44 protein-coding genes, 1 tRNA gene and 5 pseudogenes (3 of these 50 running past the window's edge) are annotated in these 57,671 nt (G+C 63.3%); 31 read left to right on the top strand and 19 right to left on the bottom strand.

Features of this window, described 5'->3' with window-relative positions:
- On the bottom strand, nucleotides 1-8 hold the 5' portion of the coding sequence (locus CI805_RS12240) for an ATP-binding cassette domain-containing protein (protein ID WP_260923668.1). Its footprint begins 613 nt before the window's first position; 8 of the gene's 621 nt are visible here — the first part of the coding sequence; its start codon is at nucleotides 6-8; its stop codon lies beyond the left edge, outside the window.
- Nucleotides 1-726, bottom strand: partial view of a molybdate ABC transporter permease subunit gene (gene modB, locus CI805_RS12235; protein ID WP_260923667.1) — the 5' portion only. 3 nt of this gene lie to the left of the window's left edge; the window shows 726 of its 729 coding nt (coding positions 1-726); its start codon is at nucleotides 724-726; its stop codon lies beyond the left edge, outside the window. Before modB ends, CI805_RS12240 begins: the two co-directional genes overlap by 11 nt.
- A gap of 9 nt (nucleotides 727-735) precedes the next feature.
- On the bottom strand, nucleotides 736-1,533 hold the full coding sequence (gene modA / locus CI805_RS12230) for a molybdate ABC transporter substrate-binding protein (protein WP_260923666.1): 798 nt from the start codon (nucleotides 1,531-1,533) through the stop codon (nucleotides 736-738).
- Between the two features lie 121 nt (nucleotides 1,534-1,654).
- Entirely contained in the window at nucleotides 1,655-2,071 is a 417-nt protein-coding gene (locus CI805_RS12225; protein WP_260923665.1) for a winged helix-turn-helix domain-containing protein, read from the bottom strand.
- A 547-nt stretch (nucleotides 2,072-2,618) separates the two neighbouring features.
- Between CI805_RS12225 and CI805_RS12220 the strand changes: the two genes are divergently transcribed.
- Both CI805_RS12220 and trxB read left to right on the top strand, forming a co-directional pair.
- Entirely contained in the window at nucleotides 2,619-2,825 is a 207-nt protein-coding gene (locus CI805_RS12220; RefSeq protein WP_260923664.1) for a hypothetical protein, read from the top strand.
- Between the two features lie 144 nt (nucleotides 2,826-2,969).
- On the top strand, nucleotides 2,970-3,941 hold the full coding sequence (gene trxB, locus CI805_RS12215) for a thioredoxin-disulfide reductase (RefSeq protein ID WP_260923663.1): 972 nt from the start codon (nucleotides 2,970-2,972) through the stop codon (nucleotides 3,939-3,941).
- A 22-nt stretch (nucleotides 3,942-3,963) separates the two neighbouring features.
- On the opposite strand, the gene CI805_RS12210 is transcribed toward trxB, so the two are convergent.
- From CI805_RS12210 to CI805_RS12195, 4 genes are read right to left on the bottom strand one after another with little or no spacing between them, the layout of a single operon-like run.
- The gene (locus CI805_RS12210; RefSeq protein WP_260923661.1) at nucleotides 3,964-4,749 is read right to left on the bottom strand and encodes a hydrolase 1, exosortase A system-associated; all 786 of its coding nucleotides are present in this window, start codon (nucleotides 4,747-4,749) and stop codon (nucleotides 3,964-3,966) included.
- Nucleotides 4,746-5,423, bottom strand: a complete 678-nt coding sequence (locus CI805_RS12205; protein ID WP_313958497.1) for a hypothetical protein — start codon at nucleotides 5,421-5,423, stop codon at nucleotides 4,746-4,748. The genes CI805_RS12210 and CI805_RS12205 overlap by 4 nt, the downstream gene beginning before the upstream one ends.
- A gap of 4 nt (nucleotides 5,424-5,427) precedes the next feature.
- Nucleotides 5,428-5,691 carry a phosphopantetheine-binding protein gene (locus CI805_RS12200; protein ID WP_260927964.1) on the bottom strand — a complete coding sequence of 88 codons (264 nt, stop codon included), beginning with the start codon at nucleotides 5,689-5,691 and terminating at the stop codon, nucleotides 5,428-5,430.
- Between the two features lie 58 nt (nucleotides 5,692-5,749).
- On the bottom strand, nucleotides 5,750-6,769 hold the full coding sequence (locus CI805_RS12195; RefSeq protein WP_260923659.1) for a GNAT family N-acetyltransferase: 1,020 nt from the start codon (nucleotides 6,767-6,769) through the stop codon (nucleotides 5,750-5,752).
- Nucleotides 6,770-6,808: 39 nt separating this feature from the next.
- Here CI805_RS12195 and CI805_RS12190 point away from each other — a divergent pair, with 39 nt between their 5' ends.
- The 13 genes and pseudogenes from CI805_RS12190 to CI805_RS12130 all read left to right on the top strand — a co-directional run bounded on the left by CI805_RS12190 (nucleotide 6,809) and on the right by CI805_RS12130 (nucleotide 25,208).
- Complete coding sequence (locus tag CI805_RS12190) at nucleotides 6,809-8,341, top strand: acyl-CoA ligase (AMP-forming), exosortase A system-associated (protein ID WP_260923658.1); 1,533 nt, start codon at nucleotides 6,809-6,811, stop codon at nucleotides 8,339-8,341.
- Nucleotides 8,338-9,563 (top strand): annotated as a pseudogene (locus tag CI805_RS12185) (pyridoxal-dependent decarboxylase, exosortase A system-associated). Before CI805_RS12190 ends, CI805_RS12185 begins: the two are co-directional and overlap by 4 nt.
- 160 nt (nucleotides 9,564-9,723) lie before the next feature.
- Nucleotides 9,724-10,368 carry an XrtA/PEP-CTERM system exopolysaccharide export protein gene (locus tag CI805_RS12180; protein WP_260923656.1) on the top strand — a complete coding sequence of 215 codons (645 nt, stop codon included), beginning with the start codon at nucleotides 9,724-9,726 and terminating at the stop codon, nucleotides 10,366-10,368.
- A gap of 25 nt (nucleotides 10,369-10,393) precedes the next feature.
- The gene (locus CI805_RS12175) at nucleotides 10,394-11,917 is read left to right on the top strand and encodes an XrtA system polysaccharide chain length determinant (RefSeq protein WP_260923655.1); all 1,524 of its coding nucleotides are present in this window, start codon (nucleotides 10,394-10,396) and stop codon (nucleotides 11,915-11,917) included.
- Nucleotides 11,918-11,925: 8 nt separating this feature from the next.
- Nucleotides 11,926-12,948, top strand: coding sequence for a capsular biosynthesis protein (locus CI805_RS12170; RefSeq protein ID WP_260927963.1), 1,023 nt, complete (start codon nucleotides 11,926-11,928; stop codon nucleotides 12,946-12,948).
- Nucleotides 12,945-14,681 (top strand): preprotein translocase subunit YajC, encoded by a 1,737-nt coding sequence (locus tag CI805_RS12165; RefSeq protein WP_260923654.1) that lies wholly within the window; start codon nucleotides 12,945-12,947, stop codon nucleotides 14,679-14,681. The genes CI805_RS12170 and CI805_RS12165 overlap by 4 nt, the downstream gene beginning before the upstream one ends.
- 20 nt (nucleotides 14,682-14,701) lie before the next feature.
- Entirely contained in the window at nucleotides 14,702-15,928 is a 1,227-nt protein-coding gene (locus CI805_RS12160) for an XrtA/PEP-CTERM system-associated ATPase (protein ID WP_260923652.1), read from the top strand.
- A 29-nt stretch (nucleotides 15,929-15,957) separates the two neighbouring features.
- Complete coding sequence (locus CI805_RS12155; protein ID WP_260923643.1) at nucleotides 15,958-16,848, top strand: XrtA system polysaccharide deacetylase; 891 nt, start codon at nucleotides 15,958-15,960, stop codon at nucleotides 16,846-16,848.
- Entirely contained in the window at nucleotides 16,845-17,927 is a 1,083-nt protein-coding gene (locus CI805_RS12150) for a FemAB family XrtA/PEP-CTERM system-associated protein (RefSeq protein ID WP_260923642.1), read from the top strand. Before CI805_RS12155 ends, CI805_RS12150 begins: the two co-directional genes overlap by 4 nt.
- Nucleotides 17,928-17,946: 19 nt before the next feature.
- Nucleotides 17,947-19,230, top strand: coding sequence for a TIGR03087 family PEP-CTERM/XrtA system glycosyltransferase (locus CI805_RS12145; RefSeq protein WP_260923641.1), 1,284 nt, complete (start codon nucleotides 17,947-17,949; stop codon nucleotides 19,228-19,230).
- Nucleotides 19,217-20,782: an exosortase A gene (gene xrtA / locus CI805_RS12140; protein WP_313958496.1), complete on the top strand. Its 1,566-nt coding sequence runs from the start codon at nucleotides 19,217-19,219 to the stop codon at nucleotides 20,780-20,782. The genes CI805_RS12145 and xrtA overlap by 14 nt, the downstream gene beginning before the upstream one ends.
- Nucleotides 20,783-20,792: 10 nt before the next feature.
- Nucleotides 20,793-22,687: pseudogene (locus tag CI805_RS12135) on the top strand (XrtA/PEP-CTERM system amidotransferase).
- Between the two features lie 217 nt (nucleotides 22,688-22,904).
- A complete protein-coding gene (locus CI805_RS12130; protein WP_260923640.1) occupies nucleotides 22,905-25,208 on the top strand; it encodes an EAL domain-containing protein in 2,304 nt (767 codons plus the stop codon).
- Nucleotides 25,209-25,577: 369 nt separating this feature from the next.
- On the opposite strand, the pseudogene zapE reads toward CI805_RS12130, so the two are convergent.
- The 4 genes and pseudogenes from zapE to CI805_RS12110 all read right to left on the bottom strand — a co-directional run bounded on the left by zapE (nucleotide 25,578) and on the right by CI805_RS12110 (nucleotide 30,908).
- A pseudogene (gene zapE, locus CI805_RS12125) lies at nucleotides 25,578-26,695 on the bottom strand (cell division protein ZapE).
- Nucleotides 26,692-27,045 (bottom strand): PaaI family thioesterase, encoded by a 354-nt coding sequence (locus CI805_RS12120; RefSeq protein ID WP_260923639.1) that lies wholly within the window; start codon nucleotides 27,043-27,045, stop codon nucleotides 26,692-26,694. The pseudogene zapE and the gene CI805_RS12120 overlap by 4 nt, the downstream one beginning before the upstream one ends.
- 120 nt (nucleotides 27,046-27,165) lie before the next feature.
- Nucleotides 27,166-27,948, bottom strand: coding sequence for a succinate dehydrogenase iron-sulfur subunit (locus CI805_RS12115; RefSeq protein ID WP_260923638.1), 783 nt, complete (start codon nucleotides 27,946-27,948; stop codon nucleotides 27,166-27,168).
- Nucleotides 27,949-28,172: 224 nt separating this feature from the next.
- On the bottom strand, nucleotides 28,173-30,908 hold the full coding sequence (locus tag CI805_RS12110; protein WP_260923636.1) for a ribonuclease E/G: 2,736 nt from the start codon (nucleotides 30,906-30,908) through the stop codon (nucleotides 28,173-28,175).
- Between the two features lie 136 nt (nucleotides 30,909-31,044).
- Between CI805_RS12110 and CI805_RS12105 the strand changes: the two genes are divergently transcribed.
- The 3 genes from CI805_RS12105 (at nucleotide 31,045) to CI805_RS12095 (ending at nucleotide 35,001) form a co-directional block, all read left to right on the top strand.
- A complete protein-coding gene (locus CI805_RS12105; RefSeq protein WP_260923633.1) occupies nucleotides 31,045-31,374 on the top strand; it encodes a hypothetical protein in 330 nt (109 codons plus the stop codon).
- A 203-nt stretch (nucleotides 31,375-31,577) separates the two neighbouring features.
- Complete coding sequence (locus tag CI805_RS12100; RefSeq protein WP_260923631.1) at nucleotides 31,578-32,414, top strand: N-acetylmuramoyl-L-alanine amidase; 837 nt, start codon at nucleotides 31,578-31,580, stop codon at nucleotides 32,412-32,414.
- A 52-nt stretch (nucleotides 32,415-32,466) separates the two neighbouring features.
- Nucleotides 32,467-35,001, top strand: coding sequence for a penicillin-binding protein 1A (locus CI805_RS12095; RefSeq protein ID WP_260923629.1), 2,535 nt, complete (start codon nucleotides 32,467-32,469; stop codon nucleotides 34,999-35,001).
- A gap of 172 nt (nucleotides 35,002-35,173) precedes the next feature.
- Here the strand turns inward: CI805_RS12095 and CI805_RS12090 are convergent, their stop codons facing one another.
- On the bottom strand, nucleotides 35,174-36,148 hold the full coding sequence (locus CI805_RS12090) for a cation diffusion facilitator family transporter (RefSeq protein ID WP_260923627.1): 975 nt from the start codon (nucleotides 36,146-36,148) through the stop codon (nucleotides 35,174-35,176).
- A gap of 43 nt (nucleotides 36,149-36,191) precedes the next feature.
- Nucleotides 36,192-36,641: a hypothetical protein gene (locus CI805_RS12085; RefSeq protein WP_260923625.1), complete on the bottom strand. Its 450-nt coding sequence runs from the start codon at nucleotides 36,639-36,641 to the stop codon at nucleotides 36,192-36,194.
- A 120-nt stretch (nucleotides 36,642-36,761) separates the two neighbouring features.
- Between CI805_RS12085 and efp the strand changes: the two genes are divergently transcribed.
- The 8 genes and pseudogenes from efp (at nucleotide 36,762) to CI805_RS12045 (ending at nucleotide 45,736) form a co-directional block, all read left to right on the top strand.
- The gene (efp, locus tag CI805_RS12080) at nucleotides 36,762-37,325 is read left to right on the top strand and encodes an elongation factor P (RefSeq protein ID WP_260923623.1); all 564 of its coding nucleotides are present in this window, start codon (nucleotides 36,762-36,764) and stop codon (nucleotides 37,323-37,325) included.
- Nucleotides 37,325-37,813, top strand: coding sequence for a hypothetical protein (locus tag CI805_RS12075; RefSeq protein ID WP_260923621.1), 489 nt, complete (start codon nucleotides 37,325-37,327; stop codon nucleotides 37,811-37,813). The genes efp and CI805_RS12075 overlap by 1 nt, the downstream gene beginning before the upstream one ends.
- A 63-nt stretch (nucleotides 37,814-37,876) precedes the next feature.
- Complete coding sequence (locus CI805_RS12070; protein ID WP_260923619.1) at nucleotides 37,877-38,695, top strand: inositol monophosphatase family protein; 819 nt, start codon at nucleotides 37,877-37,879, stop codon at nucleotides 38,693-38,695.
- 51 nt (nucleotides 38,696-38,746) lie between these two features.
- A tRNA-Leu gene (locus CI805_RS12065) sits at nucleotides 38,747-38,830 on the top strand.
- Between the two features lie 206 nt (nucleotides 38,831-39,036).
- A pseudogene (locus CI805_RS12060) lies at nucleotides 39,037-40,421 on the top strand (TIGR03013 family XrtA/PEP-CTERM system glycosyltransferase).
- Nucleotides 40,418-42,565 (top strand): XrtA/PEP-CTERM system histidine kinase PrsK, encoded by a 2,148-nt coding sequence (gene prsK / locus CI805_RS12055; RefSeq protein ID WP_260923617.1) that lies wholly within the window; start codon nucleotides 40,418-40,420, stop codon nucleotides 42,563-42,565. The pseudogene CI805_RS12060 and the gene prsK overlap by 4 nt, the downstream one beginning before the upstream one ends.
- Nucleotides 42,565-43,941, top strand: coding sequence for a PEP-CTERM-box response regulator transcription factor (prsR, locus tag CI805_RS12050; protein WP_260927961.1), 1,377 nt, complete (start codon nucleotides 42,565-42,567; stop codon nucleotides 43,939-43,941). The genes prsK and prsR overlap by 1 nt, the downstream gene beginning before the upstream one ends.
- Nucleotides 43,942-44,014: 73 nt before the next feature.
- Nucleotides 44,015-45,736 (top strand): tetratricopeptide repeat protein, encoded by a 1,722-nt coding sequence (locus tag CI805_RS12045; RefSeq protein ID WP_260923615.1) that lies wholly within the window; start codon nucleotides 44,015-44,017, stop codon nucleotides 45,734-45,736.
- 8 nt (nucleotides 45,737-45,744) lie between these two features.
- Here CI805_RS12045 and panB read toward each other — a convergent pair whose 3' ends face one another.
- Complete coding sequence (gene panB, locus CI805_RS12040) at nucleotides 45,745-46,617, bottom strand: 3-methyl-2-oxobutanoate hydroxymethyltransferase (protein WP_260923614.1); 873 nt, start codon at nucleotides 46,615-46,617, stop codon at nucleotides 45,745-45,747.
- Nucleotides 46,618-46,797: 180 nt separating this feature from the next.
- Here panB and CI805_RS12035 point away from each other — a divergent pair, with 180 nt between their 5' ends.
- The 3 genes from CI805_RS12035 to CI805_RS12025 all read left to right on the top strand — a co-directional run bounded on the left by CI805_RS12035 (nucleotide 46,798) and on the right by CI805_RS12025 (nucleotide 50,201).
- The gene (locus tag CI805_RS12035) at nucleotides 46,798-48,306 is read left to right on the top strand and encodes an amino acid permease (RefSeq protein ID WP_260923612.1); all 1,509 of its coding nucleotides are present in this window, start codon (nucleotides 46,798-46,800) and stop codon (nucleotides 48,304-48,306) included.
- Between the two features lie 80 nt (nucleotides 48,307-48,386).
- Complete coding sequence (locus tag CI805_RS12030) at nucleotides 48,387-49,145, top strand: extensin family protein (protein WP_260923611.1); 759 nt, start codon at nucleotides 48,387-48,389, stop codon at nucleotides 49,143-49,145.
- Between the two features lie 66 nt (nucleotides 49,146-49,211).
- The gene (locus tag CI805_RS12025) at nucleotides 49,212-50,201 is read left to right on the top strand and encodes an aldo/keto reductase (protein WP_260923610.1); all 990 of its coding nucleotides are present in this window, start codon (nucleotides 49,212-49,214) and stop codon (nucleotides 50,199-50,201) included.
- Here the strand turns inward: CI805_RS12025 and CI805_RS12020 are convergent.
- Nucleotides 50,198-51,199 carry an AraC family transcriptional regulator gene (locus tag CI805_RS12020; protein ID WP_260923608.1) on the bottom strand — a complete coding sequence of 334 codons (1,002 nt, stop codon included), beginning with the start codon at nucleotides 51,197-51,199 and terminating at the stop codon, nucleotides 50,198-50,200. The genes CI805_RS12025 and CI805_RS12020 overlap by 4 nt on opposite strands.
- 172 nt (nucleotides 51,200-51,371) lie before the next feature.
- Here CI805_RS12020 and CI805_RS12015 point away from each other — a divergent pair, with 172 nt between their 5' ends.
- Both CI805_RS12015 and CI805_RS12010 read left to right on the top strand, forming a co-directional pair.
- A complete protein-coding gene (locus tag CI805_RS12015) occupies nucleotides 51,372-52,085 on the top strand; it encodes a cyclase family protein (protein ID WP_260923606.1) in 714 nt (237 codons plus the stop codon).
- A gap of 39 nt (nucleotides 52,086-52,124) precedes the next feature.
- Nucleotides 52,125-53,297 carry an aromatic ring-hydroxylating oxygenase subunit alpha gene (locus CI805_RS12010; RefSeq protein WP_260923604.1) on the top strand — a complete coding sequence of 391 codons (1,173 nt, stop codon included), beginning with the start codon at nucleotides 52,125-52,127 and terminating at the stop codon, nucleotides 53,295-53,297.
- Between the two features lie 15 nt (nucleotides 53,298-53,312).
- Here the strand turns inward: CI805_RS12010 and CI805_RS12005 are convergent, their stop codons facing one another.
- The 3 genes and pseudogenes from CI805_RS12005 to CI805_RS11995 form a co-directional block, all read right to left on the bottom strand.
- Complete coding sequence (locus CI805_RS12005; RefSeq protein ID WP_260923602.1) at nucleotides 53,313-54,176, bottom strand: Rossmann-like and DUF2520 domain-containing protein; 864 nt, start codon at nucleotides 54,174-54,176, stop codon at nucleotides 53,313-53,315.
- Nucleotides 54,177-54,366: 190 nt separating this feature from the next.
- Entirely contained in the window at nucleotides 54,367-55,797 is a 1,431-nt protein-coding gene (locus CI805_RS12000; RefSeq protein WP_260923600.1) for an efflux transporter outer membrane subunit, read from the bottom strand.
- A pseudogene (locus CI805_RS11995) lies at nucleotides 55,794-57,671 on the bottom strand (efflux RND transporter permease subunit); it runs 1,268 nt beyond the window's last position. The gene CI805_RS12000 and the pseudogene CI805_RS11995 overlap by 4 nt, the downstream one beginning before the upstream one ends.

Genomic DNA, 57,671 nt, shown 5'->3' with positions numbered 1-57,671 from the left:
AAGGCCATGCTGGTCTCGCCCGGCAAGGCCTGCCCCCCCAGCGCTTCCTAAACCGTTGCGTCGTGCCAGCACTTCGGAGAGCACCAGCGCGCCGACCGAGAGCAGCACGGACAGCATGGCAAGGCGCGCGACCTGCCACTCCTGTCCCGGCACCTGCAAGGCGCTGTAGATGGCAAGCGGCAGCGTCTGCGTTTCGCCCGGAATGTTCGAGGCGAAGGTGATCGTCGCGCCGAACTCTCCCACCGAGCGCGCGAAGCCCAGCACCAGCCCCGCCAGCACGCCGGGGGAGGCGAGCGGCAGGGTGATCGTGAAGAATGTCCGCCAGCGCCCGGCGCCCAGCGTGCGCGCGGCGCTTTCCAGTCGTCGGTCGACCGCCTCCAGCGAGAGGCGCATGGCGCGCACCATCAGCGGCAGCGCCATGACGGCGGCGGCCAGCGCTGCCCCCGTCCAGCGGAACAGCAGCGTGATGCCGAGCGCATTCTGGAGAAAGCCGCCGAGCGGGGCATTGGGGGCGAAGACCAGCAGCAGCAGCCACCCGGTGACGACCGGCGGCAGCACCAGCGGCAGATGCACCAGCGCGTCGACCAGTATGCGCCCCGGAAAATGCGTGCGGGCCAGCAGCCAGGCCAGGCCGAACGCCACCGGCAGGGCGCAGACCATCGCCACGCCGCTGACTTTCAGCGACAGGGCGACGACCTGCCATTCCTCGGGCGAGAGCAGGGCCAAGCTAGGGCCTCAGTGCGTGCCGAAGCCGAAGCGGGCGAAGATCGCGCGGCCCTGCCCGGACAGAAGGAAGCGGCGGAAGCCTTCGCCTTCGGGGTTCTGCGAGGCTTTCAGGCGGGCGACAGGATAGGTGATCGGCGTGTGCGAGGCGGCGGGGAAGGTGGCGATCACCTTGACCCCGGGATCGGCCTTGGCGTCCGTCGCGTAGACAATGCCCAGCGGTGCGGCACCGCTGGAGACCATGCGCAGCGCGGCGCGCACGCTGTCGCCGGGGGCGAGCTTGCCCTGCACCGAGGGCCACACGCCCAGCTTGCCGAGCGCTTCCTTGGCATAGAGCCCGGCGGGCACGGCATTGGTGTCCGCCACGGCGAGACGGCCATTGCCGAGCGTCTGCGCGAGCGGGAAGCCGGGGCGGATGGTCAGGCGGATGCGGCTGTTCGTCGGCGCGATCAGGACCAGCGTGTTGCGCAGGAACGAGGAGCGCGTGCCCGGCGCCAGCAGGTTGCGGGACTGGAGTTCGTTCATCCACTTCTCGTCAGCCGAGACGAACAGGTCAGCAGGCGCGCCGGATTCGACCTGCCGGGCGAGGGCGGATGAGCCTGCGAAGGATATGCGCGGACGGGGATGGCCCTTGGCGCTCCAGGCATCGGCTGCGGCGTTCATCGATTCCTGAAGGCTGGCAGCGGCAAGGACGACAGGCGCCGTCTGAGCCGGTCGGGCAAGTGCTGACGTGCCGCCGATCCAGAGCGCCGTGCAGGCAAGAGCCATCGCGCCAAGGGTTTCGCGGCGTTTCAGGAAGGGCTGGGGCATGAGATTTCCTCGCGTGGGAGTGTTTGGGAGGGCCACGGTAGAAGCGTGCAACTGGGTGTAACCTTGCGGCCATCCGGTATTTTTCGGGATATGGCAAGCTGCACGGGATGAACTGCGTCGTTCAGCTATGCGACGCCTCCTCCTTGGCTGCATCGCTGCGGTTGGGGGCCTTTTCGAGCGGGCTCGCACGCAGTTCTCCGGCAAGGGCCGTTCCCTCGCGCGAGGCGCACGAGGCTTGCGCGGTCTTCTGCATCTGGCGATAGGCTTTTAACACGCGTTCCCCCGCCGGCGTGACCTCGGCACCGCTGCCGCGTGCGCGCCCCGGATAGGCGCGGACCAGCGGCTCGCTCCAGCAGCGATTCATCGCGTCGACCAGCAGCCAGGCGCGGCGATAGCTCATGTCCATGGCGCGACCGGCAGCCGATATGGAGCCTTGTGCGCGAATGGCGTCGAGCAGATCCGCCTTGCCCGGCCCCATGGCGATCTCGTCGCCGCATAGGAGCTGGATCTTGATCTTGAGATGCGGGTCTGTTGGCATTGGGGCAGGGTAGATGGTCGCTTTCTCTCCTGCAAGTGACGCGAATCCCTGAGCCTGCAGCGGGTGCGAATCGTGCTGATTCGCGTTGTAAAACAACGGTCAGGTGCCTGGTCGGCACCAAAATTTTTTCGGCGGCTTTTGCATCTGCACGAATTTTGCGATGCGGCGCATTTGAGGCAATTTTCTGACTGCTGTGCAGATGCAAACTTGCGCATGCAAGATACAATCCTTTGAATTGCGGCGAAAGCAGGCCATTCGTACCGATGCTGCGCTGCACTGCGATTTTGGTTAATAGTTTCCCGCAGCGCTGTGTGATTTGTGTAATTCGACCCCGTGAAACGTGCGCTGTAACGCTATGTATTCGATTGCAAATTCGATGGAGAAACGCGTTCCGGAGTGGTAAAACCGATGTCACCGGGGATGCTGCTCGCAACACCAGAAGGGCGACGGCAGATCCGGTTCGGGTTCGCGGCGAAACTGCCGCTTTTGGTGGAAAGACACCCGTAAAACGGGGCTTTCGTGGCACTTTTGAATGGGATGCAGGATCATGATTGCACGGGATGCCATCGACAGGTCATCGGGCCGGATCATCAGCAGTGAAGAACTGCTGCGCAACTCGGCAGGCCCGCTCTATCCCGCGTTTGCCGCGGTTCCGCGAGAGGACAACGACGAGCGCGATGCACGCGGACTGGTCGTCGCGCTCGGCTTCTGCGGCCTGTGCTGGGCGGGTCTTGCCTGGTTCCTGCTGAGCTGACCGGCTGCGGGCTCTCGGATGAGGCTATTGCCCATAGCGCGGGTTTTTGGGGATGAAGCAAATCATCGCAGCCTGAATGCTTGGCAATTCCGCCTCCTTGCTCCTATCTCGCGGGCCTGAGATTTCACGCCCGGAGGTATCAAGGTGGCGACCACGCACAAGACCCGCATGCTTATCATTGGCTCCGGCCCGGCGGGCCTCTCCGCCGCGATCTACGGCGCGCGCGCCGGTATGGAGCCCATCGTGGTGCAGGGGCTCCAGCCCGGCGGCCAGCTGACCATCACCACCGACGTCGAGAACTACCCCGGCTTCCGTGAGGTGATCCAGGGCCCGTGGCTGATGCAGGAGATGCAGGCACAGGCCGAGCATGTCGGCACGCGCATGATGTGGGACACGATCACCTCGGTCGATCTTTCCGGCCCTGTCTTCGTGGCGACCGGTGACAGTGGCGACACCTACGAAGGCGATACGCTGGTCATTGCCACCGGTGCGCAGGCGCGCTGGCTGGGCGTGCCCGGCGAGCAGGCGCTCTCGGGCAAAGGCGTTTCGGCCTGCGCCACCTGCGACGGCTTCTTCTATCGCGGTCGCAAGGTCGTGGTGATCGGCGGCGGCAACACCGCGGTCGAGGAAGCGCTTTACCTCACCAACCACTCGGACGATGTGACGCTGATCCACCGCCGTGACAGCCTGCGCGCGGAAAAGATCCTGCAGGACCGTCTGCTGGCCAACCCCAAGATCACGGTGGTGTGGAACAAGAAGGTGGACGAGTTCCTCGGCGATGATCGCGGAGAACTGCGCGCCGTTGCGCTGACCGATACCGAGACCGGCGAAAAGAGTGAGATCGCCACGGACGGTGCCTTCGTCGCCATCGGCCATGCGCCCGCGACGGAACTGTTCAAGGGCAAGCTGGCGATGGACGAGACCGGCTACCTGCTGGTCCAGCCCGGTACGCCGAAGACCGATATTCCCGGCGTCTACGCGGCAGGCGACGTGTCCGACCACACCTATCGTCAGGCGATCACGGCGGCGGGAAGCGGCTGCATGGCGGCATTGGATGCCGAGCGTTATCTTGCCGAACGCGATTTCGCCGGGATCACCGAGACCGAACAGGCCTGAGGCCGACAGAAACGCTAAAATATCAGGCGCGCAGGGCTTCCAGAACCTGCGCGCCGTACCAGTCGAGCGCGCCGGGTTCCACGAAGCTGTGCGTCGCCTCCGGGTGGATGCGGATACGCGGATCGTCCTTGTCCCACCGCGACAGGAAAGCCCCGCCGGTGCGGTCCCGCCCCGCAACGGGGAACAACACCTTACCTTCGAAGGAGCCGAGCCCTTGACGCATCGTCTCCAGAAGACCTGAAACGGGCGGTGGCGGGGCAGGGCGCACGGCGCTTTTGAGGCTGCGGAACAGCTGGATCAGCGAGACCTTGTTGGTCAGCAGACGCCGCAAGGCGGCAGGATCGGCAAGACGCTTGCGATAATGTGCGCGCACCTGTTCGGCGGGCACGTCGTCTGCCGCGTCGTCCTCGAAAGTCCACGGGTTGGACAGCACGAGCGCGTCAAACCCTGCGCCACCGGTCAGCATCAGGGCGCTGGCCGCGTCGCAGTTGCCCAGTGCGACCACGCGGTTCAGGCCGGGACACAGCTCGCGGAAAGCGGCGAGAGCGGCGGCGATGTCAGGTCCGCTGGCGCGAAATCCGCCGTTAGCCCCTTCGCTGTCAGCCACGCCGCGACGGTCGAAGCGCAGCACGGCAAAGCCCTCGCCGGCGATCCGTTCGGCCATGAGCGCCTGCCCGTTCCAGGCCCCGGCACGGGTCTCGTTGCCGCCGCTGACGATCAGCAGGCCACGGGTGGCGCGGGCATCGCCGTCGAGCGTGCAGACGAGCCGGTCGCCTTCGCACAGGAAACTGGAATGCGCGCGGATCATGGAGCGAGGCTCGCCGTGATCAGTCGCGCGAGAGCCGCCGACTGCGACGCATCCTCACCCGGCTCCGCCCGAAGCCAGAGTCCGGGGCCGCCCAACGCCTCCTGCGTGATGATCTCGGCCTGTTCGGACGGGATCATCGGCTCGAAATGGTGATAGAAGTCAGCGCCAAGGCTATAGCCTGCCAGCACAATCCCGTTCGCCTCGGCTTGCGCCGCCAGACCTTCGCGCGTTTCCTCAGCGCCATTCTCGCGAGAAGCGAGCATTCGTGCCCGCAGCAACTGGCGCAGGATCGAGGCTGCCTTGAGCGGTGCGTAGTGCAGGCATGGCAGCGTATCGGGCGTGAACAGGCAGCCGCCGCGCAGGCCCAGCGCATGGGTGGCGCCGAAGTGAACCGCCGCCGCGCGCATCGCGTCGATCCAGTCGGTCGGGTCCTGAATGGAAAGCGCCTGAAGGCTTTCGTTGCTGCCGGGATAGTCGGGCAGGAAGCTGTCGACGCCCTCCAGATCGAGGCGGCGCATCAGTTCCACCGTGAAGCGGCGCAGCTTGTTGCCTTCGTCGAGCAGCGCGGGGGCGATCAGCAGGCGGTGCGCGCGGTCACGATCGAAAGCGAGAGCGTATTCATGGAAAGTGCCGCCGGCGGGCAGTGGACAGGGCCAACTCGTCGGCGTCACCATGCCGTTATCCCGCTTGTCGCTTGTCGGCGACGAACGCCTTGAGCGCGCCGAAGGTTTCGAGCATCTCGCCGTCGATCTCGTCATCCTCGATGATGATGTCGAAGCGGTCTTCCAGTTCGGTCAGCAGCCCGGCCACGGCCATGGAATCGAGTTCCGGCAATTCGCCGAACAGTCCGCTGTCGTCGGTGAAGCTGTCGGCCTGGCCCTGCTTGAGCCCGAGAACATCGGTCAGGATGCCTCGCAGGCGCAGGTCGGTATCGTCGGTCATGGCCCTCTCGGTATCTGTTATCATGGGAGAGTTTCCCGCAAAGGATTGGGCACGCGCTCTACCTGCGCTTTGCGGCGCGGGCAAGGCTGTGCGCGGCGTCGCCCGCGAAACGCCGTGCCATGACGGGCCAGTTGGCGGGATGGCCGGGGCGCAGCATGTCGAGGCGATAGCGCGGGCGCACCGTCTCCATCCAGTCGCGCTTGTAGGGATTGTCGCCGGTGCCGAAGTCGATGTCGGTGACGCGATCTTCGTCGATGACATGGCGGAACAGGGCGGCGCTCAGCACCGAGCCGGGAGACGTCGCCTTGGCGCTTTCGCGATGGGCGAGCTTGTGGATGAAGGCCGTGCCGCCTTCCACCGTCCACATCTGCGCGGCAACGGGTTCGCCCTCGACGAAGGCGATGCCGAAGCGAAGCCTTCCTGCGGCGCCCTCGGCCTCGGCGAACGCGCGCAGGAAGGCGGGCGAGCCTTCCGCAGGCTTCCAGCTTTCGGCGTAGATGTCTTCGTAAGCGGTCCATAGCACGGCGTCGAAATGGGTGAGGACGCGGGTCTCGACCTTGCCGCTCTTGCGCTTGAGCGTGGTGCGGAGCTGGCCGGGGCGGGCGGCAAGATAGGCGGCATAATCGCGGCCATCGAGGGCGAGCACGTGATTGACGTCGCAAGGCTCACTGCGGACGTGCCAGCCTGCTTCACGGAACGCGGTTGCGATGAGGGCGGCCGAGCCGTCCTCTCCGGGGATACCGGACAGGATGACGCGATGGGCCTTTCGGGCCAGATCGCGGGCGATCCGCGTCAGCAGGCGTTCGGGCGAAGGGCCTGCCAGCAGCGGGCGAAAGCGGAAGGTGTACCAGTTGGCGAGCGCCTGCGGGTGGGGCAGGGCATCGGTCAGCGGCAGCGCGGCAAGGCCATCTTCATCGCGCGCCACGACCAGTAGCGGGCGCAGGCCGCAATGCGCTTCGAGCCCTGCAAACCATGCGATCCTGTCGAAGGGCGCGCATGCCGCCGCATCGAGCACGCCGCCAAGCTGTGCATCCGATTGGACTTCCTTAAGATCGCGATGGTATTCGATGCCCGTCACGTGATCCTATCCACCTCTTGCGGAGCCCCGCGTCAAGCCATGCCAGCGCCCGAAACCGCCTCTGCCTTGCCGCTCGACCATCTGGCCCTGCGCGGCGAGGACGACGCCGAAGCTCTCGTGCTGCGCGAAGGGCCTCTAACCTACAAGGCCTTAAGAACGCGTGTCGCTCGTCTGGCCGGGTGGCTGGCGCGCGAGGTGCCCGAAAAGGGCGCGAGAGTGGCGACATGGGCGGCGAAAGGCGAACTGACGTGCCTGATGCCGCTCGCCGCCGCGCGGGCAGGGCTTGTCCATGTCCCCATCAACCCGCTGCTCAAGCGCGCGCAAGTGGCGCATATTCTTGCCGATTCGGGCGCATTGCTGCTGATCGGTACGCCCGCGCGTCTTGCCGGGCTGGAGCCGGGCGATGTGCCGTCCGTCTGCCGCCTGATGGCCGAGCAGGAGGCGCTGGAGGCGGCAGGTGAGGCAGACCTTGCCCTGCCGTCGTCCAGTGCGAACCCTGACGATCTGGCCGCGATCCTCTACACCAGCGGATCGACCGGGCGACCCAAGGGCGTGATGCTCAGCCATGCCAACATGTGGCTGGGCGCGGAAAGCGTGGCGGGATACCTTGGCGTCACGCCGCAGGATCGCGTGCTGGGGGTGATGCCGCTCTCGTTCGATTACGGTCAGAACCAGTTGCTCTCCACATGGTATGCGGGCGCCTGCGTGGTGCCGCTCGACTATCTGGTGCCGCGCGATGTGATGAAGGCGGTGGACCGCCACGGCATCACCTCGCTGGGTGCGGTGCCGCCGCTCTGGGTGCAGTTGTGCGAGGTGGACTGGCCGGAGGCGATAGCGGCAAAGCTGCGGCGGCTCACGAACACCGGCGGCGCGCTGACGGTCGATCTGGTGAAGCGCATGCGCTCGCTGTTTCCCCAGGCGCGACTTTTCGCGATGTACGGGCTGACCGAGGCGTTCCGCTCGACCTATCTCGATCCCGCCCTGATCGACACACACCCGACGTCGATGGGCAAGGAAATCCCCCATGCCGAGATCCTCGTGATCGACGATGCAGGGCAGGTCGCGGCGGACAATGTGGAAGGCGAGCTCGTCCATTCCGGCCCGCTGGTCGCGCATGGTTACTGGCAGGATGCGGAGCGCACTGCCGAACGTTTCAAACCGGCACCGATGGCATCGCGCTATGGCGGGATGGCGGTGTGGTCGGGCGACCGGGTGCGGCGCGATGCGGACGGTCTGCTCTATTTCGTCGGGCGACGCGATGCGATGATCAAGAGTGCGGGCAACCGCATCAGCCCGCAGGAGGTGGAAGATGCGGCGCTCGCCACCGGGCTGGTCGCCGAAGCGGTGGCGCTGGGCATCCCCGATGCGAGGCTCGGCCATGCGGTGCATCTGGTGGTTCGGGCTGCTCCGGGCGTTGCGACGGAGCATGCCGAGGCTGAACTGCCCAAACGGCTTGCGCGTGATCTGCCCAATTTCATGCAGCCAAGGGTACTTCACTGGCGCGCGGCGATGCCGATCGGCCCCAATGGCAAGATTGACCGAACCGGTCTGTTTCAGGAGATTTCGGCATGAAGGCGCTGGGGCCGATCCCTGCGGGATATGAGGCGATCGATGGGGTACTGGCTGTCGCCGGGCGCCCGGTAACCGACTGGGTTCGGGAGGCCGGGCGCACGCCGCTGTTCCTCTATTCCGCCGATCTCGTCCGCAGCCGGATCGCGCAGCTACGTGCCGCCATGCCGGAGCGGCTGGCACTGCATTATGCGGTGAAGGCCAACCCTTTCACGCCCTTGCTGGCGATGATGGACGGGCTGGTCGACGGGTTCGACATCGCCTCGGGCGGAGAGCTTTCCATCGTCACGGGAGCGGGGATCGATCTGCGCCGCGTCAGCTTCGCCGGTCCCGGCAAGCGCGACGAGGAACTGGAGGCGGCAATTTCCGCCGGCGTGACGCTGAACCTCGAATCGGAGGCTGAGGCGCGTCGTGCGCTGATGATCGGTGAGCGGCTGGGCATCGCGCCGCGTCTGGCGATCCGGGTCAATCCATCGTTCGATCTCAAGGGTTCGGGCATGAAGATGGGCGGCGGCGCCAAGCCCTTCGGCATCGATGCCGAGCGGGTGCCCGCACTCGCGCGCCTGATCGTCGATAGTGGCGCCGAGTGGCGTGGCTTTCACATCTTTGCAGGCAGTCAGGCGCTCGATGCCGAGGCGATTGCCGCCACGCAGTTGCAGACGCTCGAGCTCGCCGCTGCGCTGGTCGAAGAAGCAGGCGTCGACCTGCCGCACTGCAATCTGGGTGGCGGTTTCGGCATTCCCTATTTCCCCGGCGACGCGCCGCTCGACACGGTGCTGGTTGGCGAGCGGTTGGGTGAGGCCTTCGCGGCGCTGCCCGATGTGCTTCGCGATACCCAGTTCTGCATCGAACTGGGCCGCCATCTGGTGGGCGAGGCGGGGTCTATCTGACGCGAATCATCGATCGCAAGGTCAGCCACGGCGAAGTTTTCCTCATCACTGATGGGGGGCTCCATCACCAGTTAGCTGCCTCGGGCAACTTCGGAACGGTGGTGCGGCGCAATTATCCCAGCGCGATCGCGACACGCTTCGGCGCCGAGGTCGAGGAAGAGGCGAGCATCGTCGGATGCCTGTGTACGCCCTTGGACAAGCTGGCCGACAAGGGCGGTTTTCCGCGCGCGGATGTGGATGATCTGGCGGTGGTTTTCTGCGCTGGCGCCTATGGGGCAAGCGCCAGCCCTGCCGCTTTCCTGGGGCAGGGCGCTGCCGTGGAGATGCTGGTCTGATCCGTGTCTGATCGCAGTCCCGTTTCGGGACTGCTGCTCGAATCTCGCTTCAAGACTAACGCAATGTTCACCCTTTTCCCTGATATTCAGGGGGAACTTGTCATCGCATGGGCGGCTTTCTGACGCTTGTGATTAACGATGACGCTGAGGGAAGTCCTGCATGCCGCGCAACCGTTTTGCCTCCATCCTTGCCGCCAGCGCGCTTGCCAGCACGGCGCTGACCGGGTGTGCGACGACGGCCAAGGCGCCGCAGCTTCCGCCTGCCTCCTTCGTGGCGATGCAGGAAGGGCCGGGCGAGGAATACCGCATCGGGCCGCTCGACAACCTGACGATTTTCGTCTGGCGCAACCCCGAATTGAGCGCGAAAGTGCAGGTTCGCCCTGACGGCCGCATCACCACGCCGCTGATCAGCGACATGCCTGCCGTCGGCAAGACTCCGGCGATGCTGGCCGAGGATATCCGTCTGCAACTGTCGCAATATATCGAGGATCCGCTGGTCTCGGTGATCGTGGACAGCTTCTCGGGCACGTTCAGCCAGCAGATTCGCGTTGTCGGGGCTACCGAAAAGCCCGCCTCCATTCCCTACCGCGCGAACATGACCGTGCTCGACGCGATGATCGCGGTGGGCGGCCTGTCGGAATACGCAGCGGGCAATCGCGCGCGGCTGATCCGGTTCGACAAGACCAGCGGCAAGCAGAAGGAATATGCGCTGCGCCTCAGCGATCTGCTCAAGAAGGGTGACAGCAAGGCCAACGTCATGCTTCAGCCGGGCGATGTGATCATCATCCCCGAGAGCATGTTCTGAGCTGGGCGCGGGTCAGGGGTAGGCGATGAACGCTCTTCAGGAACAGATCCTCAGCGCATTGCACAGCGTGTGGACGCGGCGCTGGATTGCGCTGGCGCTGGCCTGGGCGATCTGTCTGCTCGGCTGGCTGGCCGTGGCGATGGTGCCCAACAGCTATCAGTCGCAGGCGCGGATTTTCATCCAGCTGGATGACGCACTGGCCGAGCAGGTGGGCATCGGTGTTGCCGACAAGAAGCGCGATATCGACCGCATCCGCCAGACGCTGACCAGCGCCAAGAACCTTGAGAAAGTGGTGCGTGCAACGCGCCTTGGCGATACGATCACCAGCCCCAAGCAGATGGAATCGGCGGTGCTGACGCTCGCCAACAACGTCTCGGTCGTGGCGCAGCAGGACAACCTGTTCCAGATCACCGCGACGGCCAGCTACAGCTCGTATTCGGATGCCGAGAACGCGCAGCTGGCGCAGGACATCGCGCAGAAGATGATCGACATTTTCCGCGAAGAGAACCTCGCGGGCAATCGCGGTGACATGGTCGAGACGCTGGAGTTCGTGAACCGCCAGCTGGATCAGCGCGAAAAGGAACTGGAAGCTGCGGAATCGAAGCGTACCGCGTTCGAGGCCGCGCATCCCGAGATGGTACAAGGCGGCGCCGCCGTCGTGCAGAACCTCGAAAACGCCCGCTCGAACCAGCGCGATATCGACGCCGATCTGACGGCTGCACAGAGCGCGCTGGCGGCCATCACCGGCCAGCTTGCCAGCACGCCGCGCACGCTTCCGGGCGGCAGCGTGGGCAGTGCGTCCGGCGCGCTGGCGCAGGCGGAGGCGAACCTGTCCTCGATGAAGGCGCGCGGGCTGACCGACAGCCACCCTGACGTGATCGCGGCGAAGAACCAGATCGCGGCCCTGCGCGGGCCTGCGGCTGCCGAAAAGGCATCGGGCGGCGGTGGTGTGCCCAACCCGGCCTATGCCTCGCTCGAATCGATGCGCGCAGACCGCGAGGCGACCGTGCAAGCGCTGATCTCGCGCCGTGCCGGTGTGCAGTCCGAAGTGGCGCAGCTTCAGGCCTCGTCGATCCAGGACCCGGAACTCGCCTCCGAGGCACAGCGCATCAGCCGTGACTATGACGTCCTTCGCGACCAGTACGACAAGCTGCTGCAGGATCGCGAGGAACTGCGTCTGCGCGGTGAGGTGAAGACCGAGCGCGAAGCCGTGAAGTTCGAGGTGGTCGATCCGCCGACGACGCCGCGCACGCCGGTTGCGCCCAATCGTCCGATCCTGCTTATCGGCGTGCTGATCGCGGGGCTGGGCGGTGGCTGCGCGGGTGCCTTCATTCTCAGCCGTCTGCGTTCGGTCTATTCGACCACGGCGGCGCTGGAGCGTTCCACGGGCCTGCCGGTGCTGGGGGCGATCTCGCGTAATCTCACCGAAACGGCACGTTTGCAGCGCAACCGTCGTTTGAAGTACTTCTATGGGGCGACAGTCGCACTGGGCGGACTGTGCTTCGTGCTGCTGGCGGTGGAATTCATCCAGCGCGGCATGGTGGCGTGAGCGAAGCGATGAACGAGCACAGCAGGATCCCGATGTCCGAAGACCACGAAGGGCCCAAGGCCGAAGGCGAATCGCTGATCGAGCGGGTGGCCGGTCATTTCGACCTCAACAGCTATCTGACGCGCCCGGTCGCGGTGCCGCCTGCGCCTGTTGCCAAGGTGCCCGCAGAACCTGTGGCGGAGCCCGTTCAGGCGACGCCGGTCGAAGCCACTCCCGCTCCCGCTCCCGCTCTAGGCGAGATTTCGCCGGTCGCGGAGGATGCGGGAATTGCCTTCAATACTCCGCCGCATTTCTCGGAAGTGCGCCATCCGGTCGACCGCGAGAAACTTCGCGAACAGGGGCTGATCGTACCGGAAGGCGCCGTGACTGCGCTTCTGGAGGAGTTCCGCATCGTCAAGCGCCAGTTGCTTGTCCACGCCGCCGATCTGCGCCGCCAGAAGGCAGGCGGCGCGGCGCAGCGCGTGCTGGTCTGCTCGCCGCATCCGGGCGAGGGCAAGACCTACTGCTCGCTCAACCTCGCGCTGTCGATCGCCGCGGAAACCGAGAGCGAAGTGCTGCTGGTCGATGCCGATTTCGCCAAGCCCTCGATCCTCTCGGCGCTGGGTCTGCCCGGTGGTCCCGGCCTGATGGACGCGGTGATGAACGAGGATGCGGACGTTGCCGACTTCGTGCTGGGCACCGATATTCCGGGGCTCTGGGTGCTGCCCGCAGGCGACGCCAGCAGCCACGACAGCGAATATATCTCCTCCTCGCGCACGGCACGCGTGCTGGACCGGCTGACCGAGCATGCGCCGCACCGCATCGTGATCTTCGATTCCTCGCCCGTTCTCGCCGCCTCGACCGCGCCGGAACTGGCGAAGTATGTCGGCCAGACGATGATCGTCGTGCGCGCCGACAGCACGGGGCAGGGCGCGTTGGAAGACGCGATCTCGCTGCTGTCGGCCTGCCCGAACATCCAGTTGCTGCTCAACGCCGCGCAGTTCAGCCCCAGCGGGCGCAAGTTCGGCACCTATTACGGGTACACCGGATGATGCGCGCGAACGGGGGGACATATACGGCGAAGATGCTCGCGCTGGCAGGCGTGGCGGCGCTTGCTTTGCCGCAGGCTGCCGGTGCGCAGACAATGGGCTACGATTCGGTCGGCACATCGTCCGGGCCGGGTGGCGAGCCGGCGGACGTGGGCGCGACACGCAGCGAAAAGCGCGCGGCCCGTGCGGCGGATGACAAGGGACGCAAGGTCCAGATCACGCCCTACATTGAGATCGACCAGATCGTGAACGCACAGTTCGCACCCGTCGATGACGTGCTGACCTATACGCAGGCCGCTGTCGGTGCCGATGCCAGCATCACGGGTCGCAGAAACGGTCTGGCGGCGTCGGTGCGGTACGAGCACCACTTCGGCTGGAGCAAGAACGCCTCCGATGGTGATGCGGTGAGCGGCCTTGTGCGTGGATACACCACGCTGGCCCGCGGACTGACGCTGGAGGCGGGCGGTCTCGCCACCCGTGCGAGCGTGACGGGCGGCACCGCAATTTCCAGCGGTATCGCCGACAGCCTTGGCAATACCGATATCTATTCGGTCTATGCGGGGCCTTCCTATACCTCGCGGATCGGCGATCTCGATCTCTCCGCCAACTATCGCATCGGCTATACCAAGGTCGGGCAGAGCAATGCCTATCGCGCCAGCGCGGACAGCCCTCTGGTCGATGTGTTCGACAAGAGCCGGACGCAGATGGCCGATCTGGAGGCGGGCTTTGCACCGGGCACCATTGCGCCTGTCGGGCTGGGTGTCGGCGGCACGTTCTACCAGGAGAACATCTCCAACCTCGACCAGCGTGTGCGTGATATCCAGGTGCGCGGCATCGTGACCGTCCCGGTCAGCCGCACGGTGCAGATGACCGGTTCGCTCGGCTACGAAGACGTGACGATGGGCAACCGCGATGCCGTCTACGACGCTAACGGCAATCCCGAAATCGACAGCCACGGACGCTACGTTACCGACAAGTCCAGCCCGCGCGTGCTGTCCTACGATGTGACCGGCCTGACCTGGGATGTCGGCGTGATGTGGCGGCCCAGTCCGCGGACCTCCGCCAGCGCGCATATCGGGCGTCGCTATGGCAGCACCAGCTTCGGTGGGATGTTCGCCTATGCGCCCAATGATCGCAGTTCGCTGAACATCTCGGTCTACGACAACGTCGCCGGGTTCGGTGGCCAGCTTGATCGCACGCTGGACAGCCTGCCGGATGATTTCACCGTCATTCGCGATCCGGTTACGGGCGAATTGCAAGGCTGCGTGTCCTCGGTCGACGGCGGCACCTGCCTTTCCGGGGTGCTGGGATCGGTGCGCTCTTCCACGTTCCGCGATCGTGGTATCATGGCAAGCTACGGCTGGCGCTTCGGCAGGCTGGGCGCGGGGCTCGCGGCAGGGTATGATCGCCGCAACTACATCGCTGCTCAGGGCACGATTCTGGCGTCGGCGGATGGCGTGATCGACGAGAATACGTGGATCAACGCCTATGTGAATGGCCAACTCGGCACGAATGCGGGCTGGTCTGCCACGGCCTATGTCAACTGGCTGACGAGCACGGACGCGATCGATTCGGACTCGACCGGCTACGGCATCACCGCCGCCTACTACCGCCTGCTGACCGAGCGCCTGCGCGCCACGGCAGCGCTTTCACTGGACGGGATCACCCGCAAGGATCCCTCCATCGACGATATCTGGTCCGCGTCCGCCCTGGTGGGCGTGCGCTACAGTTTCTAAGGCCCGAGGAGGGACGACGTATGTTCGATGACTTCTACAGGCTCAATGGCCGGCCCTTCCAGCTGACGCCTGATCCTGCCTTCTTCTTCGAGAGCCAGACGCACCGCAAGGCGCTGTCCTATCTCGGCTACGGTCTTGCGCAAGGCGAAGGTTTCGTGGTCATCACCGGCGAGGTCGGCGCGGGCAAGTCCACGCTCGTCGCCTATCTGATGGACACCATCGATCCGGCGCGGCTGACGGTGGGGCACATCGTCACCAGCGCACTGGACGGCGAAGAGATCGTCCATGTCGCCGCGCAGGCCTTCGGGCTGCGGGTGGCAGGGCATGACAAGGCTTCGGCGCTGGGCGCGGTGGAGGCCTTCCTCCATGCAGAGGCCCGCGCGGGCCGTCGCTGCCTGCTGATCGTGGACGAAGCGCAGAACCTCTCGGTCACGGCGATCGAGGAGCTGCGCATGCTCTCGAACTTCCAGCTCGGCTCACACCCGCTGCTGCAGACGCTGCTGCTGGGCCAGCCCGAGTTCCGCCACACCCTGCTGGAAAGCCCGCATCTGGAGCAGCTTCGCCAGCGCGTGATCGCCACGCATCATCTGGGCGCGATGCAGCCCGGCGAAGTGCGCGGCTATATCGAACACCGTCTTTCGCGCGTCGGCTGGCAGGGCAACCCGGACATCGACCCGGATATCTATCCCGCGCTGCACGAGGCGACCGGGGGCATCCCGCGCCGGATCAATCAGGTGGTCAACCGCCTGTTGCTGCTGGGTGCGGTCGAGCGTCGCAACCGGATCGAGACGACGATGCTCGATCAGGTCATGGCCGAACTCGATGCCGATGGCACCCGCTCGCTGGTGACGCCGGTGGCAGAGCAAGTCGCGCCGCTGGCGGCCCCTCTGGCCGCGATGCCGGAAGCTGCACCCGCCCCGTATCAGGCCGCGCCCGTCATACAGGGCCTCGATCAGGCTGCGGCGATTGCGTTGATCGAGAACGCCTTGGCGCAGCGCGATTCGCAGATCGAGGAACTGCATCACGCGGTGGCCGATCTCGCCTCCGCCGCGCAGCAGCGCGAGGCCGACGCAGCGGCAGGCAATGCGCAGGCCGTGGCCGCGCTTGAAGCCCAGTTGGCGGCAGCCAAGGTACACACCGAGAAGCTGGAAGCACGCCTTGCCGAGCAGGAACGCACCATGCGCCACATGCTCACCATGCTGATCGAATGGTTCGAAGGCAGCGAAGGCCAGCGGGTCGCCGCCTGACCGTTAGGCTTTCGAGGGAGTTTGCAGCCATGCAGCCGAACCGGCCGGTGAACGGGCTTTCGGTCGACGTCGAGGACTGGTTTCAGGTCGGCGCCTTCGAGAAGGTGATCGACAAGGACAACTGGCCGTCGCTGGAAGATCGTGTCGAGCGCAATTGCGATGCGGTGCTGGCGCTGTTCGACGAGGCGGGCGTGAAGGGCACGTTCTTCACGCTGGGCTGGGTGGCGCAGCGCCATCCGCAGATGATGCGGCGGATCGCCGAACAGGGGCACGAGATCGCCAGCCACGGCTGGTCGCACGACCGCGTGTTCCGTCTTGGCGCCGAAGCTTTCGCAAGCGATATCGAGCGGGCGCGCAAGGTGCTGGAGGATAGCTCCGGCATGGCGGTGCGCGGCTATCGCGCGCCGAGCTTCTCCATCGACGCACGCACGCCCTGGGCGTTCGAGGTTCTGGCCGAGCAGGGCTATGCCTATAGCTCCAGCGTCGCGCCGGTGGTGCACGATCACTATGGCTGGCGCGAGGCGCCGCGCTTTGCATTCCAGCCGATCACGGGCAGCGATCTGGTCGAGATCCCGGTCACCACTGCGTTGCTGGGGCAGCGGCGACTGGCGGCAGGCGGCGGCGGTTTCTTTCGCGTGCTGCCCTATGGTTTTTCGCGCTGGGCGATCCGGCAGGTCAATGCGGGGAATGCCGCTGATGGCGTGCGCCCGGCGGTGTTCTATTTCCACCCGTGGGAAGTCGATCCCGGCCAGCCGCGCGTGGCCGAAGCGCCTCTGCGGTCCAAGCTGCGCCATTACACCAATCTCGACGCGATGGCGGGCAAGTTGCGCCGTCTGCTGAAGGACTTCGCCTGGGGGCGGATGGACGAACTTGCCGAACGCGAACGGCAGCGGGCCTCTGTCTTCGCGCAGGCGGCATGAACGCGTCGTTTCCATCCAGCGGAACGGTTGTGCGCCTTGCCGACCTTGGCGATGCGGCTGAGCGCGCGCGGATAGACCGCTTCGTGCTGGCGCATCCGCACAGCACGCCCTTCCATCGTCCCGCATGGTTCGTTTCGGTGGCACAGGCGACCGGCAATCGTGCCGATGCGCTGGTGCAGGAGCGTCAGGGCGAGATTGTCGCCCTATTGCCGCTCAACGCCATCCGCTCGCCCATCTTCGGCAATGTACTCGCCTCCAGCGGCTTTGCGGTCGGCGGGGGACTTCTCGCCATTGATGGGCTCGCCGATCCCGCGCTGATGTTTGCCGAGGCGCAGCGTCTGGCCGGACGCTACAAGTGCCCCACGATCGAACTGCGCGGTGGAAGTCTGCCGGAAGAGGGCGGCGAGGGCTGGTCTTTCAAGCACGGTGCCCACGGCAATTTCGCGCGCGTGCTCGAAGCGGATGACGAGGCGCAACTCAAGGCGATCCCGCGCAAGCAGCGTGCCGAAGTGCGCAAGGCGCTGGGCAACGATCTGGCGGTGGAAGTCGGCAGATCGGAACGGGATCGCGCGGCGCACTACCGCGTCTTTGCGGAGAGCTACCGCAATCTCGGCACGCCGGTGTTCCCGCGCAGGCTGCTAGACAGCGTGCTCGATGGCTTCGGCGAGGATGCCGATATCCTGACGGTGTGGTATCAGGGCGCGCCGGTGGCAGGCGTGCTGAGCGTGTACCATGGCGGCGCCGTCATGCCGTACTGGGGCGGCGGCACGCATGGCGCTCGCGCGCTGCGGGCAAATGACCGGATGTACTATGCGCTGATGAACCATGCCCGCGCGCGAGGCTGCACGCATTTCGACTTCGGCCGTTCCAAGGCGGACAGCGGAGCGTGGCACTTCAAGCGCAACTGGGGCTTCGAACCGGAACTGCTGACCTATGCCAGCTGGACGGCGCCGGGCGGCAAGGTGCGCGAGGCCGATCCCACCAGCGCCAAGCTGGCGATGCAGATCCGTGTCTGGCAGAAGCTGCCGCTACCGGTGGCCAACCTGCTCGGTCCGCTGATCGCACGGGGCATCGGCTAAGACGATGGCGGCTGAGACGATGGCGCCCGCGCGCTTCGCCGAGAGCGGCGAAATCCTTTTCCTGTCGCACCGCATTCCGTTTCCGCCGGACCGCGGGGACAAGATCCGCTCGCACCATGTCTTGCATGCGCTGGCCGCGCTGGCGCCGGTCCATGTCGGGACGTTTGCCGATGATCCGGAGGATCGCGCTTCGGAACAGGCGCTTGGCCTGCTCGCCCAAAGCTATTGCCTTGTCCCAAGGGTGCTGCCGTTACCGGTTGCCGGGGTTACGGCACTTGCGAGCGGCCGGCCGGTCAGCCTCACGGCTTTCGATCACGCCCGCTTGCGGACATACATTCGCCAGGTTCTCGATACGCGCCCGATAGCGGCGATTTACGTTTTTTCGAGTCAGATGGGGCAATATGTACCCGACGACTTTTCAGGCCGCGTGGTGATGGATTTCGTCGATGTCGATTCCGCCAAGTTCGACGCTTATGGAGAAAATCGCCGAAGCTTGCGCGCATGGATCGATCGGCGCGAAGGTCGACTGCTCAGGGCCGAGGAGGCCAGACTGGCCAGCCGAGCGGACGTTAGCCTGCTGATCAGTGATGCTGAGGCTGCCCTCTTTCGTTCGCGGCTACCCGGAGGAAGCCTGCACTCGCGGGTGCTGACAATGGGTAACGGCATCGACAACCTGTTGTTCTCGCCTGACGCCTGCGCGCCTGAGGTACAGATGCGTTCTGCCGGCGGTCCCAGGATCATCTTCACTGGTCAGATGGACTACGCACCCAATATCGCAGCGGCGATGCGTGCGGCTGGGCGTGTTCTGCCGCTGGTGCGTCGCAAACTTCCGGATGCGACACTTCATATCGTGGGGCGGGAGCCGCCTGCGGCGCTGCGCGCCCTGCACGGGCACGAGGGCGTGCATGTATGGGGGCGCGTGCCCGATATGCGTCCCTGGCTTCGCGGGGCGGATCTTGCGCTGGTTCCACTCGAGATCGCGCGGGGTGTGCAGAACAAGGTGCTGGAGGCCATGGCGATGGGGCTTCCCGTCGTGCTCACGTCCGGTGCGGCGACAGGTATAGACGCGCCGGACGATCATGCGTTCTGCATTCGGGACAGTGATCAGGCCATGGCAGATGCGGTGGTAAGTCTCTGGGAAAATAGCGCATCGCGTACAGAAATGGCGCTTGCCGCCCGGCGCTGGATCGCTACCCATGCGGGGTGGGAGGCAGCACTTGCGATACTCCCGGCCTGCCTTGGTGTGACTGGGCGTCAGGATGACGGAAATTTCTCTTGCGGAGCGCTCGATGGCGTCGCCTGATATTGTGATGCGTGTTCGCTCCGATCTTTCCAGTGATGCGCCCGCGCAACCGGATTGGCGTGCAGCCATTCAGCGTATCGGGCTGGTATGGCTGGGGTTGATTGCCGTGTTCTGGCCCGACTGGCTGGCCATGGTGCGGCAATGGTGGGATATTTCCACTTATAACCACGTGTTGCTGGTGCCGGTGATCCTGGGCTGGCTGGTCTGGCAGCGTAGTGGCCAGCTCATCCATCTACAACCGCGGGCGTGGTGGCCGGGGCTGGTGCCGCTGCTGTTGGCAGGGTTTCTCTGGCTGCTGGGCGCGATGTCGGGCCTGGATATCGCACGGCAGGCTGGCGCGGTTGGCCTGCTGATGGGCAGTGTGCCTCTGCTGCTCGGTCCTCAGGTTACGGCGGGCCTGTGGTTCCCGCTGTGCTACATGGTCTTTCTGGTTCCGGCAGGCGATGAACTCGTTGGCCCGCTCCAGACGATCACGGCCAAGATCACGGTCGCACTCACGCATCTGAGCGGTGTTCCCGCCGTTATCGAGGGCGTGTTCATCGATACGCCGGCCGGTTTGTTCGAGGTTGCCGAGGCCTGCTCAGGGGTAAAGTTCCTGATCGCGATGTTCGCGTTTGGCGTACTCGCTGCGAACGTTTGCTTTGTCAGTTGGCGACGACGGGCAGCGATGATCCTTGCCTGCATCATCGTGCCCGTGCTGGCCAATGGGGTGAGGGCCTGGGGCACGGTTTATGCCGCGCAGATCTTCGGCATCAAGGTCGCTGCGGGCATAGATCACATCATTTACGGCTGGTTCTTCTTCGCGATCGTTCTGGCGGTCGTAATCCTGTGCGCCTGGCGCTTTTTCGATCGCCATCCCGATGCAGGGATGATCTCTGTTTCAGAGATCGCTGACAGTCCTCTGATTGGGCGATTGCGCCGGTTCGAGGCGACAACGTGGAAGGCTCTGTTCGCCCTTGTTCTCGTCGTCGTTGGTTATCAGGCTTGGGCGTTTGGTGCGGATCAGGTCAGGGCACCGTTGCCTGCCCGGATCGATCTTCCCGCAGTGCCCGGCTGGCAACGTGTGAATTATGCGCCGCAGATATGGTGGTCGCCGCAGGCCGAAGGCGCAGAGCATCGTTTGCTGGGGCGGTATGCCAACGCTGCCGGGCAGCAGGTGGATGTCTTTATCGCGGTCTATGACAGCCAGGGGGAAGGGCGCGAGGCGGGGGGCTTCGGGCAAGGAGCGTTGATGCCGTCCAGTCCCTGGGCATGGCAGGACGATGTAGCGGGCCTGGATGGCGGAAAGGGAGAACAACTGCTTGGCGATGGGCGCGTGCAGCGTGTTGCGCAGACGTGGTATCGTACTGGCTCGTTGATGACGGGCAGCAATCTTCGCCTCAAGATCGAAGTGATCGCAGACCATCTTTTGCTGCGCGACAGGCCGACATCTCTGCTTATCCTTTCTGCCGAGCAGTCGCGCGGGCGCGACGGCAATGCGGCCATTACGGCATTTGCGCGATCCGCCGGTCCGCTCGACCTTTGGGTCGACCGGATTGCAGGCCTGCGATAGGGCGTTCGATATGTGTGGCATTGCGGGCATCTATCATTTGGGAACGCCGAAGCCGGTCGATCCGGCAAGGATCGAACTCATGTGCGATGCACTTGCACATCGAGGCCCGGACGGACAAGGCATCTGGACGGCCCCGGTGTTGGGCTTGGCCATCGGCGCCTGTCGATCATCGATGTCGCTGGCTCGCCCCAGCCGATGGCGTCAGCCGACGGTCGAGCGATGCTGGTCTTCAACGGCGAAATCTACAATTACCGGGAATTGCGTGCAGAACTGCGTGATCTGGGCGCCGTGTTCCATACGGATGGCGATAGCGAGGTCATTCTCGCGGCCTGGCAGCGTTGGGGAGCGGACTGCCTGTCGCGACTGCATGGCATGTTCGCCTTTGCGATCTATGACCTTCAGAATCGTTCCTTGTTTCTTGCGCGTGATCGACTGGGCGTTAAGCCGCTTTACATGGCTCAATTGAGCGATGGCAGCCTCGCCTTCGCCTCGGAGCTCAAGGGTTTGCTGGCACACCCTTCGCTGCGTCGTGAGGTGGATCCACTGGCGGTGGAGGATTATCTCACCTGGGGCTATGTGCCCGATGGCCGCTGTATCGTGAAGGACGTCGTCAAGCTTGCCGCCGGCCATTATGTTCTTCTGGAACACGATAAGCCGATGCCGGCACAGCGAGAATGGTGGGACATTTCCTTCGCGGGGCGCCGGAAAGGCAAGCCCGACGATCTTGCCGAAGAACTGCGCGAATTGATGCGTCAGGCGGTTGCGTCTCGCATGGTGGCCGATGTCCCGCTTGGTGCGTTTTTGTCGGGCGGCGTGGATAGTTCAAGCGTAGTCGCGCTGATGTCTGAAATGAGCGGGCAGCCCGTAAAGACCTGCTCGATCGGCTTCGATGTCAGATCTCTCGACGAGAGCGGCTATGCAGCGGAAATCGCGCGGCTGTTCTCAACCGATCATCACGCCCGCAAGGTATCTCCCGATGATTTCGGTGCGATCGATGCTCTGGCGGGCATGTTCGATGAGCCCTTTGCAGATGCATCTGCGCTGCCGACCTGGCGAGTGTGTCAACTGGCGCGTGAGACGGTGACGGTGGCATTGTCGGGCGATGGGGCGGACGAAGCCTTGGCAGGGTACCGGCGTCATGTCTTTCACCACGCCGAGGAGCGGGTGCGTTCATGGCTGCCGGGTGCGCTTCGGCGACCGGTCTTTGGTTCGCTTGGAGCCCTTTACCCGAAGGCAGACTGGGCGCCCAGGGCCCTGCGTGCGAAGACGACGTTGCTGGCCTTGGCCGCTGACTCGGACGATGCTTATGCCCGCGCACTGGCGGTGAGCACGATGGACGGGCGTGATGCGCTGCTCAGTCCGGCGTTCAAAGCATTGCGCGGCGAATACCGTGCGGAACACGCACTCATGCAGACAATGCGTGCTGCGCCTGCGCGCTCGGCGCTTGACCGAGCGCAGTATGCGGATCTGAAATTCTGGCTCCCCGGTGACATTCTCACGAAAGTGGATCGGACTAGCATGGCCGTTAGTCTGGAAGCACGCGAGCCGTTGCTGGATCATCGACTGCTTGAATTCGCAGCGGTGCTACCGGAATCTCTGCGGGTCCGTCGGGGGCAGGGCAAATGGTTGATGAAGCATGCCATGCGTAACGATCTGCCGAATCACGTTCTGATGCGCCCCAAGCAGGGCTTCGTGACGCCTATTGCTCAGTGGTTTCGCGGACCGCTGGCCTCGGTTGTACGCGGATTGAGCGATAACGCGGCTCTGGTCCGGACCGGCTGGTTCGAGATGTCTCACCTTCGCGCCATGGCGGAGGCTCATATTTCCGGGCATTTCGATCATTCTCGTCAACTGTGGCAGTTGCTTATGTTGGAAAAATCGCTGAGCCGGCTATTCGCGATCTGATCGCGACACTGGGCGTCCTCGCAAGGGGAAATGCTCGCCAGCGCGTTAACTACACCGATTCTTAGGAACTTTGCCGTAAGTCGAGCCTGTCTAGCGTTATCGCAAGGGCCGACATGATCGTTTGGAATTCCTGTTTTGAACAAAATCCGGTTGCCGTTTTCAAGGCGGGATCGGTGCTGTTCGCGCGAGAGGCTGAGTGCACCTGCGGAGGTGGCCGGTGATTTCTTCACTACGCCAATTCATCCGCGGCTTCTGGCGCAATGCCCGTACCCGTATTCTTATGTGGGCGACGCTCACAGGGGTTCTTTGCGGCCTGACTGGAATCGGGCTGCCGGTCGAAGACATCCTGATCAATGCACGTAATTATCTGAGGCTTCATCCGTCAAAGGGTGACATCGTGATGGTGCTTCAGGATAGCCGCACGTTGCAGAAACTGGATGCGATGGACGTGTCTCGTGCCGATGATGCCAAGGTCCTGGACAACTTGTTCAAGGCGGGCGCACGGCGCGTATTTTTTGACCGCGCGCTCTCGTACTATGACTCGACTGCAGCCAACAAAGTTTTCATCGACTCTCTGCAGCGGCATAGCGGTAAGGTTTACCTTGGTGCGATGCCCAGCAGCGATGGAACGGGCGGCAATTATGCTGCTATGCTCCCTGCTAAGCCCTTTCGGGATCGCGCAGAAATGGTTTCACTGTTGGCTGCCCATCATCCCTTTAACCTTGGGATGAGTTTGCCCTATTCCTCGAATAGCCCGGTAGGTAACATTCCTGCGCTGGCAGCAAAAATTGCTGGCGTTCACGGTGGTACTGGTGATGTATTTAGGCCGGATTACTCTATAGATCACAAGACAATTCCGGCTTTGAGCTATATAGATGTTGAAAAAGGTGTTTTTTCTGGTTCTGTTGTGAATGGAAAAGATGTAATTATTGCGCCTGGGGCAATAAATTACAACGATCTACATCCTCTTGCTGGGCAGGGGTTTGTTGCTGGGGGCTATTTCCACGCTATTGCCGCTGAGACGCTCGAGCGCGGCCTTCCTGTTAATCTCGGATGGCTGCCACCATTTTTAATCGTACTGGCAATATTGGTTACGGGCCTGAAGCGAGGCCAAGTGCTGGATGTGTATCGCTTCAGCGGGTTGACGGTTGTTCTAATCGCCGCGCCGTTTGTATTGGATTTCATCCGTATAGAGGTTGCTGTATTTCCGGCGCTCGCCTGCGCTAGTGTGGCGGTGTTCCGGATGCGAAACCTTGACCGGGTCGAGGTTGCTGGTGAGACAAACCTTGGCTCGGGCCTGCCCAGTGTTCATGCGCTGCGTAATTCAGCCGCTCGCTCGGGGCACATCCTGGTGGCGCTCAAAATTCGCAATTACGGGGCGATCATTGGCAGCTTCTCGGAGAAAGTCGAAGCGCAACTCGCTGATGAAATCGTTCGTCGCATCCGGATCAGTGACAGCGAGGCTGAGATATATCACGAGGGCGGCATGTTCATGTGGCTGTCGTCCATCAGTCAGGCTTTCGATATTTCGGAAAATCTGGAAGGGCTTCATCGCATTGTCCAGAACGGGATCCGTGTCGGAGGTCTTGATGTAGATCTCTCGTTCAACTGTGGGATCGACTCCGAATTTGATCGCCTGTTGTCGAGCCGGGTTGCAGGCGCCATGCAGGCCGCAGAAGAGGCCGTGCGCAATGATGAGTTGGTTTACCACAGCCAGGGAGAGAAGCAGGAGTCGCAATGGGAGATCTCATTGCTCACCTCGCTTGATCGCGCGATAGATAACGGTGAGGTCTGGGTCGCCTATCAGCCGAAGTTTGACCTTCGCTCAAATCGGGTATGTGGTGCAGAGGCGCTTGTCCGCTGGACTCATCCCGTGCGCGGCCCGATCGGCCCGGACAAATTCATTCGTATCGCTGAGGAATTCCATCGGATCGAGCGCATAACGCGCTTCGTGCTCGATGACGCAGTGCGGTGTGCAAAGGCGCTTGAGGTAGAGGGCCATGACATGGCCATAGCCGTGAATATCTCGGCGCAGCTGCTGCGTAATCCCGGTTTGCCGAACATGATCGGTCAGGCACTGGAGGCGCATGACCTGTCTCCAGACAGGCTCGTTCTTGAAATTACGGAGACAGATCGCCTCGATCGCACGTCAAAGACGTTCCAGATGTTGCAGCGCCTTGTTCAGATGGGGCTGAGACTCTCTATCGATGACTTCGGCACCGGAAACGCGACGATTGATTACTTGCGCTATCTGCCGGCGAGCGAAGTCAAGATCGACAAGGTTTTCGTTTCCGCAATGGAGACCAGCAAGGAAGACCTGCTGCTTGTGCAGTCGATCATCGAGATGGCGCACTCGCTTGACCGCACTGTGGTTGCGGAAGGGGTGGAAACGGCAGTGGTGCTGGAGATGCTTCGCGCACGGGGTTGTGACCTTGTGCAGGGCTACCACATAGGACGTCCTGTCCCATTCCGGGATTTTCAGACGCAGATCGGCCAGGAAGGCGCGCGTCGGACTGGTTAATATTTTCTTGAGAGATCGTTAACTCATTGTTATCCATGTGCACAGCCGCGGGGAAACGCGGCGGTTCACATGGGAAAATGATATGTACACTTGGATGTGGGGTGGCCTCGGCCGCTAATCGTCATCGTTCGTTATGACGAACGAGAGTCGATCGTATGGTAAATACGAATATAAAACGCGCGCCTGGTACTATACCGAGCGCGCGTTTTTGTATTTCTATTATGTGAATAATGGAACTTATGCGTGGAGAATACATTCGCCTGAAGCGAATATAGCTCTTTGAGTGGCTATTTTGTTGGCTTTGGGTCCCTGCAAAACAAGTCTTTTGTTGATTTGCAGTCTGACCGATTCGGGGCGTTTGTCAGTATTTTACTCGTCGCCGTGGCCTTTTGAGAGGTAATCGGCGCTCTGCATCTCGTTCAGGCGGCTGATCGTCCTGTCGAATTCAAATCGTCCCGTGCCTGCCTGGTAAAGATCTTCAGGTGCAGCATCGGCGGCTGTGATGAGCTTTACGTGATGCTCGTAAAGTGCATCGATCAGCGTCACGAACCGGGCGGCCTCGTTCCTGCGATCCGGGCCCATTTGCGGGATGCCGACAAGAATGACGGTGTGGTAGGCTCGCGCGATCGCCAGATAGTCAGACGCACCGCGAGGCTCTCCGCACAAGCGCTTGAAGCTGAATACGCCAACGCCTTTCAGGCTCTTGGGAACGTGGAGCATACGGCCGCCGCCGACATCGAGCTCCGCTGAAGGTACGTGCTCGGCATCTTCGGGAGGATAGTCGGTAAGGCGATAAAAGGCTTCGCGCGTCTGTTCCGTCGCCGGCTCGCCGAGCGGCATGTGCCATGTGGCCATACCTCCCAAGCGCTGGAGCCTGTAGTCCGTTGGACCATTGAGTGTCAGAACGTCAAGCTCGGTCTCGATCAGCTTGATAAAAGGCAGGAAATGTTCGCGGTTCAACCCGTCTTTATAGAGCTGTGAGGGCGCGCGGTTGGATGTGGTGACAATCGTCACGCCTTCATGGGCGATCAACTGCGTGAACAGGCGGCTCATGATCATGGCGTCGGCAGAATTGTTTACCACCATTTCGTCGAACGCAAGGCAGCGCAGGTTGCGAGCGATTGCAGCGGCAACGGGGGGGATCGGATCTCCGGACTCGTTCTTCCTTTCCTCTCGAAGCCGTTCGTGAACTTCCAGCATGAATGCATGGAAGTGAACACGACGCTTTTCCGGAATGTCGAGCGTGTCATGGAAAAGATCCATCAGCATCGATTTGCCGCGGCCCACCCCACCCCACATGTATACCCCGCGAGGCGAGGGGGCTTGCGGCCAAGCAGCTTGCCAAAGAAGGCGCCGCCACCAGGCTTCGCGCGGTAGAGTTCGCTCTGAAGGCGATCCAGTCGCTCTGCCGCAGCAGCTTGTTCCGAGTCGACCCGAAGTTCCCCGGTTGCGACCAGTGTTTCGTATCTTTCGTACATTCCAGTCATGGGCGTGGAGACTTACGTAGAGTTGCCAGGAAGCTGGACACAAGGTGTTCGCCTTGTTCCACGCTGCCGCGAAGAAAGATCAGGCGCCCTGTTTCTCGGACGACCTCGCTGACGACATCGAGAGGCTCTCCCAGGCGGCCCGTGCCGACAAACTGGTTGTGAAGGTCCAGAGTGACTGCGCCCTCGGCACGTTCTTCAAGTAGCGAACGTGCTGCGGCGAAAATGCCCATATCGATGAGGGTGAGAATGGCGCCACCATGAATGTTGCCGTGAGAGTTGCCGAGATGAGGCGCGGTGGCAGGTATTCTCAGGCGTATCTGTTCATGGCTATCGTGGCGCAGTTGGAGCACGCCCAAAGCATGAACCCCAAATCGAGATGTCTCAATAGGCCAGTCCAGCCAAGCGTCGGACGCCGGCTGGACTGAAGTGTGATCGCTATTGTGCAAGGCAATCGGTCCGCAGACCAGGCGTCAGACCTGTCGTTCTGCCTGCATCTTCTTGATCTCGGCGATGGCGCGCGCGGGCGAAAGGCCCTTGGGGCACACATTCGCGCAGTTCATGATCGTGTGGCAGCGATAAAGGCGGAACGGATCTTCCAGCTCGTCAAGGCGCTCACCGGTCATCTCATCGCGGCTGTCGGCCAGCCAGCGATAGGCCTGAAGCAGGATAGCCGGGCCCAGGAACTTGTCAGAGTTCCACCAGTAGCTGGGGCACGACGTGGAGCAGCAGGCGCACAGGATGCACTCGTAGAGGCCATCCAGCTTTTCGCGCTGCTCGGGGCTCTGCAAGCGCTCCTTGCCCGAAGGCGTGGTTGAAACCGTCTGCAGCCAGGGACGGATCGAGGCATACTGCGCATAGAAATGCGTGAAGTCGGGAACGAGGTCCTTGATCACGTCCATGTGCGGCAGCGGGGTGATACGGATATCGCCCTTGAGGTCTTCGATGGCCGTGGTGCAGGCGAGGCCGTTGGCGCCGTTCATGTTCATGGCGCACGAACCGCAGATACCTTCACGGCACGAACGACGGAACGTCAGCGACGGGTCCATCTCGCTCTTGATCTTGATGATTGCGTCGAGGACCATCGGCCCGCAATTGTCGAGGTCGATCTCAAAGGAGTCATAGCGCGGATTCTCGCCGGAGGCGGGGTCATAGCGATAGACGGTGAACTTCTTCACGCGCGTCGCGCCTTCGGCCTTGTGGACGTTGCCCTTCTTGCGAATCTTGCTGTTGGCCGGGAGGCTGAAGGTCGCCATGAACAAATCCCCATTATCTTGCGTTGGGCCGAAGCCGCGTATGTTTATCCTCCCTCTAGCGATTCAGCGGCCGGGGGCAAGGGGGAGAGGCCCTTCAGGCATGTTGAAGATATAAAACGTGCAGTTGCGTCTGACGCCATCGGTCTGAAGTATGCATGAAAAAAGGGGCGCGCCATTGCCCGTGAAGACAATGGCGCGCCCCCTCATTCCTCAGATCGGCTTATTTATTCGCCGAAAGTGCGCTGCCACCAGCCGCGACGCGGAGCCGCTGCGCCGTCAGCCGGGGCTTCGACGGGAGTGTCCTCCTGGGCAACCGGAACGGCTTCAGGTTCAGCGACAGGGGCCTGCTCCACCGTCGCTTCGGCTTCCACGTCGGCCTTCTTGCGGCGCGTGCGCTTGGGCTTGGCGGGTGCTTCTTCCACGGCAGCCGGAGCGTCTTCCACAGGTGCAGCGTCTGCCTTCTTGCGGCGCGTGCGCTTGGGCTTCTCCGGCGCAGCCTCGGCCTCGACGGAAGGCGCTTCTTCCGCAGGGGCGGCATCGGCCTTCTTGCGGCGCGTGCGCTTGGGCTTCTCTGCCACTTCGGCCTCGACTGCTGCCGGTTCAGGCGTCGCTGCGGCAACGGCGGCGGTCTCGTCGGCTGCCGTGTCGGATGCGACGGTCTTCTTGCGACGCGTGCGCTTCTTGGGCGCTTCGGCAATGACCTCAGCCGGAGCTTCGACGACGGGCGCTGCTTCGACTTCGACGTCAGCGGCTTCGATGGCCTCGGGCGCTTCTTCGCCTTCGGCCTCGCCCTCAGTCTCGCCTTCGTTCAGCGCTTCCGTTTCATCGCCACGACGGCCACGGCGACGACGGCCTCCGCGACGACGGCGCTTCTTGGGTGCCTGAGCATCGTCGTTGCTTTCGGGAGCGTCGGCTTCAACGTCTTCGCCCTCATCGCCTTCAGCGTCGGCAGCCGCTTCGTCCTCGGGCGAGCCGGCATTGGCCTGATTGTCCTGACGGTCCTGACCGCGACCGCGACGACGGCGACGGCGCTTGCGGCGCGAGCCACCGTCTTCGTCGGAAGCAGGGGCAGCGGCGCGCTCTTCGGCCTCTTCCAGTTCCTCTTCGGCGTACTCGTCCTCGATGAAGTCGTCCTCGACCTCTTCGGCGATCGGATCGAAGCGCGGCACGAAGTCGTTGCGCGGGCCGGACGAGCCGACACGCATCTTGGCGCCTTCGTTCTCACCCTCGGGAATGACCTCGACGGTCACGCCGTAGCGGGCTTCGATATCCGCCAGGTCCGCACGCTTGGTGTTGAGCAGGTAGACGGCGGCCTCGGTGCTGGCGAACAGCTGGATGACGATGCCGCGGCCCTTGGCAGCTTCGTCCTCGATCAGACGCAGTGCCGAGAGGCCTGCCGAGCTGGCGGTGCGGACAAGGCCGGTGCCATCGCAGTGCGGGCACGAGCGCGTCGTTGATTCCAGCACGCCGGTGCGCAGGCGCTGGCGGCTCATTTCCATCAGGCCGAAGCTGGAGATGCGACCGACCTGGATGCGGGCGCGATCGTTCTTGAGCGCTTCCTTCATCGCCTTCTCGACCTTGCGGACGTTGGAGCCGTACTCCATGTCGATGAAGTCGATGACGACGAGGCCGGCCATGTCGCGCAGGCGCAACTGGCGGGCGATTTCGTGCGCAGCCTCAAGATTGGTGGCCGTCGCGGTCTGCTCGATGCCATGCTCCTTGGTGGCGCGGCCCGAGTTGATGTCGATCGAGACCAGGGCCTCGGTCGGGTTGATGACGATATAGCCGCCCGACTTCAGCTGCACGACCGGATCGTACATCGCGGTCAGCTGGTCTTCGGCGCCGAAGCGCTGGAACAGCGGAACGGGGTCGGAATAGGGCTTCACCTTGCGCGCATGGCTGGGCATGAGCAGCTTCATGAAGTCGCGCGCGGCGCGATAGCCATCCTCGCCCTCGACGACGACTTCTTCGATATCGCGGTTGTAGATGTCGCGGATGGCGCGCTTGATGAGGTCGCTGTCCGAGTGGATCAGGGCAGGGGCTGCCGAGTGCATCGTGCGCTCACGCAGTTCGTCCCACAGGCGCGCAAGGTAATCGAAATCGCGCTTGATCTCGGTCTTGGTGCGCTGGAGCCCGGCGGTGCGGACGATACAGCCCATCGAGCGCGGCAGCTGCAGCTCGGCGATGATCGACTTCAGGCGCTTGCGGTCCGAGGCCGAGCTGATCTTGCGGCTGATGCCGCCGCCATGGCTCGAATTGGGCATAAGCACGCAGTAGCGGCCAGCCAGCGAGAGGTAGGTGGTGAGGGCGGCGCCCTTGTTGCCGCGCTCTTCCTTGACGACCTGAACCAGCAGAACCTGACGGCGGTGGATCACGTCCTGGATCTTGTAGCGGCGGCGCAGTGCCATGCGCTTGGCGCGCAGGTCATCGGCTTCCTTCGAGCGGCCCGCATTACGGCCACCCTGACGGCGGCGACCGCGATGGCTACGGCCGGTGTTCTCGCCTTCTTCTTCCTCGTCCTCGCCAAAGCCGCGTTCGACGTTGCCGTCTTCAAGGATCGCGACTTCATCCTTTTCGGACGTGTCGACTTCGGTCAGGCCGCCGTCTTCGTAATCGTCGCCATCATCCTCTTCGTCGGACTCGCTGGCGCGCAGCGCGGCTTCCTCTTCGGCATGGGCAGCTTCTTCCGCCAGCAGGGCCTCGCGGTCCTCCTTGGGGATCTGATAGTAATCGGGATGGATTTCGCTGAAGGCGAGGAAGCCGTGACGGTTTCCGCCGAAATCGACGAAGGCAGCCTGAAGCGAAGGCTCCACGCGCGTTACCTTCGCGAGATAGATGTTGCCTTTCAGCTGCTTGCGGTCAGCCGACTCGAAGTCGAATTCTTCAATCCGGTGTCCCTTGAGGACCGCCACCCGCGTTTCTTCCGGGTGGCGCGCATCGATGAGCATGCGCGTTGCCATTGTAATTTCTCCATAGGCGCCGCTGTCCGACCGGATCTTCCGGGAGGGCGCCATCAATTTCGGGGGTGCCCGACGCGGCTGGTTCATGCTCGCCGAAAGCGGCCGAGCCCATCGCGTTGCAGGGCAGGGTAACGTAATGACCGAGGCGATCCGGCGCCTTGATCGCGAAAAGACATGTGTCGATCGGGCCTGCCACAGCGGCGGGCATTGCGACTGCGGTCATCAGGCCGCGCGGCGATTGCAATCGCGCGGCGCGTTGCGGCAACACCGCCCATGCCCTGACGGGCATTGGCTGGCGGGGCTGCAACGTACTTCTCATGACTCGCGTCAACCTGCTGATCCGGAAAAGGATTTTCCCGGTGGTCATGCCAAGGAGCAATGGTTCTGCAATCCGGTCTACGGCGTCATCTGGTGGGACCAGTTCCGGATTTCAATGTCCGGCAGGGCGCGCGACCGGGAGGCTTGATTAGGCTCCGGCTGTCTGGGCCTAGCACCCCTGTCCCGCAACGGCAAGTTACAAGGGCGTGACAGGGCAAGGAACTTTCGTTGCGCAAACGCGGAAACGAATCGGGGGAAAGTGCCGAGATCGAATTGTGGAGCAGCGTTGGGCGACTTAACCATTGGTCCATGTCGCGTCGCGCTCCGCCATTATCCCTGGTTGTTGCCTGTATGGCGGCGCTGCTGTCGGTCATGGTGTTGGTGCTGGTTTCTCATGCCGCAGTCATGGCGGCGCGGGCTGACGATAGTGCGATGCTGCGCTTTGACCTGCCATCATCGCAAGTGGCCGCCGGACTGCCGCGCATCGACGGGCCGGCAGACCCTGCGCGTCCTCTGGTGGTGATCGATGCTGGGCATGGCGGTTTCGATCCGGGGGCGGGGCAGGGGGCGCTGCGGGAAAAGGATGTCGCGCTCGCGATCGCAAAGGCGGTGCGCGCCGGGCTTCTGGCCCAGGGTGGCATTCGCGTAGCGCTGACCCGCGATACCGATCGCTTCGTCTCGCTGCGAGATCGGCCTGAAATAGCGCGGCGGCTGAATGCCGATCTGTTTATCTCCATTCACGCCGACAGCGCGCCCGAGGATACCGCACGCGGGGCGAGCGTCTATGCGCTGTCGGAAAAGGGGTCTGACGAGGCTGCGCAGCGCTTTGCGGCCAGCGATGCGCAGAACGGGCGGATCAATGGTGTCGCACTTTCGCATCTCGACAATGGCGTGGGGTCCATTCTGCTCGACCTGTCCCAACGCGGCGCGCAGGCGCAGTCCGCAAGGATGGGGAGTATTCTCCTGCGCGAGCTGGACGGGAAGGTGGGGCTTCACCGAAACGATGTGCAGACGGCGGCGCTGGCGGTGCTGAAGGCGCCGGATATTCCGTCGATCCTGTTCGAGACCGGTTACATCAACAATCCGCAGGATGCTGCGTTTCTGGGCTCTGTGCAGGGTCGCGACATGATCGCGGATGCCGTGGTGCGGTCGATCCGCATCTATTTTGCCACGAAATCCGGTCTCTGAGGCGCCTCGTGTCTGGTCTTGTCCGAAAGCCTCGTGCTAGAGGGCTGCGGCAATGACCGACGCCACATTCGAACCGGAAGAGCCGCAAGGTCCAGATGGACATTACACGCTGCGGCGCAAGGGAGGCGGTCGCTTCGGCGGCCTGACGGGCAGGATCGCTGCCAGCTGGAAGCGCCGCAAGTGGTTGCGTCGGTTCTCTTACGTGTTCCTTGCCGGGCTGCTTGCCTTCACCGGTTTCTGGATCGTTTTTACGCGGGATCTGCCCGATGCGAATACGCTGCTGACCTATCAGCCGCCGTTGCCGACCATGGTCCGTGATGGCGACGGAGCGATCATCTACAGCTATGCGCGTGAACGCCGCGTTCAGTTGCGCTTCCAGGACATCCCCCCTCAGGTCTACAACGCCTTCCTTTCAGCGGAGGACCGTACCTTCTGGACGCACGGAGGCGTCGATCTGGGCGGTCTGGCGGGAGCGGTGCTCGATTATGCATCGAAGTTCGGCACCGGCGTTCGCGCTAAGGGCGGCTCGACGATCACCCAGCAGGTTGCCAAGAACATCCTGATCGGCGACGAGTACTCGGTCACGCGCAAGCTCAAGGAAATGGTCGTCGCCCGCCGGATCGAGGAAGCGCTGACCAAGCAGCAGATTCTCGAACTCTATCTCAACGAGATTCCGCTTGGCCGCCGTTCGTTCGGTGTGCAGGCTGCGGCGCGCGCCTATTTCGACAAGGATGTCGACCAGTTGACGCTCGCGCAGAGCGCATTCCTTGCGATCCTGCCCCGCGCACCCGAAGTCTACGGTCGCAAGAAGGCCGAGGACCGTGCGATCGAGCGTCGTAACTGGGTGCTCGATCAGATGGTGCGCAATGGCTGGGCCAGCAGGGCCGATGCCGAAGCCGCCAAGGCCGAACCTCTGGGACTGGTCGTTCAGCGCAGCGATGCCTGGGACCCGTCCTACGGCTATTTCATCGAGGAAGTGCGCCAGCGTCTGATCGACAAGTACGGCGAGAATGCCAAGGACGGACCGAACAGCGTCTATGCGGGTGGTCTGTGGGTGCGCACCTCGCTCGATCCGCAGATGCAGGGCGCAGTTCGCGATTCGTTGCGCGCGCAGATGCTCCAGTTCCAGGGCAATGGCCCCTGGCACGGGCCGATCGCGCACATCAGTTCGCTGGATAACTGGCAATCCGAACTGATCGGTTCGAACAAGACGGTTCACTACAAGAACTGGCGTGTGGGCGTCATTCTGGATGGCAAGCAGATCGGCTTTACCGATGGCAAGACTGCACAACTGACGAACATTCCCGACCGGGCGAAACTGGGCGACGTGATTGTCGCCGAGCCGGTTTCCGACAGCACGTATGCGGTTCGGACTATCCCTGAAATTTCCGGCGGCATGATTCTGGAGCAGCCGGGAAGCGGGCGCATCCTGGCCATGCAGGGCGGGTTCGATTCCGGCCTCGGCAGCTTCAATCGCGCCATTCAGGCAGAGCGCCAGCCGGGTTCGACGATCAAGCCCTTCGTTTATGCCACGGCACTTCAGGCAGGCATGACCCCGGCCTCGCAGGTGCTCGACGGTACGTTCTGCGTTTATCAGGGCGGGTCGCTCGGTCAGAAGTGTTTCCGCAACTTCGGCAACGAAGGCGGCGGCGGCATGCACACGTTGCGCTGGGGGCTTGAGCAGTCCCGCAACCTGATGACGGTGCGCATCGCCAATGAAACGGGAATGCCGCGGGTTATCCGCACGTTCCACAATTTCGGGATCGGCGATTACAAACCCTATCTTTCATTCGCACTGGGCGCAGGGGAGACCACGGTCTACCGCATGACCAATGCCTATTCGGCAATGGCGAATGACGGTGTGCAGTATCCTTCGTCGTTCATCGACTATGTGCAGGACCGCAACGGTAAAGTGATCTGGTCTTCGGACAGCCGCCACTGCGATACCTGCAATATGCCGCAATGGGATGGGAAGCCGATGCCGCGTATCCAGCGCAAGGGCAAGCAGGTGATCGATGCCGACACCGCCTACCAGGTGATCCACATGCTGGAAGGCGTGGTCATTCGCGGTACGGCCGCGCGACTGCGCGCGCTGAACCTGCCGCTGTTCGGCAAGACGGGTACGACGAATGGCCCTACCGACGTCTGGTTCATGGGCGGCAATCAGGATTACGTTGGCGGCGTCTATCTGGGTTACGACAATCCCCGCTCGCTGGGCGGTGCAGCGCAGGGCGGGCGTATCGCAGCGCCGGTCATGCAGCGCGTGATCGAGGCGACGCGCGAGCGCTGGAGCACCAGTCCGCTGACTGCCCCTGCAGGTATTCGCATGGTCCGGATCGATCGTGTCACCGGCAAGCGGGTGTTCGGTGTGGAGCCGACCGATGATCCCAAGGCGGCGGTTATCTGGGAGGCCTTCAAGCCCGACACCGAGCCACGCAAATATACGGCGGAAGACGAATTCACCCGTCGCCGCGATGCCTTGGTGGCGCAAATCCGCGATGCGCGCGATGCCCGTCAGCAGGCGGCTCAGGCGCAGCAGCAAGCTGACCAGCAGGATTTTGCTTCGCAGTTCGGTGGCGTCTACTGATCTGAGAGTCCGTTTGAAAATTCGCGAACAGCGAATTTTACGGCGTCGGCCTTCTCCCTCATCCTACCACCCAACGGTAGTATCCTGCGGGTGGCAGGGTGGAGGAGAGGGCCGGTGCAGCTTCAAAAACGCCTCTCAAAGGCATTTTTCAAACGATCTCTGAAGCCTGTTTCTAGGGGGCGGTGAAGGCGTTTTCGCGTTTTTCCGGGCGGATGTAGATCGATGTAATAGCAGGGGAGAGCGCCTTCATGCGCTCTTCCAGTCGCTCGATCAGCGTTTCGGCTTCCCCCATAGGCAAACTGTCCGCAAAGTCCGCGCTGATGGCGACAAATACAGCCTTCGGCGCCGTATGGATGGTGCGGATGTGATTGACTGCATCGATGTTCGGTTCTGCGTCCAGTACGGCTTGAAGGCGATCGATAAGCTCCGGGTCTGCAGCTTCCCCTATAAGCAAACCCTTGGCTTCCCGCGCGAGCAGCATGGCTACGCAGCCCAGTACGATGCCGATTGCGACCGAAGCGGCGCCGTCGATCCGCGCATCATCGAAATGGTCACTGCCCCACACGCCCAGCCCGGCGATGATCAGGCCGATCAGGGCGGCGCTGTCCTCGAACAACACGATGAACCCTGACGGATCTTTTGAGCGGTGAATGGCCTGCCACCAGGAAAGTTTGCCCCGTCCCGTATTGAATTCCCGCACGGCCACTATCCATGAGGCGCCCTCAAGGAGAAATGCAATGCCAAGGACAATGTAATTCAGCGTTGCGTCCGCGATAGGGTGCGGGTTGCGGATGTGGTCGATGCCTTCGTAGATCGAAACGCCGGCGCCGACTGCGAAGATCAGGATCGCAACCACGAATGCCCAGAAATAGAGCTCGCGGCCGTAGCCGAAGGGGTGCGCTGCATCGGGTGGACGGGCAGCCCGCTTTTGGCCGTGGAGAAGAAGGATCTGGTTTCCGCTGTCGACGAGCGAATGAACGCCTTCTGTGGCCATGGAGGACGACCCGCTGATCAAAGCAGCAATGAATTTGGCAATGGCGATGCCGACATTCGCCGCAAGTGCGGCGTAGAGCACTATATTGGCGCGAATCACATCCAGTGTCGCCGGTGGCGCGGGAGGCGCCGTATCTTCGATTTCTCTGGGCATCAGCCCGGAACGAATGAATTGCTCCGGTGTTTCGGCTGCTGCGTTACTTTACGTGAGCGGATAGTACGCAGCGCATGTCGCTATCGCTGCCGTTGGCATTGAGCTTGCGCAGGAAGCCATTGGATATGCGGTGGAATGCCAGGCCTTTCAGGACGCCGCCTGTCATCACGACCTTTTCTCCGGTATAAAGATAGCTGCCTCGCACGCCCTGTGCCTTGTAGCTGGAGCCGATGACGACCTGAAAGTCGAAACTGTTCATCGGCTTGCCAACTGCGCCTGTCGCATCGCCGGGCATCTCGCACTCATAGTGGCCTAGCGGCAACGTATGCAGCGGACCACCAGGTACCGGTGGGGGCGTCCCCTTCGAGGCGATGGCGCTGCCTGTTGTGCCGAGCATCACCAAGGCTATGCCCAAGGCGGCGAGCCGCGAGAAGGCGCGCCGAATACCGGCAGTGCTGCGGAAAATACGGAAGGTCGGCAGGGTACGGTTCATGGTGCCCAGCGCTAGCACTGCCGCGAAGCAATTGCCACAGGCACGGCGGTAAGCTAAGGGCGCAATCCTTCCTGCCCTGTACGGGCTGGACAGCTCTTTCCCAGGTCAAGGCTCAAGCTCATGAAGATCAGCGGCGTCGACATTCGCCCCGGTAACATTCTCGAATACGAAAAGGGTATCTGGAAGGTCGCCAAGACCCAGCATACCCAGCCCGGCAAGGGCGGTGCCTTCATGCAGGTTGAGATGAAGAACCTGATTGATGGCCGCAAGACCAACGTGCGTTTCCGCAGCGCCGATACGGTCGAGCGCGTGCGCCTCGATACCAAGGACTTCCAGTTTCTGTACGTCGAAGGCGACCAGCTCGTGTTCATGGACATCGAGACCTACGACCAGATCCAGCTGCCTTCCGATCTGCTCGGCGATGCTGTTGCCTTCCTGCAGGACGGCATGCAGGTTCTGCTCGAACTGTGGGAAGAGCGTCCCATCTCGGTTCAGTTGCCGGAACAGGTCGAGGCGACCATCGTTGAAGCCGATGCCGTCGTCAAAGGACAGACGGCATCGTCGAGCTACAAGCCGGCCATTCTCGACAACGGCGTGCGCGTCATGGTTCCGCCTCATATCGAGAGCGGCACGCGCATCATCGTCGATGTCTACGAGAAGGCCTACGTGAGGAAGGCAGATTGATGCACACGTTCAAGACCACGATCCTGGCAGCCGCGGCTTTCGCCGTGGCGGCCACGCCAGCCTTGGCTGCAGCGCCTGCCAAGAAGGCAGCAGCCAAGCCGGCCGCGCACGCTCCCGCCGCTTCGCTGCCGCAGCCGCCCGCTTCGGAAGCCGAAGTGAAAAACGCGATGCTGTACCTCAAGGTGCTGATCAGCGGTCTTGAATCGAAGAACGTTGACCAGCCTGCCAAGGGTGCGCTGGTCGGCTGCCTTTACAACAACTCGCTGGGTAAGATCACGCATTCGATGGATGAAGTGATCAGGCAGAATCCGGAGAAGATCCATCGCGAGAACATGAGCGAACTGCTCAGTGCGATGGTGATGATCTGTGGTTACAACCCTGCCGAGGCCAAGTCGGGCGCTGCGCCGGGTGGGCCGTCTGCTCCGTCTGGCGCTGCGGTCGGCCCGACCGACAAGGACGGCGCAGCTTCGGCTTCCAGCGGTCGCTGATATATCATGCAGCGGGAGGCCATCCGGTTTCCCGCTGTCGGCACTTACAAAGAGTAGATTGAAATGGCCATTTCCGGTCTCATTCGCGTGATGGAGAAGGCGGCCCGCAAGGCGGGTTCGCGTCTGCGCCGCGATTTTGGTGAAATCGAACACCTCCAGGTCAGCCGCAAGGGGCCTTCCGACTTCGTGTCCAAGGCCGACCAGGCTTCCGAGCGCACGATCTGGGATGAACTGCGTGCTGCTCGCCCGGACTGGGGCTTCCTGTTCGAGGAAGCCGGCGAGATCGAGGGTGATCCCAACAAGCCGCGCTTCATCGTCGATCCGCTCGACGGTACCACGAACTTCCTCCACGGCATTCCGCATTTCGCGATTTCGATCGCCGTCCAGGAACCGCGTCTGGATGGAAAGGGCTGGGGCGAGGTGACTGCCGGGCTGATCTACAACCCGGTAACGGACGAAAGCTACTGGGCAGAGAAGAGCCGCGGCGCATGGCTTCATGACGCACGCCTGCGTGTTTCGTCGCGTCGTCATCTTGACGAAAGCGTGATCGCGACCGGTATTCCGTTTGCCGGGCATGGTGATGCCGGGCAGTGGACCAAGATCTATCACGCTCTGGCGCCGCAGGTTGCCGGAATTCGTCGTTTCGGCGCTGCTTCTCTGGATCTCGCCTGGGTTGCGGCAGGGCGTTACGAAGGCTTCTGGGAAGCGGACCTCAAGCCCTGGGATACGGCGGCTGGCTGCCTGCTCGTGCGCGAGGCCGGTGGTTTCGTGTCGGACTGGAAGGGGCGCTCGAACGTGATTTGCGATACGGAGATTCTGGCAGGCAATGATGCGCTGCACTCGCGTCTCCACAAGATCGTTGCGACGGCGCTGAAAGACTGACTTGAGCAAGGGCGCGTAGGCGGCTAAGGCCGCCTCCACGTCCGGTTATGTGCCCCTGTGGCGGAATGGTAGACGCGAACGACTCAAAATCGTTTGTCGCAAGGCGTGCCCGTTCGAGTCGGGCCAGGGGCACCATTCCCGATGATGATCTTCGCGATTGCCGTATTTTTGGCGTAGGCTTGTAAAGCATGCCGACAGGGCAATCGTAAGGCGATTGCCTGATTTCCGTCAGTTGGTACGGTATATGGCATTAATGCTGTCAGATTTACCGACATTTTACGTCTTTCATCCTAGCTTGGCATGGTGAACGCTGAGCGTGCAAGGATGATTGGCACTCGACGATGATTCGTCTTTTCAAACACTACATTCCCCATGCGGTGATCCTGCTCTGGCTCGTCGATGTGCTGTTGCTTGTCGGCGCCAATGAGCTGTCGTGGCGGCTGCGTGCCGACCAGATCGGCATGAGCGCAGGCACATTCGCTGATCGTGCAGGGGGCATGGAGCGTTCGCTGTGGTGATCTCGCTCGCGATGATGGCTGTCGGCGTCTACGGAGGGGAGGCATTGCGTTCTATGCGCTTTGCCGCCGCGCGGCTGTTGGTCGCGATTTCCTTGGGCGTCATCGCGTTGTCTTTCGTGGACTTCGTGACGGGGGGGCAGAACTTCTGGCGGTCCACTCTGGCCTATTCCATGGCATTCGCCATTGTACTGCTGATCCTCAACCGGCTGCTGCTGGGTGGTGTTCTGGGCACATCGGCGTTTCGTCGCCGGGTCCTTGTGCTTGGCGCGGGTGAGCGGGCGAAGCGCCTGCGTGATCTCGCCGAGCGGCCCGAGAGCGGATTCGTCATCGTCGGCTATGTCGGCATGAGCGAGGGGCCGCCGGTGGTCGAGGAAGCGATTTCACGCGCTGCGATCCACAATCTGACCCGACATGTAGAGAATATGGGCGTCAGCGAAGTCGTTCTTGCCCTTGAGGAACGTCGTAATGCCCTGCCTCTGAAAGATCTCTTGAGGATCAAGACAGCGGGCGTGCATGTTAACGAGTTCTCGAGCTTCCTTGAACGAGAGACAGGGCGTGTCGATCTTGATACCGTCAATCCCAGTTGGTTGATCTTCTCGGATGGCTTTTCGTCCGGGCGAGCCATATCCAGCGCTGCTAAGCGGATTTTTGATATCTTCGTCAGTGCTTTGCTACTGGCGATCACGGCGCCGGTCATTCTGTTCTTTGCGCTTCTGGTGAAGATCGACAGCAAAGGGCCGGCGTTTTACCGTCAGGTGCGTGTCGGCCTGTATGGTCAGCCGTTTCATGTGATCAAGCTGCGCTCCATGCGTACGGATGCGGAAGCTGCGGGCGCACAATGGGCATCCAAGAACGACCCTCGTGTCACCCGGATCGGACGGTTCATCCGCCTCGTGCGTATCGATGAACTTCCGCAGGCCTGGACCGTGCTCAAAGGGCAGATGAGCTTTGTCGGCCCGCGCCCGGAGCGCCCGCAGTTCGTCTCCGAACTCGAGGAGCAATTGCGCTACTATGCCGAGCGTCACATGGTGAAGCCCGGTATCACCGGATGGGCACAGATCAATTATCCCTATGGCGCCTCTATCGAGGATTCGCGCAACAAGCTCGAGTACGATCTTTACTACGCCAAGAACTACACGCCGTTTCTCGATTTGATCATCATCCTGCAGACGCTGCGGGTCGTACTGTGGAGTGAGGGCGCGCGATGAACGTGCTGCTTGCCGCGAGTACCTGGGAGCGCATTGGTATTGCGCTGGATGTGACCGCCGCCAGTGCCATGTTTGCCGCTGTTCTATGTCTTTTGCCGCGTCGCGATCGTCTTGGCGCAGCAGGAACGCCGGTCGTGATCGCGCTGGTGCTGACGGCGATATGGTGCCTGGTTGATGCTGCGCTGGGCAGTGAAGGGGTGGACAGCACATTTCCTTCGGTGCTGGAAAGTGCCCGCAACGTGGGGTGGTTTTTTGCCATTTACCGCATGTTTCTGGCGGATGGCCGGGAGGAAAACGTCGCGCCGGTGCGCCTGGTTATACTGTCTCTGACTTTCGTCGAAATATTGCATGTCATTCTGGATATTGCCCTGGCGACCGGGCTTCTGGAAGCTGACGTCCAAGCGCTTGCGACGGGCGTGGAGCTTCTGTTTCGGCTTCTGGCAACAGTGGGCGGCTTGGTGCTGATCCATAATCTATACGTTGGCGCAGCTGTCGATGCCCGCCGGATATTGCGTTGGCCGGTACTTGGAATAGCCGTCGTCTGGGCTTTTGAGCTTAATCTTTATACGGTGGCTTATCTGGCTGATCGTTGGCCGATGGAACTGGCAGCCTTTCGAGGTGCTGCAGCTCTGGCATTGGCCGCTTGCGTGGGCGTCGCAACTGCGCGCAATGCGGATGCGCTGCGTTTACGACCGTCGAGAGCCGTCGCGTTCCAGACATTTTCGTTGCTGGTGATCGGCCTCTATCTCATTGCGATGGTGATTGTCGGGCAATGGCTGTCCTATGCGGGCGGTGACATGGCAAGGCTTGTCGAACTCACCTTTCTGACATTCGCAAGCGGGTTGGCGCTGGTCGTGCTGCCCTCGCGCCGGCTCAGGGCCTGGATGCGTGTCATGCTGGTCAAGCATTTCTTCCAGCATCGCTACGATTATCGCGATGAGTGGTTACGCTTCGCGCGTACGGTCGCCAGCGACGTTGCCGGGGCCCGGCCGATTGGGGAGCGCGTCATTCAGGCGATCGCGGACGTCTTCGATTGTCCTGCAGGCGTGCTTCTGACGCCGGCAGATAGCGGCGATCTGGCTGTTGCCGCAAGGTTCACCTGGCCCGATCTGGAGGTTCCGTCCGTCGCATGGGATGCCCTTCACGTGGGCTATTTCGAGAAGAGCGGTTTTATCATCGATCTCGATGATTTGCGCGGCGATGGAAGTGAGCTCTGGCCGCAGGCGAATGACGTTCCCGATTGGCTGCTTGATGACAATCGGATTTGGGCTGCGGTGCCGCTCATTCACTTCGAGCGGATCGTTGGCATGGTCTTGCTGGCACGGCCGCCGATGGCGCGCCGTCTGGATTGGGAAGACTTCGATCTGTTGCGCGTAATGGGGCAGCAGGCCGCAGCGTTTCTGGCGGAAAACAGCAGCCAGGAGGCGCTCGCGGATTCGGCCCGGTTCGACGAGTTCAATCGCCGCATTGCCTTTGTCATGCACGACATCAAGAATCTGGCCAGCCAGTTCAGCCTGCTCGCCCGCAACGCTGAACTTCACGCGGAAAAGAAGGCGTTCCGCGATGATATGCTGGTGACATTGCGAAGCTCTTCGGAAAAGTTGAATGCCCTGATCGCCAGGCTGTCACGGTACGGAACCGGCGGCGTTGAGCGGGTCGAGGTGATGCGGGCAGCGCCACTCGTACAAGCCGTAGCTGATCGATTTGCGGGGCGGCACGGCGTCTATGTGACATCTGCAGCCGATCTGGCAATCGTCGCCAATGGCCATTCGCTGGAACAGGTTCTGGTCCATCTTGTTCAGAACGCCGTTGATGCGAGCTCCGAAAATGCACCGATTTGCCTCTCCTTGATCGCGGAGGGCCTCAGCGCGAGGATCGATGTGGTCGATAGCGGCTCCGGCATGTCAGCCGAATTTGTGCGCAGTCGCCTGTTCAAACCTTTCGTATCCACGAAGTCTGGCGGCTTCGGGATCGGTGCATTCGAAGCGCGCGAGCTTGTCCGGGCGATGCATGGGCGGCTGGATGTGGAAAGCCGCGAAGGATTGGGCTCGCGCTTCACGATCCATCTACCGCTTGCCACGGCCTCTCTCGAATCGGGATCAGCAGGTGCTGCATCCGATGAAACGCACCAGAAAGTAGCATGATGAGTGATGAAGGCCTCAAGGCACTCCCCAAACTTCTCATTGTCGAGGACGATGCCGGCCTGCAGGCTCAGCTGAAGTGGGCTTACGAGGATTTTGATGTCGTTCTGGCAGGAGATCGCGCCTCGGCAATCGCGTTATTGCGCGCCGAGGCCCCTGACGTCGTGACGCTGGATCTTGGCCTTCCGCCGGACCCGGACGGGACGAGCGAGGGGTTCGCCGTCCTGGATGAGATTATGGCCATCAAGCCGGATACGAAAATTATCGTCGCGAGCGGACATAATGCCCGTGAGAGCGCTCTGCAGGCGATCGCTCGTGGCGCTTATGACTTTTATCAGAAGCCTGTGGACATCGATGCACTTGGGCTGATCGTTCGTCGTGCACAGCAATTGCGCCGACTGGAAGACGAGAATCGTCGGCTGGCGGAACGTGTGGATGAAGGCGGACAGGTGTTGGGGCGCCTGGTCACGGCAGCGCCTGAAATGGTCAAGGTCGCACGGACTATCGAGCGAGTTGCGGGTACTTCGGTTTCGGTCATGCTGCTGGGTGCAAGCGGGACCGGCAAGGAACTGCTGGCCAGGGGCCTGCATGAGGCAAGTGGCCGAGCGCATGGGCAGTTTGTGGCCATAAACTGCGCAGCCATTCCCGAAAACCTGTTGGAAAGTGAACTTTTCGGGCACGAAAAGGGAGCCTTTACCGGGGCCGTTAAGACGACGCCGGGAAAGATCGAGCAGGCTGCAGGCGGTACGCTGTTCCTGGATGAGGTTGGCGACATTCCGCTTCAGCTTCAGGTGAAGCTTCTGCGTTTTCTGCAGGAGCGGGTTATCGAGCGGATCGGTTCGCGAGAGGCGATCGCGGTCGACACACGGATCGTCTGCGCCACGCACCAGAATCTTGAGGCGATGATTGCGGACGGGCGTTTCCGCGAAGATCTCTATTATCGCCTCGCCGAGATTGTCGTGCGAATCCCTGCGCTTGCGGAGCGTCCAGGAGATGCGGTCTTGCTCGCCAAGGTATTTCTGCAGCGGCATGCGCGTGAGATGAACCCACAGGTGCGCGGCTTTTCCATAGACGCGCTGGCTGCCATCGATGCATGGAACTGGCCCGGTAACGTGCGCGAACTTGAAAATCGGGTGAAGCGGGCCGTCATCATGGCTGATGAAAAATTGGTGAGTGCCGCAGATCTCGACCTGCTCGATCCCGACGAGCAAGTGCTCGGCGCGCTCAACCTCAAGGCCGCGCGCGAGCAGGCGGATCGCAAGGTGATCCGCCATGCCCTGGCCCGTAGCGAGGGGAATATTTCCAGTACGGCCAAGCTCTTGGGTATCAGTCGACCGACGCTTTATGACCTTCTCAAGCAGTACGAACTGCAGGCCTGATCGGGGGCGGCTCCGTCGCTCGCTGCCGCCGCCCAAGTCTCTTCCCGGCGCCCGCATTCTGGTGGCGCTGGCCGTGCCGCTCCTGGTCATGGCAGGCATGGTGGCCAGCTTGATCGTTCATCCTGCTGCTGTTGTTGCACGCCAGGATGGTCCGGGTGTCCTGATCGGAGAGGCGCGTGATGCCTTGCGCAGCGGGGATGGCATTGCTGCGGAGATGAAGCTGCGTGCGGCGCTGGCAGGAGGGGCGAGCCGTGCCGCAGTCGCGGCTTATATGGGTGAGGCATATATCGTCCAGTCTGATCCGGACAATGCTCGCAAATGGCTGGAAACAAGAGATTTTGATTCACCCTCTGCGCCGGAGGGCTGGCGTAATCTGGCGCTTGTCGAGTTGCAGATCGGGAACATCGGGGCTGCGGGAGAGGCCTATCGTAAAGCCCTGACGCTGGCGCCGAACGATGCCGGGTTGTGGGTGGAAGTCGGCCGCTGGAACTATGCCGCAGGGCGCCATCTCGATGCGATAGCAGCGGCAAGGCGAGCTATCGAACTCGCGCCGAATAACGTGCAAGCTCTTCGTTTTACGGCACAACTTGTGCGCGACAGCCAGGGACTCGTGGCGTCTCTGCCGTGGTTCGAACATGCCCTGAGGGTCGATCCCAATGACGCCGGCGTTCTGACGGACTATGCCGCGACCTTGTGCGACATGGGTCGGGGAACTGCAGCACTGGCTGCCACGCGGCGCCTTCTGACGGTTTCACCCGGAAACGCGAATGCCTACTATATTCAATCTCTTATAGCTGCCCGCGCAGGGCGATATACGCTCGCTCGCGGGGTGCTGGAGCGGGCCGGGACGACGCTTGATACGATGCCGGGTGTCATGCTTTTGCATGGCGTTCTGGAAGCGGATGCAGGCAATTATGCGACATCGTCGGATTGGCTGGAAAAGTTGCTTCAGCAACGCCCCGATGACCGTGCCGGGCAGAACCTGTTGGCCCGCGTGCTCTACCTCTCGGGGCAATACAGTTATGTAATCCAGCGTTTCTCGGATGTTGCATCGAGGCCTGACGCCACGCCTTACCTGTTGACCGTGCTGGCTCGGGCCGAGGAGGCACTGGGCGATAGACAAGCGGCAGGTGTCTTGCTGGATCGCGCGGCAAGGGGCCCTCAACCCGGATTGCACGTGCTTGCAGGCACATCCAGCGTGGCAGATCTGCTTGCTCAGAGCCGGACGCAAACGGCATTGAATGCGACAGAGGCCGCACTGAAGCATTCGCCCGGCTCCTACGATGCCCTTTCGCTGGCCGGAGATGCTGCCTTGGCCGCGCATGACCCGCAGCAGGCGATGTCGCTCTATCGTCAGGCGGCAGGGATCCGTTTTCCCGATGGGCTGTTCCTGCGCTGGCTGGCTGCGCTCGATGCGGCCAACGATCGTGCCGGTGCCGTGGCGCTGGTTCAGGCTCGGCTCGCCCGAGATCCTGCGAGCCGGGTTGCGCTGATGGCAGCGGGGCAGCAGGCACAGGCAGAGGGAAGGCCTTTGCGCGCGGCTGCTCTGCTGCGCTGGCTGCGCGACAATGGCGGCAGCGACGATGTGGCCGTGCTGAGCCGTCTTGCCGCCGTGGAGGTGGGGAGTGGAAACCTGTCTGCGGGTCTGAGCGATGCACGCCGGGCCTACGACCTCCAGCGTGCCAGTCCGCTGGCGACGCGCGCGCTGGCCTATGCGCTTGCAGCTACGCATCGCGGCAGCACCGAGGCGCTGGCACTGGCAGAGAAGGCCAGCGCGCTTGGTGCTGTGAACTGATCCGCCAGTCAGGCTTTGGGCTGGTAGGTCTGCTCGATGCCTGGGAAGCTGCGCTCGCGCACTTCGCGAGCGTAAGCTTCCGCCGCCTGCGAGACGAGGCCTGCCATGTCGGCGTAGCGCTTCACGAAGCGTGGCACGCGTTCGAACAGGCCGAGCATGTCTTCGGCGACAAGCACTTGCCCGTCGCACTGGGCAGAGCCGCCGATGCCGATGACCGGGCAGGAACAGGCACGGGTGGCCTCGATCGCGATCGGCTCGACCACGCCTTCGACGACGATCGCGAAGGCCCCTGCGGCATCGAGAGCGCGGGCATCGGCCACGATCTTGGCGGCTTCCGCTTCGCTGCGACCGCGCGCGTTGTAGCCGCCGAGCAGGTTCACCGCCTGCGGGGTCAGGCCGATATGGCCCATCACCGGAATGCCGCGTGCCGTCAGGAAGGCGATCGTTTCGGCCATCGCTTCGCCGCCTTCCAGCTTCACGCCAGCACAGCCGGTTTCCTTGAGCAGCCTTGCGGCATTCTCGAAGGCCTGCTGCGGAGACTGCTCGTAGGAACCGAAAGGCATGTCGACGAGAACCGCCGCGTGATAGCTGCCCCGAACCACGGCAGCACCATGGTTGATCATCATCTCCATCGTCACTGGAACGCTGGAGGGAAGGCCGTAGATCACTTGCCCGAGGCTGTCGCCGACCAGCAGCATGTCGCAATGGGCATCGAGCAACTGGGCCTGCCGCGCGGTATAGGCGGTCAGCATGACGACCGGATTTTCGGTCACGCCGTCCTGTTTGCGACGGCGGATGGCGGGCACGGTCAGCCGCTTCATCGGCGCGGGCGTGGGCGTGGCGCGCGAGGTGGCGGTGTCGATCTGGAAGGTCGTAGACATGTGCCTGCTTCTAGCCCCGCAGTCTCGGCTCGGCAATTCGCTGCGTCCCGAACCGGGAAAAAGCGACGCGGCAAGGGGACCGGTTCGCGAAAAGCCGGGGAACCAGCGCATCTAGGCCCTTGCCAAGCGTGAACATGTCGTTAGCGTCCGGGCCATCCAGAAATTCGGGGGTCCATCCGCATGTTCGGACGTGTAAAGCCGTTAGATGCCATTTTGGCGACGGCTGAAAAGAAATCTCTGCATCGCTCGCTGGGCGCATTCCAGTTGACGATGCTGGGCATCGGCGCCGTAATCGGCACCGGTATCTTCGTGCTGACGGCGGAAGCCGCGCAGAAGGCCGGGCCGGGCATGATGCTCTCCTTTATCATCGCCGGTTTCGTCTGTGCCGTGGCGGCGCTGTGCTACGCCGAGATGGCGGCCATGGTGCCGGTCTCGGGATCGGCCTATACTTACAGCTACGCCGTGATGGGCGAACTGGTCGCCTGGATGGTGGGCTGGGCGCTGATCCTGGAGTATGCGATTGCCGCAGGTGCCGTTTCGGTGGGCTGGTCGGGCTATTTCGTTGGCTGGCTCAACACCAGTTTCCAGATAAGCATACCGCATGCGCTGGTGCGCGGGCCGTTCGACGGCGGCGTGATCAACCTTCCCGCGATGCTGATCGCGGCGGCGGTGACGGCGCTGCTGGTGCGCGGTACCAAGGAAAGCGCCACAGTCAACGCCGTGCTGGTGGGTATCAAGATCCTGGCGCTCGGCTTCTTCGTGCTGCTGACGCTGCCTGTCATCAAGACCGGCCAGTTCACGCCGTTCGCGCCGTTAGGCTTTGCGGGCATCTCGGGCGCGGCGGCGTCGATCTTCTTCGCCTATGTGGGCTTCGATGCGGTTTCGACCGCCGCCGAAGAGACCAAGAACCCCCAGCGCAACATGCCGATCGGCCTGATCGGCAGCCTGCTGATCTGCACCATCTTCTACATGCTGGTGGCCGCAGGCGTGATCGGCACCGTGGGTGCGCAGCCGGTGTTCGGTCCGGGGCATGAAGTGCTCTCGCCGGGAACGCCCGCGCTTTCGGCGGCCTGTTCGTCGATCCATGAACAGGCCGTGGTCTGCTCGAAGGAAGCCCTCGCCTGGACGCTGCGTCAGGTCGGCCATCCCTTCGTCGGCTGGCTGGTCGGTGCTGCCGCCATCATCGCGCTGCCTTCGGTCATCCTGATGATGATTTTCGGCCAGACCCGCATCTTCTTCGTGATGAGCCGCGACGGCCTGCTGCCCGAGTTCTTCTCGAAAGTGCATCCCCGCTTCCATACCCCGCACGTCGTGACGGTGCTGACCGGTATCTTCGTGGCGCTGTTCGCGGCGTTCTTCCCGGTTGGCCTGCTGGCGGACGTGTCCAACTCCGGCACGCTGTTCGCGTTCATGGCGGTGTCGATCGCGGTGGTGGTGCTGCGGCGCACGGACCCTTCGCGCAAGCGTCCGTTCCGCACGCCGTTTCTGATGATCACCGCACCGCTGGCGATCATCGGCTGCGCCTACCTTTTCTACAACCTCTCGTGGGAGACGATCATTCTGTTCATCGGCTGGGCGCTGGTCGGGCTGGTCGTCTATTTCGCTTACAGCCGTAACCACAGCCATGTCGGTCGCGGTCTGGTAGACGTCCACGAGACGGACGCCGACGCACCGCTGCCGCCGGTGTGATGCGCTTCGCGCCATCGCTGATGTGAGGAAAGGGGGGCATATCGCTCCCCTTTCTTTTTGCGGAGCCGAACAGGAGCGCGATGCGTTGGCGCAAGGGAATGCGCGCAAGACTGCTCTCCCTGTTCGACCATGGCCTGCTGGTGCTGCTGCTGGTCGCAAGCCTGCTGCTGACGGGCCGCGCATGGCTGCACGACCATCCGGAGGACGATCCGTGGGCGCCGCTGTCGCTGCGCGATCCACCGGGCTGGGCGACGGGCCGCAAGCTGGCGGCGGTGCGCGCCGATCTGCCGACATGCCGTGCTTTCCTCGAACGCAGCGATATCCCGGCAGAGCCGCTTCCCGCCGTCGGCAGCGGTATCTGTCGGAGATCGGACCGTGAGCGGGTCGCCTCGCTGGCCGCCGCCGACGTGGCGCTGCGCCCGCGCAACCCTCAGGCGACGTGTGCCGTGGATGCGGGCCTCGCATACTGGCTGCGCCACGGTGTGCAGCCGGCCGCGCGACTGTTCCTGCACTCGCCGGTGGTGCGGATCGAGCAACTGGGCACGTACAACTGCCGCAGGATCGGCGGCGGCAAGACCGGGACATGGAGCCAGCACTCGACCGGCAATGCCATCGACATATCCGCTTTCGTCACGGCCGACGGGCAGCGCGTGACGGTTCTGGGCGACTGGAAGGCAAAAGCGAGCCAGCCCGAACGTTCGGCCTTCCTCCACGCCGTGCGCGATGCGGCATGCATGCCGTTTTCGACCGTGCTTTCGCCGGACTACAACGCCGCCCATGCCAACCACCTGCATCTCGATCAGGCGCGCCGCACGGGAGGCTGGAAGGCCTGTCATTAGAGTGCATCAAAGCACGGTGCGTGTTCGGGCAAGCGCTGCCAGGGGCCGGGCGGCACAAGCGTTTTCATGACCAGCCCTGATCTCGATCCCGCCGCCTGCCTTGCTTTCGGAGGCGCTGAAATCGGCAATCTCCACCGCGCCATCGACGAAGGCGAGGCGCGCGCGGTGCTGGAAGCGGCGCGGGTGGCGGGGATCGCGCTGTTCGATACCGCGCCCGGCTATGGCAAGGGCCTGAGCGAGTTGCGCATCGGCGCGTTCCTGCGCGATCATGCGGGTGAGGGGCTGCAGGTCTCCACCAAGGTCGGGCGCTATCTGGTGCGCGGGGAAGAGGCCGGAAAGCGCGAGTTCTTCGCCGCCGCGCTGCCGTTCGCGGGCGTGTTCGACTATTCCTACGATGGCGTCATGCGCGCGTTTGAGCAGTCGGTCGCGCGGCTGGGGCTGACGCGTGTCGATATGCTGCTAGTCCACGAACTGGACGAGGGCAATCACGGCGCGGCGACCGAGGCGCAGCTTGGCGTGCTGCTCGACAGCGGCATGAAGGCGCTGGAGGAACTGAAGCGTGCGGGCGATACGGCGCAGATCGGCTTCGCCGCGAATGGGGCCGAGGTGGGCGCACGGGCGCTGGCGGGCGGCGATTTCGACGTGGCGCTGCTGGCTTCGCGCTACACTCTGCTGGACCAGTCCGGCCTCGCCTCATTCCTGCCGACGGCGCAGCGGCGGGGGGTAAGGGTGATGGCAGGCGGCGTGTTCAATTCGGGCATCCTCGCCTCGGGCGCGGCGCAGGGCGCGCGCTTCGATTATCGCGAGGCACCCGAGGAGATCATCGCACGCGTGCGCAAGCTGGAGGCGCTCTGTGCGCGGCACGCGGTATCGCTGCCCGGTGCAGCGATGCGCTTCGTGCTGGCGCATCCGGCGATCGAGCGGGTGCTGGTGGGCACCTCTCGGCCTGAGCGTATCGCGCAAACGGTCGCGCATCTGGACCAGCCTGTGCCCGAGGCGTTCTGGCAGGAACTTCGCGCCGAGGGTCTGGTCAGCGCGGATTCCCCGTTCCCCTAGTGCTCCACCAGCCTGACATTGCGCAGGCGATCGACGGAATTGCGGGCGGCGCCCAGCGCTTCGCTGCGGTAACTGCTGGGCGTGCAGCCGTATTCCTCGCGGAAGGCGCGGCTGAACGAGGCGCTGTCACCGAACCCCCAGTTGAGGCAGATTTCGGTGAGCGAGGCGTTCTTCTGGTGCGGATCGCCCAGCGCTTCGCGGCAGCGCTCCAGCCGCCGGGTGCGCAGATGCCCCCGAAACGTGTGGCCGCTTTCGGCGAACAGCATCTGCACATAGCGCACCGAGACGCGGTGCATCTTCGCGACTGACGACAGGCTGAGTTCGCCATCGTGCAGGTTCTCCTCGATCGAGCGGCAGATGCGCCGCAGCGCGCCTGCCCGCACCGAGGCGAGGCCGCCCAGCGGATTGCGGGCGGGATCGTCGAACAGGCTGCCGAGCAACAGTTGCACCAGCGCTGTTTCCATGGCGAGGGCGCTGGCCTCGTCGAGCCGCTCGATACTTTCGGTGACTGCGGCGAGCATGGCGCCCAGCACGCGCACCGGGCCGGGTGCATCCTTGAGGTGGATCAGGTTTACCGGCAGCGAGACCAGACTGGCGCGGGCGAGCAGGTCGGCGGGAATATTGGCCATGGCGATGCGGAAATCGCCGTGCATTTCCAGCTCTCCGGGCGCGCCGCGCCGCGCGAACAGCACATCGCCGGGGGCGACGGAGACCGGTCGGCCATCTACCTTGAGCGTCGCGGTGCCGCGCGTCACCATCGTCAGCCAGAACACGGCATCGTTGCGCTCTGCCATCGGCGCGAATGTCTGCGCGCCGCCTTCGAGTGCGGAAAAGCTGATCCCGCGCGGGGATCGGAACTGCGCCACGCTGGCCTCGCGCGCTTCGGCGGAGGCGAGGGCGCAGTCGGTGGTGATCGCGAAATCGGACAGTGCGCCGCACCAGCCGGAAAGCCGGGCAGCGGGGGGCAGGGCAGTGGCATCGAAGCGGCTATGCGGCATGTGCGTCCTCCTCGGATTGCCTTTCAAAAGACCGAGGGGCACCATCTCCCGACCGCAATCGTATGAATTGCGCGATGTTTCGCAAGCGCAAATCGCAGCGCACGTTTCGCAAAGCATCGAGGTGGTGTGCCGCATAGTCTGAACGCCAAGCCCGTTCAGGAGAATGCCTTCCATGCCCGCCTTGCCTTCGTCTGGCCCGATCTCGCCCTTCCGGCGCATCGTCGATCTCAGCCATCCGATGTTCGAGAACATGCGCAATGGCGGCGGCTGGGCAGTGACGTTCCCACTGATGGACAACTTCAAGCGCACCGCGATGATGACCGACGGCAAGGCGTCCTACGAAACGCACATGATGATGTTCCCAGAACACTGCGGGACGCATCTGGACGCGCCGCGCCACTTCCACGAGCCCGGCCTTGCTATCGACGAACTGCCGCTCGAACGCCTGATGCTGCCGGGGCTGCTGCTGGACCTTACCCACAAGAAGGCGGGAGAGCCGATCAGCATCGCCGATTTCGAGGCGGCGGAAGTCAAGGCGGGCGGGCGCATCGGCCCTGATGTCGCCTGCGTGTGCTGGACCGGCGTCGACAAGGTGTGGGGGCAGGCCGACATGGGCCGCAACCGCCCGCATGTGCCGACCGAGACCGCGCAGTGGCTGGTCGATCGCGGCATGACGATGTTCGCCACCGACCTGATCGGCATGGACGACCCGGAGGAGTGGTGGGACCCCACTCACCAGATCTGGCTCTCCAACAACGTGTGCATGGTTCAGCAATTGACCCGCCTTGAGGAACTCGCGGGCGAGCAGTTCCTGATCCAGGCCTTCCCGATCAAGGTGCGCGGCGCGACCGGCTGTCCGGTCCGCGCGGTCGCGCTGGTTCTCTGATCCTTCCCCATTTCCCGATTTTACCGGAGACTTTTCGCGATGACCGTCCTGACCCGTGACTTCTTCGACAGCTTCGCCTCGTCCGTGCGCGAGACCGAAGTGGCCGAATCGCTGCCGCCTGCCTGCTATACCTCGCAAGAGTTCTTCGGCTTCGAGAAGGAGGCGATCTTCATGCGCGAATGGCTGTGTGTCGGGCGCGAGGACTGGGTGCCAAACACGGGCGACTATTACACTTTCAGCCATTCGGGCGAGCCGATCATCATCGCGCGCGCGCAGGACGGATCGCTCAACGCGATGTCGGCAGTGTGCCAGCACCGGGCGATGCTGGTGGCCGAAGGGCGCGGCAATGCACGCGGATTCCTGTGTCCCTACCACCACTGGAGCTACGCGCTCGACGGCAGGCTGGTCGCCGCGCCCGCGATGAGCAAGACCTGTAATTTCGACAAGGCGCAGAACAGCCTGCCCAAGCTGAAGCTGGAAAGCTGGCACGGCTTCCTGTTCGTGAACTTCGACCCCGATGCCGAACCGCTGGCGCCACGTCTTGCCTGTCTGGAGCCGGTGATGGCGAACTATGCCGTGGCCGATCTGAAGGGGCCGCAGCCGGGCGAACCCACGGTCTATCCGTGGAACTGGAAGGTGATGTTCGAGAACAACAACGACGGCTATCACGCCAATCGCCTGCACCACGGCCCGCTGCACGATATCGTGCCCAGCTCGCTCGCCAGCTTCCCGGAACTGCCGGAGGGAACTGCCGGATATTACCGCCTGAACGGCTCGACCCACCCGCACGCCAGCTTCAACCCGACGCTGAAGGCTCTGTTCGAGGTGTTCCCCGATCTGACCGAGGAAGAGCGCAACCGGGTGCTGTTCGTGAACCTGCCGCCCAGCCTTTCGATGGTCGTGATGAACGACATGGTGCTCTACCTGATCCTCGATGCGCGGGCGGCGGATAGCCATGGCCTGACGATGGGCACGCTGGTGACGGCAGGGGCGATGCAGGACGAGCTTTACGACCTCAAGATGAAGATGAACGAGGAGGCCGTGACCGAGATCGTCGGGCAGGATCTCCACGTCGATCTGATGGTGCAGGCGGGCCTCAATTCACGGTTCGCACCGCGCGGGCGTTATTCGTGGCAGGAAGGGGCGCAGCGCCAGTTCAACCTGTGGCTGGTGGATCGCTACGAGGCCGGACGCGCCCAGCTGGCGCAATAAGGGCGGGGGAGGGCGTCAGGTGAGCCGGGCGCGAAGGGCGGCGTCCGGCTCCCGGCCCTGCCGCTCCAGTTCGTCAAGCGTGGCGGAGGCCATGGCACGGTAGGCGGGAAGCTGTCGGGGGCTGTTTTCTGCGATGGCCTTGAGGTGGCCTTCGATCGTGCCGCTATCGCCGCGCAGCAGCGGGCCGGAGAGCGCCTCGAAACCCTTCGCCAGCGTGTTCTCCAGCGCCGCGCGGATGAGCGGCGCCAGCAGCGGCGAGGGCTCGGATATGCCGCTGGCACGCAGCATGTCCTGTGCGCCGCTCAGCAGAGTGACGAGGTGGTTCGCGGCATGGCTGAGGGCCGCGTGGTACAGTGCGCGGTGCTCTTCGGCCACGTCCACCGCCGCGCCGCCGAGTAATGCGACCAGCGCGTGCGCGGCCTCGCGGGCGGCAGGATCGGGCGCGGTCACGGCAAAGCGGGCGCCGATCATGCGTTCGCGCTCGGCCTGCGGATCGCCGGTGAAGGTCATCGCCGGATGGATCGCGGCGGTCAGTGCCCCGCGCTTGCGCAATGGTTCGAGCAGCGCAGCGCCGCTGCGGCCGCTGACGTGGCAGACCAGCGGCGGGTTGCTAAGTGCCTCACCGCAGCCGAACTGCACAATCAGCGGTTCCAGCGCATCATCGGCGACGGCGAGGATCACGGTCTTGCAACTGTCGAGCATTGTGTCGGGCGAGACGCAGGCTTGGCCGTTGACCTGCGCCGCCAGTTCTTGCGCTTTGCCCGAATCGCGGCCCCAGATCGCCAGTTGCCCGGCTCCGGCGAGCGTCGTTGCCAGAGCGCAGGCCACGCGGCCGGTGCCGACGATGCCGATGGGATAGAGGGGATGGGCAGGTTGCATGAAGGTGGCGTCCGGTGCGAAAGGGTGCTGCTCCTTACGCCAGCAGGCCCCTAACGCCAATCGCACCGGATGTGCAGCCTTCGTTATGGCTTGGAGCAGTTGATCCAGTTGCACCGGACCAACTGCTCCAAGCTTATGATTTAACGCATTTTCCGAGTCATCAGGTGATTCTACCTGATTAGAAAATGCTTTAGGAAGCCTTCATGTCGCTGGCCTGCCAGCCGCCGCCCAGATCCTCGACCAGCAGCACGCTTGCCTGCAGACGGTCCTGCAACACGGTGAGGACGTTCTGCGATGCGGTGAGTTCGGTCGCCTGCGCGGTGAGAACGGTGGTGTAGTCCACCGTGCCCTGCTGATACTCGGCCATGTCGAGTACGACCGCCTGATGGGCGGCGTCCTGCGTGTGGACCAGGATATCGCTCTCCTGCTGGTAGACGCGCAGGGCCGCGAGTTCGTCCTCGACGCCCTGAAACGCGGTGAGCACGGTCTGGCGATAGGTCGCGACTGACTGGTCGTAGGCCGCTTTCGCCTCGCGCTCCTTGGCATGGCGGGCGCCGAAGTCGAAGATCGTGTCGGCCACGTCCGCGCCCAGTGACCACAGGCTGGTGGCGGCGCCGAACAGCTTGCCGAGGTTGCCGGCGCTGCTGCCGTATTCGCCGGAAAGCGTGACGGTCGGGAAGTAGGAGGCGACCGCGACGCCGACCAGCGCGTTGGCCGAGGCCATGCGACGCTCTGCGGCAGCGATGTCGGGGCGGCGCTCCAGCAGCGTGGAGGGCAGGCTGACCGGCGCGACGGGCACGGCATGGCTGAGCGGTGCCGGGGCCAGCGAGAACTGCGCCGGTGCCATGCCCATCAGTACCGCGATGGCATGCTCCATCGCCGCGCGTCGCACGCCCAGATCGACGAGCGAGGCCTGCGCGGCATAGAGCTGCGTCTTCGCGCTGATCACCGAGGACTGGGCGACAGTGCCCGCGTTGAACTGGTTGGTCGTGAGCGTCAGGAACCGCTGGTACTGTTCGACCATGCGACGATAGACCCCGGCCTGCTCGTCCAGCACGCGCAGTTCGAAATAGTCCTGCGCGAGGCTGGCCTGCGCTGCCAGTTTCGCATCGGCAAGATCGGCGGAACTGGCTTCGGCAAGCGCCTTGTCGCTTTCCACATTGCGGCGCACCTGTCCCCACAGGTCGGGCACCCAGCTGGCATCGAGCGCGGCGGTGTGGGTGGTGCCGGTGGACGACTGGCCGGAGCTTGAGGCCGCGCCGGAGGTATGCGTGCGCTGCGAGGACAGGTCCGCGCCGACCGTCGGGAACAGCGTGGCGCGCGCGGCCGCGGTCGTCTGCGCGGCCTCGCGCCAGGCGGCTTCGTATTCCTTCACCGTCTGGTTCGACGTGGCGACCTTGTCTTCCAGTCCATCGAGGACCGGATCGTTGAACATCGTCCACCACGGACCGCGCGCGGCATCGTCTGCCGGGCGGCTGGGCACCCAGCCGTCGGCTTCCTTGAAGCGCGGGGCTTCGGGGGCGCTCGGGCGGTGGTAGTTCGGCCCCACCGCGCATCCCGCCAGCAGGCAGGCCGTCAGTGACAGGGCGCAGGCGGCCCTGAGCTTGAACGCGTTCATCATGCGGGCTCCGCCTGAGGCTGGATATGGTCGGGATCGATGTGGGCAGGATCATGCGCATGCTTGCCGCGCAGCCGGTCGAGGTAGGTGTAGACCACCGGCGTCGAGAACAGCGTCAGGATCTGGCTGACGATCAGCCCGCCGACGATCGCATAGCCCAGCGGCTGGCGGAATTCCGAGCCGGTGCCGTGCATCAGGATCATCGGCACGCCGCCCAGCGCCGCGCAGGCCGTGGTCATCAGGATCGGGCGGAAGCGCTGGACCGAGGCCTTGAAGGCGGCCTCCGTGGCGCTCAACCCTTCCTCGCGTTCCAGCCGCATCGCCACGTCTACGATCATGATGCCGTTCTTCTTCACGATGCCGATCAGCAGGATGATGCCGATGATGCCGATCACGTTCAGATCCTCGCCCGCCAGCCGCAGCGCCAGCAGGGCGCCGAGGCCCGCGGAGGGCAGGGTGGACAGGATCGTGATCGGGTGGATGAAGCTTTCGTAGAGCACGCCCAGGATCACGTAGACGGCGATCAGCGCGGCCAGGATCAGCACCGGCTCGCTGGACAGGGACTGCTTGAACGCCTGCGCATTGCCCTGGAAGGCACCGGACAGCGTATTGGGCGCGCCCAGCGTATCGCGCATGTTCTCGATCGCCGCCGTCGCCTGACTGAGCGAGACACCGGGGCAAGGTTGAACGAGAGCGTCACGGCGGGGAATTCGCCCTGATGGTTGACCGAGACCGGGGTGCCGCCCGAAGGCGTCGCCTTGACGAACAGCGAGAGCGGGACGGTCTTGCCGGTGGTGGAGGACAGCACGAACATCGAATTGAGGATGTCGGGCGTTTCCTGCAGCTTGGGCGGCGCCTCCATGACGACGTGATAGCTGTTCTGCTGGGTGTAGAACTGCGCGATCTCGTCCTGTCCCAGCATCTCGTAGACGGCATCGTCGACGTCGGTGGGGGTCAGGCCGAAGCGCGCTGCGGCGGCACGATCAATGTCGAGGTTGAGCGAGGCGCCCTGCGATTGCTGATCGGAGTTGACGTCGCGCAGTTCGGGCAGTTTCTGCATCGCCGCCAGCATCTTGGGCGACCATGTGTTGAGTTCGTCCATGTCGGCATCGGCCAGCGTGTACTGGTATTCCGCCTGACCCGAACGGCCACCCATGTTGATGTCCTGACGGGCCTGAAGGATCGTCCGCGCGCCGATCACCTTGGCGAGCTTGGGCCGCAGGCGGGCGATGATCTCGGGCGCAGTGATCTTGCGCCCTTCCGACATGGGCTTGAGCGCAATGAACATGTTGGCCTGGTTGCCGCTGCCATTGCCCACGAACATGCCGACTGCGCTGACGGCAGGGTCCGAAGCGATGATCCTGCCCACTTCCTGCGCTTTCGCCTTGGTCTGCGGGAAGGTGGAGGATTGTGCGGTCTGCATCAGGCCGCCGAGCAGGCCGGTGTCTTCCTCAGGGAAGAAGCCGGTGCTGGCGGTGGCATAGAGCACGCCTGCCAGAACGATGGTCAGAAGGAAGCCGATCAGCGTCAGCAGGCGATGGTCCATCACCCACGTCAGGCCGCGCTCGTAGCTGGCCTCCATGCGCTTGAAACCGTTGTCCATTGCGCGCGTGAATCGATGCTGCGGGGGCTTGGGCTGCTTGAGGAACTGCCCGCAGAGCATCGGCGTGACCGTCAGCGTGAGCAGCATTGAGACGAGCACGGCAGCGCTCAGCGCCACGGCGAATTCATGCATGAGCAGGCCGACGACACCGCCCATGAACATCAGCGGCGTGAACACGGCAATCAGCGAGACGGTGATCGACAGCAGGGTGAAGCCCACTTCGCCTGCGCCTGCCAGTGCGGCTTCGAGCGGTCGGGCGCCGTGCTCCATTTTC

The organism is Novosphingobium sp. 9 (assembly GCF_025340265.1).
Classification (GTDB): domain Bacteria; phylum Pseudomonadota; class Alphaproteobacteria; order Sphingomonadales; family Sphingomonadaceae; genus Novosphingobium.
The sequence above is the reverse complement of the archived record's forward strand: the minus strand, read 5'-3'. Positions and strand labels throughout refer to the sequence as shown.

Excerpts from the sequence above, each read along its gene's own strand:
- CI805_RS12165 (WP_260923654.1), top strand. The coding sequence starts at position 12,945 with ATGATGCGCGCGAACGGGGGGACATATACGGCGAAGATGCTCGCGCTG.
- efp (WP_260923623.1), top strand. The coding sequence starts at position 36,762 with ATGAAGATCAGCGGCGTCGACATTCGCCCCGGTAACATTCTCGAATAC.
- CI805_RS12100 (WP_260923631.1), top strand. The coding sequence starts at position 31,578 with ATGGCGGCGCTGCTGTCGGTCATGGTGTTGGTGCTGGTTTCTCATGCC.
- CI805_RS12090 (WP_260923627.1), bottom strand. The coding sequence starts at position 36,148 with ATGCCCAGAGAAATCGAAGATACGGCGCCTCCCGCGCCACCGGCGACA.
- CI805_RS12155 (WP_260923643.1), top strand. The coding sequence starts at position 15,958 with ATGCAGCCGAACCGGCCGGTGAACGGGCTTTCGGTCGACGTCGAGGAC.
- CI805_RS12075 (WP_260923621.1), top strand. The coding sequence starts at position 37,325 with ATGCACACGTTCAAGACCACGATCCTGGCAGCCGCGGCTTTCGCCGTG.
- CI805_RS12085 (WP_260923625.1), bottom strand. The coding sequence starts at position 36,641 with ATGAACCGTACCCTGCCGACCTTCCGTATTTTCCGCAGCACTGCCGGT.
- CI805_RS12015 (WP_260923606.1), top strand. The coding sequence starts at position 51,372 with ATGCCCGCCTTGCCTTCGTCTGGCCCGATCTCGCCCTTCCGGCGCATC.
- prsR (WP_260927961.1), top strand. The coding sequence starts at position 42,565 with ATGAGTGATGAAGGCCTCAAGGCACTCCCCAAACTTCTCATTGTCGAG.
- CI805_RS12020 (WP_260923608.1), bottom strand. The coding sequence starts at position 51,199 with ATGCCGCATAGCCGCTTCGATGCCACTGCCCTGCCCCCCGCTGCCCGG.
- CI805_RS12030 (WP_260923611.1), top strand. The coding sequence starts at position 48,387 with ATGCGTTGGCGCAAGGGAATGCGCGCAAGACTGCTCTCCCTGTTCGAC.
- CI805_RS12110 (WP_260923636.1), bottom strand. The coding sequence starts at position 30,908 with ATGGCAACGCGCATGCTCATCGATGCGCGCCACCCGGAAGAAACGCGG.
- CI805_RS12160 (WP_260923652.1), top strand. The coding sequence starts at position 14,702 with ATGTTCGATGACTTCTACAGGCTCAATGGCCGGCCCTTCCAGCTGACG.
- CI805_RS12210 (WP_260923661.1), bottom strand. The coding sequence starts at position 4,749 with ATGATCCGCGCGCATTCCAGTTTCCTGTGCGAAGGCGACCGGCTCGTC.
- CI805_RS12005 (WP_260923602.1), bottom strand. The coding sequence starts at position 54,176 with ATGCAACCTGCCCATCCCCTCTATCCCATCGGCATCGTCGGCACCGGC.
- CI805_RS12150 (WP_260923642.1), top strand. The coding sequence starts at position 16,845 with ATGAACGCGTCGTTTCCATCCAGCGGAACGGTTGTGCGCCTTGCCGAC.
- xrtA (WP_313958496.1), top strand. The coding sequence starts at position 19,217 with ATGGCGTCGCCTGATATTGTGATGCGTGTTCGCTCCGATCTTTCCAGT.
- prsK (WP_260923617.1), top strand. The coding sequence starts at position 40,418 with ATGAACGTGCTGCTTGCCGCGAGTACCTGGGAGCGCATTGGTATTGCG.
- CI805_RS12095 (WP_260923629.1), top strand. The coding sequence starts at position 32,467 with ATGACCGACGCCACATTCGAACCGGAAGAGCCGCAAGGTCCAGATGGA.
- CI805_RS12180 (WP_260923656.1), top strand. The coding sequence starts at position 9,724 with ATGCCGCGCAACCGTTTTGCCTCCATCCTTGCCGCCAGCGCGCTTGCC.
- CI805_RS12025 (WP_260923610.1), top strand. The coding sequence starts at position 49,212 with ATGACCAGCCCTGATCTCGATCCCGCCGCCTGCCTTGCTTTCGGAGGC.
- CI805_RS12175 (WP_260923655.1), top strand. The coding sequence starts at position 10,394 with ATGAACGCTCTTCAGGAACAGATCCTCAGCGCATTGCACAGCGTGTGG.
- CI805_RS12190 (WP_260923658.1), top strand. The coding sequence starts at position 6,809 with ATGCCAGCGCCCGAAACCGCCTCTGCCTTGCCGCTCGACCATCTGGCC.
- modA (WP_260923666.1), bottom strand. The coding sequence starts at position 1,533 with ATGCCCCAGCCCTTCCTGAAACGCCGCGAAACCCTTGGCGCGATGGCT.
- CI805_RS12170 (WP_260927963.1), top strand. The coding sequence starts at position 11,926 with ATGAACGAGCACAGCAGGATCCCGATGTCCGAAGACCACGAAGGGCCC.
- CI805_RS12205 (WP_313958497.1), bottom strand. The coding sequence starts at position 5,423 with ATGGTGACGCCGACGAGTTGGCCCTGTCCACTGCCCGCCGGCGGCACT.
- CI805_RS12200 (WP_260927964.1), bottom strand. The coding sequence starts at position 5,691 with ATGACCGACGATACCGACCTGCGCCTGCGAGGCATCCTGACCGATGTT.
- CI805_RS12000 (WP_260923600.1), bottom strand. The coding sequence starts at position 55,797 with ATGATGAACGCGTTCAAGCTCAGGGCCGCCTGCGCCCTGTCACTGACG.
- CI805_RS12225 (WP_260923665.1), bottom strand. The coding sequence starts at position 2,071 with ATGCCAACAGACCCGCATCTCAAGATCAAGATCCAGCTCCTATGCGGC.
- CI805_RS12070 (WP_260923619.1), top strand. The coding sequence starts at position 37,877 with ATGGCCATTTCCGGTCTCATTCGCGTGATGGAGAAGGCGGCCCGCAAG.
- CI805_RS12105 (WP_260923633.1), top strand. The coding sequence starts at position 31,045 with ATGACCGAGGCGATCCGGCGCCTTGATCGCGAAAAGACATGTGTCGAT.
- CI805_RS12145 (WP_260923641.1), top strand. The coding sequence starts at position 17,947 with ATGGCGCCCGCGCGCTTCGCCGAGAGCGGCGAAATCCTTTTCCTGTCG.
- CI805_RS12010 (WP_260923604.1), top strand. The coding sequence starts at position 52,125 with ATGACCGTCCTGACCCGTGACTTCTTCGACAGCTTCGCCTCGTCCGTG.
- panB (WP_260923614.1), bottom strand. The coding sequence starts at position 46,617 with ATGTCTACGACCTTCCAGATCGACACCGCCACCTCGCGCGCCACGCCC.
- CI805_RS12220 (WP_260923664.1), top strand. The coding sequence starts at position 2,619 with ATGATTGCACGGGATGCCATCGACAGGTCATCGGGCCGGATCATCAGC.
- CI805_RS12115 (WP_260923638.1), bottom strand. The coding sequence starts at position 27,948 with ATGGCGACCTTCAGCCTCCCGGCCAACAGCAAGATTCGCAAGAAGGGC.
- CI805_RS12035 (WP_260923612.1), top strand. The coding sequence starts at position 46,798 with ATGTTCGGACGTGTAAAGCCGTTAGATGCCATTTTGGCGACGGCTGAA.